The following is a 55,972-nucleotide window of genomic DNA, read 5'->3' on the forward strand; positions in this document are numbered from 1 at the left end:
TGCTGGCCATCAAACACCAGCGTCAGCTTACCTATTCCGCGTGACACATCAGCATTGGGTGAGTCGGGTGTCTTGGTGGCAATGGTCTGTCTGTTCAGAGGCGTTTGCGAAGCTCTCAGCGCGCGAGCCGCGCCTTCGCGAGCCGGCCCAGCCGCCGGACGCCGTCTTCGACGCGATCGTTCCAACCATGGCCGGCGTTGAGGCGCAGACAATTACGAAAGCGTCGGCTCGCTGAGAAGACATCGCCAGGCGCGAAGCAAATCCCTTCCTCCAGCGCTTCATCGAAAAGCGCGCGCGAATCGAAACCCCTCGGCAGTTCGAGCCAGAGCACGAAGCCGCCTACTGGCCGGCTCACCTTCGTCTCGGCGGGAAAGCTTTCTTCGATCGTGCGTGTCAGGCGTGCGATGTTCGCCGCAAAGAGGCGGCGGATGCTGCGCGAGCAACGCGAGCAACGACCGCTTATCGACTTCGGCCATCGTCGAGCCGAGCGGATTGTTGAAATTCGAAGACAGTACGCAGGCCGCGATCGACTCCGTTTCGAGCAAGCGCGCGAGCGCTTCGATATCGACGCCCCATGTCGGATCGGTGGGCAGCTCGAATGCCTTGAGCCCGAGTGCCTCGATAGTATGCAGAAGCCCGAAGTAAGGCGGCGATTCGATCGCGATTCATGTATTCAAAAACGTACTCAGTCGGCGTCCGCTTATCGCGAAAGGCTGACCTGTCCCCTTCGGTAGGGCCAACCGGCTTCTAGCAAAGTCCCTTTAAACCAGCTCCTGGAAAGTGGCAGGAGCATCCGCTGTTGCCCGATGTTTCGCCGCGAACTCTGCTGGCGAAAGATAATTCAATGCGCTGTGGGGCCGGTCCTCGTTGTAGTCCTGACGCCACGCCGCGATGACCGCTCGGGCATGTGCAAGGCTCTTGAACCAATGCTCGTTAAGGCATTCGTCGCGGAACTTGCCGTTGAACGATTCGATGTACGCATTCTGCGTCGGCTTGCCCGGTTGAATCAATTTCAACGTAACGCCACTGGCGTAGGCCCATTGGTCAAGCGCCCGGCTCGTAAATTCCGGTCCCTGGTCCGTTCGCAGCGCTTTGGGATAGCCCCGGAAACGTGCTGCCCGGTCTAACGCTCGTGCGACGTACAAGCCGGACATGCCGTGGTCCACGACGATATCAACAGACTCCTTGGTGAAGTCATCGACGATAGTCAGGCACTTCAGACGCCGCCCGTTCGACAGCGCATCCATCACGAAATCGATTGACCAAACCTCATTGGGACCGCCCGGCAAAGCCAACTGCTCACGTTCAATCATGACGCCGTGGCGCCGACGACGGCGTCGCACGGCCAGCCCAGCCTCACGGTAAAGGCGATGCACGCGCTTGTGGTTCGCGTGAATGCCCTCGCGCTCCACGAGTGCATGCAGCCGCCGGTAGCCGAACCGCCGGCGCTCATGCGCCAGTTCCACCAGGCGCGCCGTTAGCGCTTCGTTCTCGTGGTCCGGTTTCGACTCGTAATGCAACACGCTGCGAGACAGCCCAACAAGCCGGCAGACACGGCGCTCCGAGATGTCGACCTTCTCCCGAATCGCCGCCACTGCCTCGCGCTTGGCTTGTGGGCTCAGGGCTTTCCCTTGACGACCACCTTCAGCGCTTCCATGTCGAGCATCGCTTCGGCCAGTAGCTTCTTCAGCCGCGCGTTCTCGACTTCCAGGTCCTTCAACCGGCGCGCTTCCGGCACCTCCATGCCGCCGAACTTCGCGCGCCACGTGTAGAACGACGCGTCACTGAAGCCGTGCTTCCTGCACAGCTCCTTCACCGGCATGCCGGCCTCGGCTTCCTTCAGAAACCCGATGATTTGTTCTTCCGTAAAGCGCTTCTTCATGTTCGTCTTCCTCTCCGAAAACGAACTTTACTAGGTTCCGACTGGCCCGGTTTGATGGGGGCAGGTCAAGGACGCAGCGCGCCCCTTGGTCCGACAGGTTGAGCAACCGCGGTGGCCCTTATAAGCTGTTCGACTGCCCGGGCAGCCGCGTCGCGGCCGTACAAAAAATCCGCCGTTACACGGGACGTATACGCAGACAATTTTGGACATGATGGAAAGTTGCGGAGACTTGACCGACGCGAGAGAGTCGACCGTACTTGCCGGAGAACCGTAAAAACCAGGGGCGCATGCGCAAGCAAGTCGGAGGACTGGACAAATTACTCAAATTACGTAAAATACGTATTGTTCTGACCGGAGGTTCTCGTGACTACTGTAACCGCCACCGATCTCGCCCGCCGCACGAACCAGGTGCTCGACGCCTTGGCTCGCGGGGAATCGGTCACCATCACCCGCAATAACACCGTGCTTGGCACGATCAGGCCGCCCGAGCGGGCTGTCACACTTCGCGACGCCTTCGAGCGCATCCCAAAGATGCCGCTCGACGTTGCCGATCGGTACATGGCCGATATCCGAAATGCCGATTTCGACGACGAGGTGCGTGATCCGTGGCAGAAGTAATCGTCGATACATGTGTCTGGATCGATCTCAGTAAAGGCGCTCTCGACGCCGAAGCAATTTACAACGTCGCTGGGTCCCAATTGGTCCATGTCTCCGCGATTTCGCTTGGTGAATTGGAATTCGGCGCGCAACTTCCAAGCGACGCCCGCGAGCGGGCACAGCGCACTGCCTTTCTGCGTGCCATCGAACGGATGCCGGTGCTCGCAGTGACGCGAGAGACCGCTCGTTCATTCGGGTTGCTCGCGACCATGATGAAGTCGGCGGGTCGTAGCCCGCGCCCGCGTTATAACGATCTCTGGATCGCCGCTCAAGCTCATGAACATCACCTGTCGCTTCTCACTAGCAACCCAGATGATTTCCGCGCACTAGACGTGATCGAAATCATCGAAGCCCCGAAGACGACTCATTGAATACAGGCGTCGCGAGTACGCCTCCACAAAAACGTGCTCACCGAGGTATGGTCCGCGAAGGCTTTGGGAGACAGGATGTTCAAGCACAAGCGTGCAGGTGCTTTGGCTGCAATATGCAACAGTCATAGTCTAGGCGACGCGGACCACGCCGACCATGTCAAAAGGCTGGTCCTCAACACGCCTCCAACCGTGCTTATTCGACGTCGCTCTGTCGTGGGACATGACTTTTTTCGAGAGCCCGAAACGCAAAAAGCCCGCAAGAGCGGGCTTCATCGCGAACATCATCCAGCAACTGATCTGGATCTATTTTTCTGGTGCCCAGGAGAGGACTCGAACCTCCACGATGTTGCCACCGCTAGGACCTGAACCTAGTGCGTCTACCAATTCCGCCACCTGGGCAGGTGTGCGTCCAGCAAAGACCGCTATTATATAGGCGTGGGATTTGCTGTCAAGCATTTTCCGAGTGGCGGCTTGGCGGGCCCGGCGATCGTCCGGCCGTCCCGCGGCGGCCGCTGCCGGGAAGCCAGCCGTCCCGCGCCGGACGGCCTTTTGCCAGTGTTAGAATTGCGCCCATTGCCATGCCATTCAACCCGCGACAAGAACAAACCATCGACCGGCGTCCCTTGAGCAAATACTCGTACCCGATCCCGAGCCGCGAAGAGATTCTCGGCGTGCTGCGAACCAGCGATACGCCGCTCAACGCGAACGACATTGCCGAGACTCTGTCCATCAAGCGCCAGGAGCGAGAAGGCTTCTTCAAGCGCCTTGGCGCGATGGAGCGCGACGGCCAGATCCGCCTCGACAAGCGCGGCTACTACCAACTGACCCATCCCTCGAACTTCGTCGCGGGCCGCGTCCAGGGCCACCGCGACGGCTACGGCTTCGTCATTCGCGACGACGGGCAGGACGACCTCTTCCTGCCCAATGCCGAGATGCAGAAGGTCATGCACAACGACCGCGTGCTCGCCCGCATCGTCGGCTACGACCGGCGCGGCCGGCCCGAGGGGCATGTCGTCGAGGTCACCGAGCGCGCGAACAAGCGCGTGATCGGCCGGCTGCTGAGCGAGAACGGCGCGCTGATCGTGGCGCCGGAGGACAAGCGCATCGCGCACGACATCCTCGTCACCCAGAGCACGAAGAAGGCGAAAGTCGGGCAGGTCGTCGTGGTGGAGGTGACCGATTTTCCGAGCCGCCATTCGCAGCCGCTCGGGCGCGTGACCGAAGTACTCGGCGACATCGACGATCCGGGTATGGAAATCGAGATCGCCGTGCGCAAGTACGGCGTCCCTCATGAATTCAGTGCCGATACGCTGGCCGAGGCCGCCAAGCTGCCCGACGAAGTGCGCCCGGTCGATGTGCGCCATCGCGTGGATCTGCGCGACGTGCCGCTCGTCACGATCGACGGCGAGGATGCGCGGGATTTCGACGATGCCGTCTATTGCGAGCCGATGAAGGTCGGCCGCGGCGACGGCTTCCGCCTGCTCGTGGCCATTGCCGACGTCTCGCACTACGTGCTGCCCGAAACGGCGCTCGACGCCGACGCCATCGAACGCAGCACGTCGGTCTACTTCCCGCGCCGCGTCATTCCGATGCTGCCCGAAAAGCTCTCGAACGGGCTGTGCTCGCTGAATCCGGAGGTCGACCGCTGCGTGCTCGTGTGCGACATGGTCATCACCGGGCGCGGCGAGATCAAGGCTTATCAGTTCTATCCGGGCGTCATGCATTCGGCGGCGCGACTCACCTATACGGAAGTCGCGGCTGTGCTGGCCAACACGAAGGGGCCCGAAGCGGCGCGCCGCGCATCTCTGCTGCCGCAGTTGCAGGACCTCTACGGTGTGTTCAAGGCGCTCTTCACGGCACGCCAGAAACGCGGCGCGATCGATTTCGAGACGACGGAAACCTACATCGTCTGCAATGCGCAAGGCAAGATCGAGCAGATCCTGCCGCGCCAGCGCAACGACGCGCACAAGCTGATCGAGGAATGCATGCTGGCGGCGAACGTGTGCGCGGCGGATTTCCTCAAGCGGCACAAGCATCCGGGCCTGTACCGCGTGCACGCGGGGCCGACGGCCGAGAAGCTCGAAAACCTGCGCACGTTCCTGCGCGGCATGGGGCTTTCGCTCGGCGGCGGCGAGACGCCGCATGCGAGCGACTACGCGGCACTGATGGCGCTAATCCGCGACCGGCCCGATGCGCAGATGCTGCAGACCATGCTCTTGCGCTCGATGCAGCAGGCGGTCTACAGCCCCGACAATATCGGGCATTTCGGCCTGGCGTACGACGCGTACGCGCACTTTACGAGCCCGATTCGCCGCTACCCCGATTTGCTGACGCATCGTGCCATCTACGCGATTCTCTCGGGCACGAAGTATCGCCCGCAGCCGCCCTCGGGCGTCGTGTTGAACACGGCACTGTCGCCGCGCGCGCGGGCACTGCAGCAGGCGGACGAGGAGAAGAACCCCCGCCCGGGCGGCCGCGTGAACACGGCGATCTGGGAGGAGCTCGGCCTGCACTGCTCGGCGAACGAGCGCCGCGCCGATGAAGCCTCGCGCGACGTCGAAACCTGGCTCAAGTGCTACTTCATGCGCGACAAGCTCGGCGAAGAGTACGGCGGCATGATCAACGGCGTGACGTCGTTCGGCATCTTCGTGCAGCTCGATGCGCTCTTCATCGAAGGCCTCGTGCACGTGACCGAACTGGGCTCCGATTACTTCCAGTACGACGAGATCAAGAACGAGCTGCGCGGCGAGCGCACGGGCATCCGCTATCGATTGTCGGACCGCGTGCGCGTGCAGGTGAGCCGCGTCGATCTCGATGCGCGCAAGATCGATTTCCGGCTCGTGCGCGACACGCCCGCCAAGCCCGCCGTAGTCGTGCGGCCGAACGTCGTCGAACGCGCTCCCGCCGAGGCTGTCGGCGCCGGCCCGCGCGTGCGAGCGCTCGCGGACGGCGACAGCGTGCGGCACAAGAAGGCGGCACCCGGCAAGACGCCGGCCGTGAAGGCGGCACGTGCGGCGCGCACGAATGCCGCGAAAAAGCGCGGCACGACGGCAAAGCCTGCCTCGAAGTCGCAGTCGCGCGCGCGCAAGAAGAGCTGATATCGCACGCGGGCGCAGGCCGATGAGCCGCAAGCGCCCGCATCGTGCAACAGGGTGGCGGTGCGCGAGGGTGCGCCGCCCGCCCGGCTCGTCCATTCATGAATTCGCTTACCGGTTTTGGTTTCAGCTATGTCACGTCTCAAGGTTATTTACGGGTTTCATGCCGTGACCGCTCGGTTGCGGCACGATGCGTCGACGATCGAGGAGGTCCTTTACGACCCGACGCGGCGTGACAGGCGTATGCAGGATTTCCTGCATACGGCGAAGGCGGCGGGGGTGCGGCTGATCGCGGCCGACGAAACGCGTCTTTGGGGGCTCGCGCACACCGAGCGCCACCAGGGTGTGGTGGCACGTGCGACCGATTTGCCCCTTGCGCAGAATTTGGCCGAACTGCTCGACGGCATCGCAGGGCCTGCGCTTTTGCTCGTGCTCGATGGCGTGACCGATCCGCACAACCTCGGTGCCTGCCTGCGCGTGGCGGACGCCGCCGGCGCGCATGCGGTCATCGCGCCGCGCGACCGCGCGGTAGGGCTCAACGCAACAGCCGCCAAGGTGGCGAGCGGCGCGGCCGATACGGTGCCGTACATCACGGTGACCAACCTCGCACGCGCGTTGCGCGAACTGAAGGATGCGGGTGTCTGGGTCGTCGGTACCGCGGGCGATGCCACGGCGAGCCTCTACGAAACGAAGCTCGACGGCCCCGTCGCGCTCGTCATGGGCGCAGAAGGCGAGGGCATGCGGCGGCTCACGCGTGACACCTGCGACGAGGTCATGCACATTCCGATGGCGGGCACGGTGGAAAGCCTCAACGTCTCGGTGGCGAGCGGCGTGTGTCTGTTCGAGGCGGTACGGCAGCGCAAGGCGAAGTAAGCCGGCGCCGTGCCGGCATGCGCATGCGCGCGTATGACGCTCATCAATGAAAGATGGCCGGCTGCAAGGGCCGGCCATCATCGTCAGTACGACTGACGATCCGCGGCCCCTCACGCAGGCATCGCGGATCGGCGCTTCATCAGAAGCGGTGACGCAGGCCGACGGTCAGGGCCACTTGCGAGTTCGAATCCGACGTCGACAAGCCGTTGATCACGGCATGGATGCCGCTCGAACCCGTATCGCTCACGTGCTGATACACGCCCTGCAGATAAACGTCCGTGCGCTTCGAAAGCGCATAGTCCGTTTGCAGCGTGAACTGATTCCACTTCGGATCGACGCCGGCAATGTGGCTGTTCGTATAGGTGTAGGCACCCGACACGGAAATCGCCGGCGTGAACTGATAACGGCCGTTCAGTTCGTAGTTGGTGAAGCGGGCGCTGTCGGCGCCCAGCGTGAGGCCGCTCGACGTTCCCGATGCCGAAGAGCCGACCCCGGTCAGATTGCTGAGCACCGTCTGCGTGAACACGAGGCCGACGGTTGCCGCACCGAACGTGTAGTTCGCACCGGCGCCCCACGTCTGCTGCGTGCTTGCGGTAAAGGTCGCATCGTCGCTCACCGCGCCGCTCGAGTTCAGGTTCGTGCCGCTGTTGTTCAGGTGCAGATAGCCGGCGCCGAACTTGAACGGACCGTAGGCGTACGACGCGCCCACGCTGTAGGCACGGTTCGTCGCGAAGCCGCCCGAAGCGTTCGAGAAGCCATACACGCCCCCTACCTTCAGGCCGGCCAGATCCACGCTCTGATACTTGACGGCGTTGTTGACGCGAAACGAGTTGTCGAGGTTGTCGTTGTCGAACGGGTGCGCGGCCTGCGTGCCGCCGTACTGCGTGCCGGTCAGCGCGAACGGCCCGAGGTAGTCGACGACGGAATCGTACTGGCGGCCCAGCGTGATCGTACCGAACTGGTTGCTCGACAGGCCGACGTATGCCTGGCGGCCGAACTCGCGGCTACCCTGGCCCAGCTTTCCGTTCATGATGTTGAAGCCGTTCTCGAGCACGAACACCGCCTTCAGGCCGTTGCCGAGGTCCTCGCTGCCGCGCAGGCCCCAGCGGCTGCCGTTGACGGCACCGCTTTGCGCCTGAACGTTGCTGCTGCCGCCTTGGTTGTTCGTATAGGTGATGCCGGCGTCGATGAGGCCGTAGAGGGTTACCGCGCTTTGCGCGTGGGCCGTGCCTGCGAGAGCGAAGGCGCTGGTCACGCCGAACGCCAGGACTGATTTTTTCATTGAACTTCTCCGTCGATCAGAGGGAATGCCACGAGCGGTACGCGATGGCGGCTATCGGCACCACGGTGCGCACTGCTCGCCGCACAAGCGACAGGCATGAGGCGTTGCCCGTCGGGTGGCGATTAAACCCCATTCGGCCGAGCGATCTGTGGGGCAGGCGCAACGTCGTTTCTTACGGCGCGTTTCTTGCATTGCGTACGGCAATGCAAGCGTTCCCTGCGCGCGGGCTCGCGCACGTTTGCCGGCAACGGATGCGAGCGAGCAGGCGCGATGCGTCATTCGATCGCAGTGGCCGTATGGCGTGATGCGTCGACACGCTTTGCAAGATTCATTAAGAATTTGCCGCGAGATTCGTTCGATCGGCGAGTGTCGAATCGGTAAGATTCGAATGGACTTCCTGCAGGCCGGATGCCCGTGCGCATACGGCCTGCGTAAATGCTTGTACGTGCGGCGAACGGGCCTCGCCACACGTGCACGATATGGTTCGACGCTATGACCGATTTGCCGCTCAATATCCTGCTGGTAGACGACGATGCCGATCTGCGCGATCTTCTGCGGACGTTTTTTCAGCAGCGGGGGATTGCGCTATCGGTGCTGCACGACGCGAGCCGGCTCGCACGCCGGCTGGAAATGGAGCGTCCGGCGATCATCGTGCTCGACGTGATGATGCCCGGTGTAGATGGTTTGACGGCGTTGAAGGCATTGCGTGCGCGCGGCGACCAGATCCCCGTGATCATGCTGACGGCGCGAGCCGATGGCGCAGACCGTGTGATCGGACTCGAATTGGGCGCGGACGATTACCTCGGCAAGCCCTTCATGCCACAGGAACTGCTTGCGCGCATTCGTGCCGTGCTGCGCCGGCATGCGCTGCATCCAGATGCGGGCCCTTTGGAAAAGCGGGCGCCGTCGCGCTTCGGGCGGTTCAAGCTCGACTTTGCAACGCGCACGCTCTATCGCGACGCCGAACCCGTCAAGCTGACGGGCAGCGAGTACGCGTTGCTCGAAGTGTTTGCTTCGCATCCGTTGCAAACGCTGTCGCGCACCCGGCTGCTCGAGCTTTTGCACGGCTCGCAGCCGAACCTCACCGAGCGCGGCATCGACGTGCCCGTATGGCGTCTGCGGCGCCTGCTCGAAGAAGACCCCGCCAATCCGCGCCGCTTGCAGACGATGCGCGGTATCGGCTACATGTTCGTGCCCGATGAGAGCGAAGACGATCAACCGGATTGACACGCTGTTCGTCCGCCTCTCGCTGATGACGATCGGGCTGATCGTGCTCGTTCATCTGACTTCGCTTTGGATGGTGGAGCGCGAGCGCGGCAGGATGGATGTTCAGCGCATGGCGCGCGAGTTGATGCTCGCCGCTCAACTGCACGACGACGAGCGCTATTCGTCGCTCGAACTCGCCAAAACGCTCGGCGTGCGCTATGTCTATGCGAGCGAGCCGAAGATTCCCGGCTGCGCGCCGCCGTGCAGCGAGAGGAGCGGCCCGTTCGGCGATGACCTGATGGAACGGCTGCCTGCCGGCAGCAACGTCCTGATCGACACGCAGGCCAATATGCTCTGGGTCAGGATCGCCCATGCGCAGTATTGGATCGAGATGCCGGCGTCGCTCGTGGCGCCGGGGCGTTTTTTCGGGGCCTCGGCGGTGATGCTGCTGCTGGCGGTTGCGATCGCCGTGGTCGGGGCCTGGCGCATGCAGCGTCCTATCCGCGAGCTGGCTCGTGCGGCGCGCGAATTCCGACTCGCACGCCGCGTGCAGCACGTGCGTTTGCGCGGGCCGCTCGAATTGAAAGAGCTCATCGGCGATTTCAACGACATGGTCGTCGAGCTGGAGCGCACCGAGCGAGAGCGGTCGATGATGTTGGCGGGCGTCGCGCACGACCTCAGGGCGCCGATCACGCGCATGCAGGTGCGCGCTGACATTCTGACGGATACCGATCACCGGCTCGGGTTCTTGCGAGATACGGAGTCGCTCTCGCGCATCGTGACGCAGTTTCTCGATTATGCACGCGAGTCGAAGGAGGAGGCGACGCGGGTCCGCGTGGATGACTACTGCCGCCAGCATTACGACAGCGGCGACAGCGACGATCCTCTGATCAGGCTTCATTTGCGTGCCGGCGATGGTTTCAGCTTGCCCGGCGTCGATCTTGATCGCCTTCTTTCGAATTTGATCGAGAACGCCTTGACCTATGGCGAGCCGCCTGTCGAGATATCCACGTCGAGACACGGGGACCGCTACGTACTGAGCGTCCGCGACCATGGCCCGGGTATCCCCGAGGCTCAGATGGAGCGGGCCCTGCGGCCGTTCGTGCGCCTGGATGCCGCACGCGGCGGCGACGCTCATTGCGGCCTGGGCCTTGCCATCGTGCGGCGGCTCGCACGCCGCAACGCGGGCACACTCGAAGCGTCGAACGCCAAGGGCGGCGGCTTTTGTCTTGCGCTTTCTTTCCCGATCCCCTGAAATCCGGGCCGGCGTAACACGCTGAAATGCTCGTAAATCCCCGGAAACCATGGGCGTGTCGCACGCCAATAGAATCGGTTTGCCTTCAGATGGACATTGCCTGGTATGGCCATCGGAAGCGCAGCGGGTTCCATCGGCGCTTTCATCTCCAACGGTTTTGGCTTGAAACTCTCCTCCTCATATCGTCATCTGGCCATCGCGGCAGCGGTGCTTGCCGTGGTCGCCAGCCTCTGGCACGTCGTCGCGTCCACTCCTAAGCGAACGCAGGCCCAATCGGCAGCCACGGCGGCCACGCCGGTCACGCTGGGCCTCGTGGTTCGGCAGGATCTGCCTGAAGTGCTCGACGCGCTCGGAACCGTGACGCCACGCGCTACGGTCACGGTGAAGACTCAGGTGAGCGGCACGCTCGAAGCGGTGCTCGTGAAGGAAGGTCAGCGTGTGCGTGCGGGGCAGGTGATTGCCCGCATCGATTCCCGTTCGTTGCGCGCGCAACTGCTTCAGGCGCAGGGCACGCTCGAGCATGACAAAGCGCTGCTCGACAACGCGCGAGCCGATCTCCAGCGGTACGTGCAGCTCATCGATGCGGGCTCTGTCTCACGGCAGACGCTCGATACGCAGCGCTCGACCGTGAAGCAATACGAAGGCACGGTGAAATCCGACCGCGGCAATGTCGCGAATCTGCAAGTCGAGGTGGGCTATTGCGACATCGTCGCGCCGATGGACGGGCGCATCGGCCTCTTGTCGGTGGATGCCGGCAACTACGTCACGACGAGCGATACGACCGGCATCGCGACGCTTACGAGCGATTCGCCCACGACGGTCGTCTATGCGGTGCCCGAGGACCGGATCGGTGACGTCGTCGACGCGGCGTCGACGGGGAAAACACTGTCTGTGGAGGTGCTCGATCGCGACAAGCGCGACGTGCTCGACCACGCGACGCTCGTGGCAATCGACAATCAGGCCGATACGTCGACCGGCACCGTGAAACTCAAGGCGAGTGCGCCGAACCTCAATGGCCGTCTTTTTCCGAACCGTTTCGTCAATGTGCGGATGACGGTGGGTACGCTGCGCGATGCGTTGACCGTACCGAGCGCGGCGATTCAGCACGGTGCCTCGGGGGACTTCGTGTTGCGTCTGGCACGAGGCGATGCCAAGGCGGGAAAAGGCGGCGTCAAGCTCGTGCATGTGACGGCGGGCATCACCTATGGCGCGGTGACGGCCGTCGGGCAGGGGGCGCTGCAGCCGGGCGATTCGGTCGTGCTCGACGGCGCGGACAAGCTCGACGACGGCAGCCTCGTCGCCGTCGTCGCGCATTAGCCGGGACGCTCGCATGAACATCTCGCGTCCGTTCATCCGCCGCCCCATCGCGACGGGGCTCATGGCTTTTGCGCTGCTGGTCGTCGGGCTCATGGCGTATCGGCTCATGTCCGTTTCGGCGTTGCCGGAGGTCGACTACCCGACTATCCAGGTCTACACGCAATATCCGGGCGCCGCGCCCGACGTTATGAGCTCGTCGGTGACGGCACCGCTGGAAAAGCAGTTCGGGCAGATGGCGGGGCTCAAGCGAATGAACTCGACGAGTGCCCTCGGCGTGTCGCTGATCACGCTGCAGTTTCAGACGACGACTTCGCTCGACGAGGCCGAGCAGGAGGTGCAGGCGGCGATCAACAGCGCCGACAGTACGTTGCCGTCGAATCTGCCTTATCCGCCGGTATACAACAAGGTCAACCCGGCCGATACGGCGATTCTCACGCTCGCGGTGACCTCCGACACGCTGCCGCTTACGCGAGTGGAGGATCTTGCCGATACGCGTATTGCACAAAAGCTCTCGCAGGTGGGCGGCGTGGGCCTCGTTACGCTGTCGGGTGGCGCGCGGCCGGCCGTGCGCGTGCAGACCAACACGCGCGCGCTCAACGCCATGGGGCTTTCGCTAGAGGATGTCCGCACGGCCATCGGCGATGCGAACGTCAATACGGCCAAAGGCTCGATCGACGGGCCGCTGCAGGCGTTCACGATCGATGCGAACGATCAGCTCGGCTCGGCGGACGAGTATGCGAAGCTCGTGCTCGCCTACAAGAACGGGGCGCCCGTGCGGCTGGCCGACGTGGCCTCGATCACCGAGGCGGCCGAGAATCCCCGACAGGCCGCGTGGAGCGGGACTGCACCGGCTATCGTCATCAACGTGCAGCGGCAGCCCGGAGCCAACGTCATCGAGGTCGTCGATCGCATCGAGGCGCTGCTGCCGCAACTGCGCGCGACGATGCCGTCGACGGTCAAGATCGGTGTGCTCAGCGACCGGACGCGGACGATCCGCGCGTCGGTGCGCGAAGTGAAGTTCGAACTCGCGGCGGCGGTGGCGCTCGTCGTCATGGTCATTTTCGTTTTTCTGCGGCGCGCCGCGCTGACGTTGATTCCGGCCGTGACCGTGCCGTTTGCGCTGGTCGGTACGCTCGCAGTCATCTACGTGCTCGGTTTTTCGGTCAACAACCTGACTCTGATGGCGCTGACGGTGGCGACGGGGTTTGTCGTCGACGACGCTATCGTCATGCTCGAGAACGTCATGCGTCATATCGAAGCGGGCGAGACGCCGCTCGATGCCGCCCTGAAGGGCGCGCGCGAGATCGGCTTCACGATTCTTTCGATCTCGGTGGCGCTCGTGGCCGTTTTGATCCCGCTCTTTTTCATGCCCGACGTCATCGGGCGGCTGTTTCGCGAATTCGCCGTCACGCTGGCCGTGGCGATCGTCGTTTCCGCCTGGGTGTCGCTCACGCTCACGCCGATGATGGCTTCGCGCATGCTGCGCGCACAGGTGCCGGCGCAGGTATCGTCCGACCCCGGGCCGTCGGCGGACTTCATGGACCGGCTCGGCGCACGGTACATGCGCGCGCTCGATTGGGCGCTCTCGCACCAGGCGGCTGTCACGGCCGGCGTCGCGTTGACCGCCGCCTCGACGATCGCACTCTTCGTCTTCATGCAGAAGGGATTTTTCCCGGAGCAGGATACGGGCCTCATCGAGGGCATCGCGCAGGCATCCCCGAAGGTTTCGTTCGAGCGCATGGCGTCGTTGCAGCAGGTCCTGGCGCAGCAGCTATCGCGCGATCCGGCGGTGCAAAGCGTGTCGTCGCTCGTCGGCATCGATCGGAACAACGCCACACTGAACACCGCGCGCATGCTCATCACGCTCAAGGATGGCGGCGATACGAGCCGCGACGTGATCGCACGGCTCGCCAAAGCGACGGACGGCCGTGCCGGCATGAAGCTCTATTTGCATCCCGTGCAGGACTTGACGCTCGACGATCAGATCAACGCGAACAGCTATCGCATCGGCGTGCAGGCGACCGATGACGCGGAACTGGCGCAATGGACGAGCAAGCTGCTGGCGGCATTGCGTGCCGATCCGCTTTTCACCGACGTTCAGAGCCAGGCACGGCAGCAAGGCAACGTACTGAGGATCGATTTCGACCGCGCGACGGCGTCGCGGCTCGGCATTTCGGCCGCGGACGTGGACAACCTGCTTTACGATGCCTTCGGCGATCGTCAGGTGTCGACCATCTATACGCACGTGAACCAGTATCACGTGACGCTCGGCGCCGATGCGGCGCTGCTCGGCACCAACCCGCTCGCCGTCTTCGATGGTCTGTACGTGGGGGCATCGAGTTCGTCTTCCTCCACGTCCAGCACATCGAGCATATCGAGTACCTCAAGCAGTTCGAGCGGTTCGAGCGGTTCGACCTCTTCCACCACGTCCACGGCGTCGAGCAGTTCGGGCAGTGGCGGTACTGCCATGGCGCCGCTCTCGGGCATAGCTTCGGCGAGCCTCGGCAGCAGTGCGCTCACCGTGCAACGGCAAGGTCAGTTTCCTTATGCCGACGTCTCGTTCAACGTGGCGGCTGGCGTGACGTTGGGCACGGCTGTCGAGCGTGTGGAGAGAATCGAGGCGGCGCTGAGGGCCCCGGCCAGCGTTCAGATATCGCTCGAAGGGGCGGCCGAGCTTTACCGATCGTCGATGGCGAACGAAGCGCTGTTGCTCGCCGGTGCGCTGATTGCGGTCTATATCCTGCTCGGCATGCTTTACGAGAGCCTCGTTCATCCGCTCACGATTCTTTCCACGCTGCCGTCCGCCGCGTTCGGGGCCCTCGGTGGGTTGTTGCTCGTCGGCGACGAACTCGACATCATCGGGCTCATCGGTATCGTGCTGCTCGTCGGCATCGTGATGAAGAACGCCATCATGATGGTCGACTTTGCCCTCGCGGCCGAGCGGGAGAGCGGGCTGTCGGCTCGGGACGCAATCCGGCGCGCCTGCGAATTGCGCTTGCGCCCGATTCTGATGACGACCTGCGCGTCGCTCGTCGGCGCGCTGCCGCTCGCCTTCGGCACGGGCATGGGGCACGAACTGCGTCAGCCGCTCGGCGTCGCGATCATCGGCGGGCTTGCCGTCAGCCAATTGCTGACCCTTTTCTCGACGCCCGTCATCTACCTGGGGCTGCATCGTCTTGCGGCGCGCCTCGCAGGCCGTCGCAGGCGCGGCGAGGGCGCCGAGCGCGCCGCTGGCGAGTAAGGCAGGCGCAACGGAAATCCGCATGAATCTCTGCGCTCCCTTCATTCGCCGGCCGATCGGCACGCTGCTCTTTGCGATCGGCGTCGCGCTTTTCGGCATCGTCGCCTACCGGCTGCTGCCGGTAGCCGCCCTGCCGTCGGTCGACTTCCCCGTCATCATGGTGAGCGCCCAGCTCGCCGGTGCCGATGCGGACACGGTTGCGAAGACAGTCACGGCACCGCTCGAGCGGGCGTTCGGCTCGATCGCGGGACTCGAGCAAGTGACTTCGCAAAGCTCGCAGGGCTCGTCGCAGATCGTGCTGCAGTTCGATCTCGACCGTGACATCGATGGTGCCGTGCGCGACGTGCAGGCGGCCATCAATGCGGCGCGCAGCGCGCTGCCGACGGATATGACGCAGACGCCGACATATCGGAAGTTCAATCCCTCGGCGATGCCCGTCATGATTCTGAGCCTCACTTCGGACACGATGACGGTGCCGCGGATGTACGACTACGCCTCGTCGGTCCTGCAGCAAAAGCTGCTGCAAACGCCGGGCGTCGGCGACGTGACGGTCGGCGGCGGGGCGTCGCCGGCGGTACGCATGGAGCTCAACCCCGACCAACTGAGCCATTACGGCGTAAGCCTCGAGGCGGTGCGCACGGCGATCGTGGACGCCAACGCGAACGCGCCGAAGGGCGCATTGAGCGCCGGTGGGCAGCACTACGTCATCGGCGCGAACGATCAGATGATGACGGCGGCAGGCTATGCGTCGCTTGTCGTGCGGGCGCACGAGGGAACGATCGTCCGCGTGTCGGACGTTGGCCACGTCGTGGAGTCGAGCACCGATCTGCGCAACTACGGCTTGTCGAACGGCAAGCAGGCCGTACTGCTGATCGTGTCGAAGGAGCCGAACGGCAACGTCATCGAGATGGTGGACGCGATCCGCCAGACCCTGCCGGCCTTGCAGGCCTCGTTGCCGGCGGGCGTGAGGCTCGGCGTCGTGCTGGACGGCACGCAGACGATCCGCGCTTCGATCGCCGATGTGGAAATTTCCCTGCTGGCCGCGGTCGTGCTCGTCACCATCGTTTCGTATGTGTTTTTCCGCGACTGGCGCAGCACGCTGGTCCCCGCGATCACGGTGCCGTTGGCGCTCGGCGGGACGTTCGCGGTGATGTACTTCCTCGGCTTCAGTCTCAACAACCTGACGCTGATGGCGCTCACGATCTCGACGGGCTTCGTCGTCGACGATGCCATTGTTGTCGTCGAAAACATCATGCGTCACCTCGACGAAGGGAAGTCGCCGCTCGAGGCCGCGCTCGACGGTGCGCGCGAAGTCGGTTTCACGGTGCTGACGATCAGCGTGTCGCTCGTCGTCGTATTTACGCCGCTGATCTTCATGAGCGGTATCGTCGGGCGTCTTTTTCGCGAATTCTCGATCTCGCTCGCCGTGGCGATCCTGATGTCGATGATCGTTTCGCTCACACTCGCCCCCACGCTGTGCCGCCTGTTGCTCAAGCGCGAACCATCGGGCGCCGCGCACGCGAATCGGGCGGAAGAGGCGCTCAAGCGCGCTTACGGGCGCACGCTGCGCTGGGGGCTTCGCCATCCGCGGCTGATGCTGACGTTGACGATCGGCCTTGTTTTTGCAAACGCCGGCGTGGCGGCCCTGATGCCGAAGACGTTCTTTCCCTCGCAGGATACGGGGCGCCTCATGGGCCAACTGCAGGCGGCCCAGACGATCTCGTTTCAGGCGATGAAGACCAAGTTCGACGAATTCAATCGGCGCGTGCTGGCGAACCCGGATGTCGCCGCGGTGTCGGGCTACGTCGGAGGTCGCAACGCGATCAGCAGCAGCATGATTTTCGTGACGCTCAAGCCGCTTTCGCAGCGCACGCATACCGCCGAACAGGTGATTGCGGATATCGATCGCCGTACCGCCGATATCCCCGGCGCGCATCTTTATCTGCAGTCGTCACAAGACCTGATGTTCGGCGCGCGGCAAAGCGCGGCGCAGTTTCAGTACACCGTCAAAGCTGAGGATCAGGCCGTGCTCGACACCTGGGTGCCGCGCATTCTCGCCAGGTTTCGCTCCCTGCCGCAATTGCGCGACGTCAATACCGACGTACAGGGCGCGAGCTTGTCGACGAAGGTCGATATCGACCGCGATACTGCGGCGCGATTGCAGGTTGCGGTGTCGTCTATCGACGACACGCTCAACGATGCCTTCAGCCAACGACAGATCGCCACGCTCTATGGACCTGCGAATCAGTATTACGTCGTCATGGAAGTGGCACCGCGCTATTGGCAGGACCCGAAGACGCTCGACACGCTTTACGTTCCGGCGACGGCGGCTTCGGCATCTTCGTCGTCTTCATCTTCGTCTTCTGCGGGTACGACGCTCGTGCCGCTTTCGGCCCTTGCCAGAAGGGTGCCGGCGCGCACGCAGACGACGGTGGCACATGACGGCCAGTTTCCAGCCGTGACGATTTCCTACAACTTGAACGAGGGCGTATCGATGAGCGATGCCAACGAAGCGATCGATCGCGCGGTCAAGTCGATGAATCTGCCGAACGCCATCGTGCCGTCGTTCGCCGGCGCGAGCGGGCAACTCGGGCAGTCGGGCGGTAGCGAGCTGATGCTCGTGCTCGGGGCCCTCGTGGCTGTCTATATCGCGCTCGGCATCCTCTACGAGAATCTCGTCCATCCGCTCACGATCATCTCCACATTACCCTCGGCGGGGCTCGGCGCACTGCTCGCACTTCATGCCTTCGGGTTCGAGTTGTCGATCATCGCGCTGATCGGCATCGTCCTGCTGATCGGCATCGTGAAGAAAAACGCAATCATGCTCGTCGATTTCGCCGTCTCCTACGAGCAGGCGTTCGGAGCGAGCGCGGAAGATTCGATTTTCAACGCCTGCATGACGCGCTTTCGCCCGATCACGATGACGACGATCGCCGCCGTGCTCGGCGCGGTACCGCTCGTTGCCGGGAGCGGGTATGGCCATGAGCTGCGCCAGCCGCTCGGGGTCGCGATCATCGGCGGGCTCTTCGTCAGCCAGATGATCACCCTCTATACCACCCCTGTCATTTATTTCTGGCTCGATCGCCTCAAGCGGGCGAAGCGCGGCACCGAGGGAATTGCCTGATGTCGTTTCATTCATCGTTCAAGCACGCTCGGGTGGCGCTGGCCGCCTCGATGGTGGCGTCGCTGCTTGCCGGTTGTGCCATCGGCCCGGATTACAAGCGGCCCGACGTGGCCGTGCCCACGGACTTCAAGGAAGCCGGCACGCTTTGGCGGGTGACTCGGCCGGCGCCGCGAGCCGCGATCGACGGGCGCTGGTGGACCGCCTTCGGCGACGAGACGCTTGCCGAACTGTGCGAGCGCGCGCTGAAAGCGAACCAGACGATCGCCGAGTACGAGGCCGCTTATCGCGCGGCGCGCGCCGCGGTGGCGTCGAGCCGCGCCAGCCTGTTTCCCACGGTGTCGCTTTCGGGGGCGGGCACCCGCTCGGGCACCGGCGCGAAAGCGGCGAGCAGTAGCAGTTCGAGCGCCACCTCGGGGGCGTCGAACGGGCAATATCTTTCGAAGAGCGTTTCGGTCTCGCTCGATGCGAGCTGGGAACCGGATCTCTGGGGCAGCGTGCGGCGCTCGATCGAATCGGCCGATGCGACGGCCCAGGCGAGCGCGGCGCAGCTCGCCGCGGAGCAGCTCAGTACGACAGCGTCGCTGGCCGTCGACTACTTCACCGTGCGGCTGGCCGATGCCGACCTCGCGATACTCGGCGAGGAGCGCACCGTCGATGCCGAACTGCTGGCGTTGACCGAGGCAAGCTACCGGCAAGGCGTGTCGTCGTATGACGACGTGCGCACGGCGCACAATACGCTGCGCGCCATCGACGAGAGCATCGCATCGGCTCAGCTCACGCGGCGACAGTACGAGCATGCGATTGCGGTGCTCGTCGGCGAGCCGCCGGCGACGTTTTCGTTGCCGGTACGAAAAGATTTCTCTTTCGCACTTCCGGCGTTGCCGCGCACCGTGCCCTCCGAGCTGCTCGAACGGCGGCCCGACGTGGTGCAGGCGGAGCGAACGATGGCCGAGTACAACGCGAAGATCGGTGTGGCCAAGGCTGGTTATTTTCCTTCGTTGACGCTGTCGGCGAGCGGCGGCTACGACGGCGCGTCGCTCGCCCACCTCGTTTCCCTGCCCACCCGTGTCTGGTCGCTCGGGCTCAGCGTTGCGCAAACGGTGTTCGATGCGGGCGCGACGAGCGCGTCCGTGAGGCAGGCGCGGGCGAGCTACGATCAACAGGTGGCTGCCTATCGGCAGACGGTGCTGAGCGCGTTTCAGGACGTGGAGGATTATCTTTCCGCGGTCGAGATCGGGGCGGCCCAGGCATTGGCCGCGCAGGAGGTGGCACGGCGCAGCGGCGAACTCGCCGTGAGCAAGCGCAAAGCGTTCGATGCGGGTACGGCGAGCCGAATCGATGTGCTCGATACGCAACTGACCGAGATCGGAGATCGCAAAACGTGGCTCGACTACAGCGGGCAGACGCTGCAAAGCGCGGTATTGCTCGTAAAGGCGCTCGGAGGCGGGTGGAACGGGGACACGGCACCGGTGCTCGCTCGGCGGGAGTAACCCGATTCGGGTAAATGCTCGAGCACGCAGTAAAAAAGGCGATGATGAAGTCATCGCCTTTTTTACGTCAGAGCAGCTAAGTACACCGAATTCATGATAATCGCGAAGAACGGCCGGTTCGCGCAATTGGAAATAGTGTCGCAGGCGCGATTGCCCGCCGGGCGGCGGTGGAGGCGTCCGAATAAACGTCGAATCACAGGCGGCACGATCCACCGATAAAGTATCCATATCATCAAAATGGTTAATAAATGACGATATCGTGCCGTTTTTCTTTTTTGTGGCGGTAAATGCGACGGGTTGGCGCGCCCCATTTAATCTTGATGAATCTCAAATTCTTTCCCCGACTAACTCAGTAGGATTTATCACATAGGGAAACGCAGTGGCGCGCGTTCCGCGATGAGCACGAAGCTCGCGGAGAAATGCGCCGTGAATGCACGCCGCTGCGGAGATCCGATTGCTCGAGGTGGCGAGCCGCTCGATCTATTTAGGAATGCTAACTATATGGAGCGGGCAAACACATCGGCCGTGCGCCGGGTGAATCGGATTGAAGGAAATCGGCACGGGTTATCGCCCGTGTCAGGCAGTAAGGCACTTGGACCAAGTGCAATGCGGTGAGCCGCCGTGCGGGGCGCGGCACCCACTGCAAGAGTGCCGGCGCGGGGAACGGAAGGCGTAGGCCGCATCCGCCATCGAGCCGGTCGAGTGAAAGACCAACCAGGAACTCATCATGTTTAGATTCCGCCTGACCGCCGTTTGCGCCGCCATCCTCATGACGGCGACGTTTTCCACCGCAAGCCTCGCCGCGGATGCCGCAGCGGGGCAGGCCGGCGCCGTCCAGACGGCAGCGGCCAAGGGCAAGGTGAAACACTTCGTGCTCCGGACCAATATCGTCGACGGCAAGATGGCCTTCGTCGACGAGAGCGGCAAGCCGAACCCGGTACTCAAGGCCAACGTGGGCGATACCGTCGAGATCTCGCTTGCGAGCGGCGAAGGAGCCGAGCATGACATCGCGATTCCGGATCTGAACGTGGCGTCCAAGCGATTCAGTGGCGCAAGCGGCCCGTCGACGGTGCGCTTCGTCGCGAAGCGGGCAGGGGAGTTCACATACTTCTGCACGGTTGCGGGGCATCGCCCGGCCGGCATGGAGGGCAAGCTGGAGGTGAGCGGAACGGCGCTGGCGTCGGCGCACAGCGATGTCGGCGGTGCCGCGCCCGCTGCCGAGCACGGCGAAGACGGCCACACGATGAAGATCGCCTATAAGGCCGCTCCGCCGGCGGCAACGCAGCCGGCGGATCCGACTGCTGTCGACGTGGTGCAGGATCCGTCCACGGTGCCGGCACCGATCGGCGATCGGGCGCCGCAAACGCTGAAATACCGCATCGACACGGTCGAGCTCGCCGGTCGTCTCGACGACGGCACGACGTTCACCTACTGGACCTTCAATGGCAAGGTACCCGGCCCGATGCTGCGCGCGCGCGTGGGCGATACCGTCGAGCTCACGCTGGCGAACTCGCGCACGAGCAAGATGATCCATTCGATCGACCTGCACGCGGTGATCGGCGGCATGGGCGGGGGCAAGAACACACAGGTGGCGCCCGGCCAGGAAAAGACGATCACGTTCAAAGTGGCGCACCCGGGCCTTTTCGTCTACCACTGCGCGACGCCGCTCGTGCCCGAGCACATTTCCGCCGGCATGTACGGCATGATCCTCGTCGAGCCTGAAGGTGGTCTGCCGAAGGTCGACCGCGAGTATTACGTCATGCAAGGCGAGATGTACACCTCGCACGCGTTCGGCACCCATGGCCACGAGACGGTCGATCTCGCGAAGCTTTCGTCCGAGCAGCCCGAGTACTACGTTTTCAACGGCGCGGTCGGCTCGCTCACGAAGACGCACAAGCTCGTGGCGAATGTCGGCGAAACGGTGCGTATCTTCTTCGGCGTGGGCGGCCCGAACAAGATGTCGTCGTTCCATGTGATCGGCGGCGTGTTCGACACCGTCTACGACGAAGCGTCGCTCTCGGCCAGGAAGCATGACGTGCAGACGACGGTCGTGCCGCCGGGCGGCGCGGCGATCGTCGAGATGAAGATGCAGTACCCCGGCAATTACGTGCTCGTCGATCACGCACTGTCGCGCGCCGGCCGCGGCCTGGCCGGCATACTCGAAGTGAAGGGCAACGCCGACCCCGCCGTCTATCAGGTCAGCACGGCGCACTGACGCCCGAGCCGGACCTGCCGCCACCGCCCGCGCGAGAACCGCGCGGGCGGTGCTCGTTCGTGGCACCGAGCCGACGAACGGTGTCGATTTCCGCTTTGAATCGCCGATATCCGGCGCGACAGACGGTAAAATCGATCCTTTCGCCTCGATTTGCCTCCCATGACTCAAGACGAACTGAAGCGCCTCGTCGGCCAGGCCGCCGCCGATTATGTCAACGCGCATGCGCCCGAAGGCGCCGTGATCGGTGTCGGCACCGGATCGACGGCGAATTGCTTCATCGATGCGCTCGCCGCGCACAAATCGCGCTACCGCGGCGCCGTCTCCAGCTCGGTTGCCACGACCGCCCGCCTCACGCAGCATGGCATCCGCGTGTTCGATCTGAACGAGATCGAGTCGCTGCCGATCTACGTCGACGGCGCAGACGAAATCGATGCGAGCGGCGCCATGATCAAGGGCGGTGGCGGTGCGCTCACGCGCGAAAAAATCGTCGCGTCGGTATCCGAGGTCTTTGTTTGCATCGCCGATGCGTCGAAGTGTGTCGAAATGCTGGGTTCATTCCCGCTGCCGATCGAAGTCGTGCCGATGGCGCGAACGGCCATCGGACGGCGCGTTGCCGAGCTTGGCGGCGTGCCCGTGCTGCGCGTGCGCCAGGACGGTACGCCGTATGTTACCGACAATGGCAATGAAATCATCGACGTAAAGGGGCTGCGCATCGCCGATCCGCGAGCCCTCGAGGCTACCGTGAATGCCTGGCCCGGCGTGGTCACGGTGGGACTTTTCGCGAGCCGGGGGGCGGACCTGTGCCTGCTCGGCGCGCAAGACGGCGTGCAGACGCTCTCTTACCGCGCGTAGGATGATTTTTTCCGCACAGTAAAGCGGGGTTGGATCGACTACAGTACGGGGAACGGCGCCGCCTGACGGACAGCGGCGGCCGGTGCGCCGGTGCTGGCGCGAAGAATGCGGCACAGGGCGCCGGGGCGCGCTCGAAATCGGTCGGGCCACCATGCCAAGAGAAGGATTGCAACGATGCAACGCGAACTACGCTACGCCCTCGATACAGCGTACGCGCGACTGAAAGGGGACGAAGTATCCCCCGAGACGTTCGCGGGCAACTACGCGCTCGGCCTGGGTATCGTCGTGGGCGGCCAGGCCTGCGGGGGGATGACCGAGGCGGAAGCGGCACGCGAGCGGGCCCGGCTCGCAATGTTGGCCGCCGTCTACGAGGCGCGCGCCCGTGTGCGCAGCGATTTCAGCGCGCAGTGAGCCTCCTGCACGGTGGCTCGCCGGCGCTCGGACCGCGCCTGTTGCTTTCAGCTCACGGTATCCGTCTGACGTAAGCTCGGCAAAAGCCGGTCGAACTCGCGCTTGACGAGGCCATAGCACTCGCAGGCACGCGATTCGAGGCCCTTGCGGTCGAGTACCTTGATGTGCCCTCGGCTATGGTGGATCAGCCCGAGCGCATGCAACTTGCCGGCGGCCTCCGTGATCCCTTCGCGGCGCACGCCGAGCATGTCCGCGATCATCTGCTGCGTGACGGCCAACTCGTTCGTCGCCGCGCGGTCCACCTCGATCAACAGCCACCGGCACAACTGCTTGCTCAGCGAATGATGGCGATTGCACGCGGCGGTCTGGGCAACCTGCGTCAGCAAAGCCTGCATATAGAGCAGCATCAGGCGGCGCAGGAGGTCGGAGCGCGCGATTTCGTGCTTCAACTGCTGCGCGCTCATCCTGTAGGCGAAGCCGGCGCATTGCACTTGCACGCGGCTCGGCATCGTTTCTCCCCCGGTCAGGACCTGGACGCCCGTCATACCCTCGCGCCCGACGGCAGCGAGCTCCACCGATCCGCCGTCCTCCATCATCGACAGAATCGAAATGATGGCGGTCGTCGGGAAATAGACGTGATGGATTTTGTGGCCGCAGTCGCAAAGCAGTTGCTCGGTGCGCAGATGGACCAATTCAAGATGCGGCGTGAGCGCTTGCCATTCGTGCGGGGGCAGGGCGCCGAGAAGATGGTTGCCGTGCAGATCGGATTGCAGTGTCAACATGATCGGTCCTCTGTTAAAGCCACGTCATGCGCTGAAGGCGCACGTGCTCTTGCGGCTCTTGTTGCTTCTCCCGGTTCTCACCGCATTGCGTAGGACTGCGAAACACCTGCGTTCCCTGCGATGCATCTGTTCCGGCGTCGTTTGGCCGGCCCTCCCTGGGCCGAGCTGCCGTCTGCGCGGCAGCGCTCCGTTGCGTGCCTGGTTCAGCGAGGATCATGCCAAGCCCCGAGCGCACGGGGCTTGGGGAGGGGAGCCGTCTGCTGCGGCGCGCGAGCCAGACCGGTCCGGGGCTTTTTGTTTCAAATCTGCACAATGGGCGGTTTGTGTCCATATCTTGAGAAGGCGCTTCGGCTGCTGCGCCTAAGCGATTGACGGAATTGACTTTCGTGCGGGTCACGCAAATCCCGAGCGGGCGCGGCACGCGGCTCGATCCGCCGCGCCGGCTCGCGTGTGCGAACCGCAGAATTGATTCAGCTATGTTGCATTGGCCGCATGCGGTGTTGCGTCGCTTCTATTCGTCCGATCGCCTGAGAACCGCCTTGAGACGGGGCACCGCCGTTCGGGCGCGCGGGTGCCCTTCGTTGGCCGCCAGGCTCGAGACGCCATCTTCGCCGTCCGAGAAGACCGAGGTCGTCACGCCACCTTGTAAGAACCGGCGCGCGTCGCGAATGACTCAATGTTGAGACGCGTGAGCCAAGCCTCGCTGGAGGGCTTTCCCTCGCCGTTATCCGTACCGCGAAGGTGGGTGCGATGGCGAACGGAAAGCGGCTTGTCCGAGAAGTACCGTGCTGCCATGACGATTCGTCTTACCTGCGTTCGCGCTTGGGCCAGAGCGGCGCTTGTCGTCGAACGGCCAGACGCGTGGTGCGTCAGGCCGAATCCACCATATGGGGGGCCGCCGCGGCGCGAAGTCGCGTCCAAGCACACTCGGCGCGCTATCGTCAGAGGGATAACCCTGTTCAGGCGTTTCCCAATAGCGTGCCGAATTTGATCGCAGCACCGTATCGCGTGCCCGAAAGCGCTATGCGAGGGGTGGGAAGCAACACAGGCATCGGAGGCGTCGATGGGCGCATCGGGGGGTGTTATGGAGCAGGGCAAGGACCGTTCGCTCGTGAGCAAGGTCATGGACGGGCTCGTGTCGGGCATCGTCGAAGAAAAATACGGAGCGATTCTGCCGCCGCAGGACGTGTTGTCGAAGGAGTTCGACGTGAGCCGCACCGTCATGCGCGAAGCGCTGTCGATGTTGCTTGCGCGGCACATGCTCGACGTGCGGCCGAAAGTGGGCACGCGCATCCGCGCCATGCGCGACTGGCGCATGATCGACGAAGATGTCGTGAACTGGCGTTTCCGGGCCAAGCCGGATCCGCTTTTCATGCGTGACGTCATCGAGTTTCGGATGCTGATCGAACCGCGCGCGGCGGCGCAGGCGGCCTCGCGTGCGAGCGTCTCCGAGGTGGCGGGCATTCGCGAGGCGTTCGACGCATTCAAGATGCTCGCGCCCGATGACCCCGGCTACGCGGCGGCGGAAGAACTGTTGCATACGCGCATCGTCCATGCGAGCGGTAATCAGTTTTTCCAGCAGATGGCTGCCATTATCCGGGGCGCGCTCGCCGCCACCAAGCCGGTGCTGAGCGAAAAGCCCGGTGCCTGGGAGATCTCTGTGCGCACGCATGGCAGGCTCGTCGAGGCGGTCGAGCGGCGCGATCCGCAGGAGGCCGAAGCGGCTGCGCTTGCGCTGATCGAGCTTGCGGCCGACGAGGTCAGCCGCGAGTTTTCGGTCGAGGTTCCGGGGCGACGCTGAGCGCCGCCCGCGCGCGACACCGCGGCGCGGGCTGGCGTCCGGAGCGCACGGCGGTTACGGCGGCACGATCGTGCAAGGGCGGCCGGGCGGTACGCGCCGGCCGCCGCGCGCATTCAGTGGCGGCTCGGCAGCGCAAGGCGCCGCTCGTACCGGTGCTGCACCCATTCGAGCACTTGGCAAAGCACCCAGTACACGGCCGCTGCCGCGAGGTAAAGCGGCAATGGCTGGTAGGTCGATGCGATGATTTCCTGTGCGCTGCGCAAAAGCTCGGTGACGGTGATGACCGAGACGAGCGAGGTGTCCTTGATCAGGCTGATGAGGCTGTTCGAGAGACTCGGCACGGCGATGCGCAAGGCCTGCGGCCCGATCACGTAGCGCAGCGTCTGACGGCGAGAGAGACCGAGGCTGTATGCCGCCAGCCACTGGCCGCGATGAATGCCGTTGATCGCGCCGCGCATGCTCTCGGAAAGGTAGGCGGCCACGTTGGCCGAAAGCGCGATGACGCCGGCCGGCGTCGGATCGAGGGAAATGCCAATGCTTGGCAGTCCGTAATAAACGACGAATATCTGCACGAGCAGCGGCGTGCCGCGCATGAGGCTGACATAGACTCGCGCGATCCAGTTCAGCGGCTTCTTGTGGCTGATGCCCATCAGCGCGAGGACGACCGCCGCGAGCAGCCCGAAAATCATCGACAGGATGGCGAATTTGACGGTCAGCACCGCGCCTTGCGCGAGCACCGGCATCGACTGGACGAGCAGGGTGGTGATGGGCATGAGCTTGAATCGATTCGGTTCTGCGTGCGGATTCGATGGGCGCAACGCGTGCGCCGAGCGCACATCTTATACGCCCCCGCCTCCGCGGAGCGGTAATGACAAAGGGCGGCATCGTTCGATGCCGCCCTCGGATCAGGCGTGCGTCGCGCTTACTTCACCGCGATCGGCTTGGTCACGTCGATGCCAAACCATTTCTGCGAAATCTTCGTGAAGGTGCCGTCCGCTTCGAGCTGCGTCACCGCTTCGTCGATCGCCTTGGCGAACTTCGGGTTGCCCTTGCGGAACGGAATGGCCGACGGCGGCGTGCTCGCGTCGAGGATTGCGCCGGGCTTGAGTTGCAGATTCGATGTCTTGAGCAGGTAAGCGAGCATCAGCCGGTCGTTGAGCGCCGCGTCGAGCCGCTTGGCGGCGAGGTCGCGCAGGTACTCGGGCGCGCCCGGGTACGTCTTCACGTCGATGCCGGGAACCGACTTGGCCATCGTCTCATAGTTGGAACCGAGGCCGACGCCGAGCTTCTTGCCCTTCAGGTCGTCAAGCGATTTGAATGCGCGCGTGTCGTCCTTGCGCTGAATGAGCTGGGCGGCCGAGTAGGTGTAGCCCGGCGAGAAGTCAAGCACCTGCTTGCGTGCGTCCGTCGCACCGACCTGGTTGACGATCACGTCGAACTTGTCTGCCTGCAGCCCGGCGATGATGCCGCTCCATTCCGTGGTGACGAACTGGGGCTTCACGCCGAGTTTGGCCGCGACGGCTTTCGCGATGTCGACGTCGAAGCCGACAAGTTCACCCTTGGCGTCCTTCGAGTTGAACGGCGGGAACGTCCCCTCGAGGCCGATGCGCAGCGTGCCGCGCGCTTTCACCTCGTCGAGGAGGTCCGCCGCGTGGGCTGTCGCCGCCGCACACGTCGCCCCGATCAGGCCGGCCATCAGGATCTTTTTCAGCGTCGCTAGTTTCATCGAGTTTTTCTCCTAAGCCCCGTGGGCGTTGACGTGGTCATGCATGATAGCCAAAAACCAATCGTTCTATAAATATCGTTTGTTTATTTCTATATGACTAGCGGGAGGTGCGTGCGATGGCTTCGACGCATTCGCCGACCAGTGCCGGCCCGCGGTAGATAAAGCCCGTGTAGATCTGTACGACCGACGCGCCGGCTGCGATTTTCGCCGCGGCATCCTCGCCCGAGGCGATGCCGCCTACGCCGATGATGGCGACGTCCCTGCCGAGTTCGGCGCGCAGCTTCGCGATGACCGCATTCGATGGCTCGAAGACGGGCTTGCCGGAAAGCCCGCCCGTTTCTTCCGCATGCGGCAGCCCTGCCACGGCGGCGCGCGAAAGCGTCGTATTGGTGGCGATGACACCCTCCACGCGATGGCGCAGCAATGTGTCGGCGATCGCCTTGATTTGTTCGTCGTCGAGATCCGGCGCGATTTTCAGTGCGAGCGGCACGAGCTTGCCATGCAGGTCGGCGAGGCGCTGCTGCTTTTCCTTCAGCGCGCCGATGAGCGAATCGAGCTCGCTGGCGCCTTGAAGCTGCCTCAGATTTTTCGTGTTTGGCGAGGAGATGTTGATCGTGACATAGCTCGCGAACGGATAGACGCGCTCGAGGCAATAGAGGTAATCGTCGGCTGCGCGCTCGATCGGCGTATCGGCGTTCTTGCCGATGTTCAACCCCAGCGGGCCGCGGTAGCGGGCCGCCTGCACGTTGGCGACGAACCGGTCCACCCCGCCGTTGTTGAATCCCATCCGGTTGATGAGCGCACCGGCCTCGGGCAGGCGGAAGAGCCGGGGGCGCGGATTACCGGGCTGAGCTCGCGGCGTGACCGTGCCGACTTCGATGAAACCGAACCCGAGCGCCGCGAGTCCGTCGATGCAGGCACCGTCCTTGTCCAGGCCGGCAGCCAGACCGACCGGGTTGCGCAATGCAATGCCCATGACCGTGCGCGGCAAGTCCGGCACATGCGGCGCGAGGAGCCGCGCGAGGCCGGTACGGCCAGCGGCGCCGAGCGCCCGCAGCGTGAGGTGATGAGCGTCCTCGGCATCCATGCGAAAGAGCTGGGCGCGGGCGAACGGGTAAAGAGAACTGAGCACGGAGAAATGGGCGGCGAGAATGAAAGGCCGCTATTTTACCGGCTTCGCGGCACGGCTTGCCGGCGCACCGCAGCACGGCGGCACCCCGTCACCGCGGCAGGGGCCGGAAGCTGACCTCGACGGGGCGCGACCCAGCATCGGCCGACGTATCGAGCGTGCTCCAGCGGCCATCGACGAGCCCTTCCAGCGGGCGGAAATTCGACTTGTACGCCATCTTGGCGCTTTCGCGGATCCAATAGCCGAGATAGACGTAAGGCAAGCCCAGGCCGCGCGCCTGCTCGATCTGCCAGAGGATGTTGTAGGTGCCGTAGCTCGTGTGCTCCGTGTCGGGTTCGAAGAACGTATAAACGGATGACAGACCGTCGCCGAGGATGTCGATCATGCTGACCATGCGCAGCGTTCCGGGCTGCGCGTCGGTGCCGTCGCTGCCTTCGCTCGTTGCGGGCTCGCGGAATTCGACGAGCCGCGAGTTGATCCTGCTATGCAGCAGGAACTGCTCGTATTGATCGCGGCTGTCGCGGTCCATGCCGCCGCCGGCATGCCGCGCGGACTGGTAGCGCATATAAAGCGCGTAGTGTTCCTCGTCGTAGTGCAGCGGCGAAACCGAGGCCACGAGGTCGCCATGCCGTTTCCAGGCTCGGCGCTGAGTGCGGTTCGGCGCGAACGTCGTCACGGGCACGCGCACCGGCACGCAAGCGCGGCACGCTTCGCAATAAGGGCGATAGGTAAACACGCCGGAGCGGCGAAAGCCCGTCTTGACGAGTTCGGTATAGACGTCCGAATTGATCAGGTGACTGGGCGTGGCGACCTGCGAGCGCGCGACGCGCCCCTCGAGGTAGCTGCAAGGGTAAGGGGCCGTTGCGTAGAATTGCAGCGCGGAAAGCGGTGAAAGCGGCAGCTCATTCGGGTGAGTCATTGGCGGCTCTCGAAGCATCGTCCCTCGTTATGACAGACCCGCTCCGATGCTGGTCAGCGGGCTTGCTCGCCCTGGCGAGCGGCCGGCAGCAGATCGAGCAGAGCCGTTTTGTCGAAGCGCCAGGAAATGGGCGCTTCGGCAACGGCTGCGCGCACATGGGCGACGAAGGCCTTGCGCGCAATCTCGCGGCCGCCGAGCGACGCCAGATGCGACGTGTTCTGCTGGCAGTCTATCATTTCTACCCCGTGGTGGCGCAGGTGTCCGACCAGTGTGGCGAGGGCGATCTTCGACGCGTCGGTGGCATCGGCGTACATCGATTCGCCGAAGAACATCCGCCCGAGCGACACGCCGTAGAGGCCGCCCACGCGCTTGCCGTCGAGCCAGGTTTCCACGCTATGGGCTTCGCCTGCGCGATGCAGCGACGAATAAGCGTCGATGATCTCGGCGGTGATCCAGGTGCCGCGCTGTCCGCGGCGCGGCGCCTGAGCACAGGCGCGCATCACGCCGGCGAAGTCCGCGTCGACGCGGACCTCCCAGCGCGGATCGCGCAGCACGCGCTTGAGGGTCTTCCTGAGCGAGGGCGAAACCTTGAACTCGCCCGGAAAGAGAACCATGCGCGGATCGGGGCTCCACCAGAGCACCGGCTGACCGTCCGAGTACCAGGGGAAGATGCCGCGCCGATAGGCGTCGACAATCCGCCAGGGCAACAGATCCGAACTTGCCGCGAGGAGCCCGGGCGCGCCGCTCGTCACGCCGAGCGCATGCTCGACGGGCGGAAATGGATCGTCGGGGCCGAGCCAGGGAACCATGGTTCGTGCGTCGGGGTGGTCAGCCTTCGCGCAGCGAGCGGAAGATGTCGCCCGTGTGCAGGCCGTAGCTACCGGATAGCCGGTCGGCAAAAAAGAAGCGCAAGGTCTGGCAGACCGTTGGGAACGCGATGTCGTCCCAGGGGATCTCGCTTTCTTCGAAGAGCCTGACTTCGAGGCTCTCTTCGCCGGCCTCCACCTCGATGTCGAGCAGCCGCGCGAGATAAAAGAGGTGGACCTGGTGCACGTGCGGCACATTCAGCAGGGAAAAGAGGTGCTGGACCTCGACGCGCGCCCCGGCTTCCTCGAGCGTTTCGCGCGCGGCGGCTTCGGCTGTCGTCTCGCCGATTTCCATGAATCCCGCCGGTAGTGTCCAGTAGCCGTAGCGCGGTTCGATTGCGCGGCGGCACAGCAAGACTTTTTCCTCCCATACGGGGACGGTGCCTACGACGTTGCGCGGGTTCTGATAATGCACCGTGCCGCAGCTCTCGCAAACGAAGCGCTCGCGGTTGTCGCCGGGCGGAATGCGAAGACTGACGATGTGGCCGCAGGCCGAGCAGTATTTCATAGGCTTTTGCGTGGGAACTCGAGTAGGCGCGGGAGCGCGAATGCCGTCGACGGGAGCGCGCGCGAAAGAGTGATGCGAGTGTATCACCGCCACAATGGCATGCCGCATTGCGCAGATCGCACGGGAGCCCCAACGAAAAAAAGCCGGGCATCGGCCCGGCTTCTCGGTGCAGCGACGCAGCGTGCTCAGCTGAAGAGCTTCAGCGCCTGACGCAGCGTGTTGATGACACCCCATGCGAGCGGAATCAGCACATACGCCCAGAACACGACGAGTTGAATGGGGCGCGTCGGCCGGACGGCGGTCGAGTGATCGGTCATGAGGGGTCTCCTTAGATTTCTTTCGCGAGTTCGGTCTCGCTCATGTGATGCTTTTCGTTCACGCGCTTGACGAGCAGGTTGCAGATGAAGCCGACGACGAGCAGCACAACCATGATGTGCACGGTCATCGTGTAGGCATCGGCCTTGGCCACGCCGTGCGCGACCTGGTAGGCGCGAACGTAGTTGACGAGGACGGGGCCCGCGACGCCGGCCGCGGCCCATGCCGTCAGCAGGCGGCCATGAATGCCGCCGACGAACGCCGTGCCGAACATGTCGGCGAGATAAGCCGGCACGGTCGAAAAGCCGCCGCCGTACATCGACAGGATCACGCAGTAGGCGAGCACGAAGAGCGCGATGTTACCGGCGGACGCGAAACCGGGCACGAGGTAGTAGAGCACCGCGCCGAGCGCGAAGAAGATGAAGTAGGTGTTCTTGCGGCCGACCCAGTCCGACGCCGATGCCCATACGAAGCGCCCGCCCATGTTGAAGAGCGAGAGCAGCCCGACGAAGCCTGCCGCCGCGGCCGGCGTCACGGTGTCCTTGAAGCTCTCCTGAATCATCACCGAGGCCTGGCCGAGAATGCCGATGCCGGCCGTCACGTTCAGGAACAGCACGAGCCAGATCAGATAGAACTGCGGCGTCTTGAGCGCCTGGTCGATGTGCACGTGGTTGCGCGTGATCATCTTGTTGGACGTCGTGGGAGGCGTCCAGCCGGCGGGCTTCCAGTCGGCCGGCGGCACGCGGATTGCCAGCGCGCCGATCGACATCGAGACGAAGTAGGCGATTCCGAGCACGATGAACGTTTCGGCCACGCCGACGCTCGAGGCACTCTTGAAGTGGTTCATGAGCGCGACCGACAGCGGTGCCGCGATCATCGCGCCGCCGCCGAAGCCCATGATGGCCATGCCCGTGGCCATGCCGCGGCGATCGGGGAACCAGCGGATCAGCGTCGAGACGGGCGACACGTAGCCAAGCCCGAGGCCGATGCCGCCAATCACGCCGTAGCCGAGATAAAGCAGCGCGATCTGGTGCAGCCAGACGCCGAGCGCTGAAATGATGAAGCCGCCGCCGAAGCAGCAGGCAGCCGTAAACATCGTGCGGCGCGGCCCGACGTGTTCGAGCCACTTGCCCGCGAACGCGGCCGACAACCCGAGGAACACGATCGCGATCGAGAAGATCCATCCGAGCGTGGTGAGCGACCAGTCGCCGGGCGCCGATTCCGTGATGCCGATGACCTTCGTGAGCGGGCCGTTGAAAACGGAGAATGCGTAAGCCTGCCCAATACACAGGTGCACGGCGAGCGCGGCGGGCGGCACCATCCAGCGCGAGAATCCCGGGCGAGCGACGGTGGCCTGTTTGGAGAAGAACGGGGGGGTGCCGGCTTGGCCGGGCGAATTACTGATACTGCTCATGCGTGGTCTCCTGCGGTCGTCGGAAGTGTCGGCTTCTCGCGCAATCGTTCTCTTTTTTGCGCAGCCGGTCATGTTGCGCCGACAACGGTAGGGGGCCGGCGCTCAATCCGCAATATGAGCAGAAAGTGCATAAAGCAGAACATAACCGCGAAAAACAAAAAGCCCGACCTTCGGTCGGGCTTTTTGGAATTCGTGCGGACGGCGTTTTTGGTTGCGGGGGTAGGATTTGAACCTACGACCTTCGGGTTATGAGCCCGACGAGCTGCCAGACTGCTCCACCCCGCGTCCGTCGAAAACAAGAGTATAAGTGAAAGCTGAACCTCATGCAAGCACCATGCACGAGTGCTTATGCTCTCATGCCGTCGGCGTACCCGGCGCGCTGCTGCTCCGAGGGCGCGGCCGGCGACCGGCTGGCGAGCGCGCAGCCGCGCTGCGCTAGAATCGGGGGCCGCAGAGCCCGCTGCCGGCGCGCTCGCAATCCTTCCGTTGGGCAACCGTTCTCTTATACGTCATGGACATCGATCACGATCTGCACGCGATTGCCGCTCAGGAGCAGGCGCTCGTGTTTCCCCGCTTCGATGCGGCCCGGGCGTGGCAGCTCGGCGCCTATCTGCACGAGGTGGCTACGGCGCGTTCGCTTGCGCTCGCCATAGACGTCTCGACATTCGGCCAGACGCTTTTCTTCAGTTCGTTGGAGGGCGCCACCCCCGACAACGCGGCGTGGGTGAGGCGCAAGCGCAGTGTGGTCGAGCATTTTCGACGCAGCTCTTACGCGATCGGGCTGCGCATGCAGCGCGCGGGTACGACGCTCGCCGACAAGCACGGCCTGCCCGTGGCGGAATATGCCGCGCACGGCGGGGCGTTTCCGATCGCATTGGCCGGAGCCGGCGTGATCGGCTGCGTTACCGTGTCGGGCTTGCCGCAGCGCGCCGATCACGAACTCGTGGTGGAGGCGTTGTGCGCCGAACTCGGCGAGGACTACACGAAGCTGGCGCTGACGAGAGTCTGAAGGCCGCGGCTGCGTCACGCGCGTGACGTGCCGGGGGGGCACCGCATCTGCAGGGAACACCGACTCCCGGGCGCGGCGCGCGCGTGCTACCGTTCTTATATCTCAGCTTTCGACGACTGCTCATGTCTCCGTCAGAACCGGTTTCCGTCCTTGCTATCGACGAAGTGCGCTGCCACGTCGAGAATCGAGTCGGTTTTATCGAACTGAATCGCCCGAAGGCGCTCAACGCGCTTTCGGTTCCGATGATTCGTGCAATGCACGCGCGGCTCGACGAATGGCGCGACGATGACGACGTCCTTGCCGTCGTGGTGTACAGCGCGCACGAACGAGCTTTTTGTGCCGGTGGTGACGTGCGGTACTTCTATGAGGCATCCCAGCGCGGCGACGTTGCGGCGCGCGAGCGTTTCTTCGTCGAGGAGTACACACTCGATCACGCCATATTCACCTACCCGAAGCCCTATATCGCGTTGATGAGCGGGATCGTGATGGGCGGGGGTATGGGAATTTCCCTGGCTGCACATCGTACCGGCGGCTTGCGCGTGGTGACGACGTCGACGCAAATGGCCATGCCCGAGACGCGTATCGGCCTTTTCCCGGACGTCGGCTCGAGTTGGTTCCTGGCCCGCGCGCCTGGCGCGATCGGCCGCTATCTGGCGGTAACGGGCGAGACGATCGATGCGGCCGATGCGCTCTACGCGGGGCTCGCCGATATCTGCATCCGCGCCTCGGCCTTGCCCGCGTTGCTCGATGCATTGCGCAGCGAGCGTTTTGGCGCGTCCGGCGATGTCGTCGAATGCGTGAGGCGCGCGGCGCAGGGGGCGCCCTGTGTGCCGGACGACGACGAGGCGGCGGAAACATCGCTTGCCGCCACGCGCGCCTGGATCGACCGGCATTTCGGCCAGTCGGACGTGTCGGGCATCATGGCGTCGCTCGAAACTCAGCAGGAGGAGGGGGCGCGTGACTGGGCCGAGGAGACGATCGGCGTGCTGCGCGATCGCTCGCCGCTCTCGATGGCCGTGTCGCTGGAAGTGGTCGCGCGCGGCGAGGGGACAATGGCCGACTGTTTGCGGCGCGACCTCGATCTCACGCGCTCGATGTTCGAGCATGGAGACGTGCTCGAAGGCGTGCGCGCGCGCATCATCGACAAGGACAACCACCCGCATTGGCGCTTCGCACGCATCGAGGACGTCAGCCGCGCCGATATCGAGCGCATGTTCGTGAGCCCCTGGGCTCCCGACGCGCATCCGCTTCGCCACCTGCGGGGCTGATGTCCCGCCCGACCGGAGCGGGCTTGCGGGGGGGGGCGCTCAGGCCGCGTCGTCTTCGACCGGCGCCATGAACGCGCGCATGAACACGAGTGCGCCCCAGCCCCAGACGGCATTCGCGGCAAAACCGACGGCAAGACGCGGCAGCATATTGCCGCTCGGCCAGATACCGCGCAGCGGATCGACGAGAAACACGCGGGCAGCCGTCAGCACGATGCCGCCGAACACGAAGGCTTGTACCCACGGTGCGGCGCGTTCGGGCGAGATACGCAGCAACCACGCCATCAGGACGGCCCATAGGGCGCTCCAGATCGCGTTGGCGACGAACTCGGGAACCTCGAGCGGCGCGAAAGGAATCGTCGAGAAACCGCCCGTGCCGATGAGGCCGGCCGTGTGCAGCAGCGCTAACGTCGCTTCGCGGAAAAAGAGTGCCGCGAGAAAGCCTGAAACGAAGGGCAGGATGACTTTTTGCATGGAGTGCTTTGCGCGGCCGCGTCACGGGCGATAAGGCCGGCGGCGCGGGCCTTGGGCTCGAACGTGCGACATTATAGGTGCGCGCGAAGACGTCGCGGCGTTACCCGGCGGAAGTGCTAGGATGGATTGACGATTCCATCCAAGGGAGCCGGCCATGTCCAAATCCTTGAGTCCGGAGGCAATCGAGGCGCTCCGGCGCCTGAACGAAGTGGGTATCGGCCAGCAGCCCCCGCTCGTCTCCATGGCCGTGGCGGCCGAACTGCTGGGCGCGGGGCTGGCCGGCGAGAATACCGACGGCGCGATCGAAATCACGTGCGATGGTCGCAAGTATCTGTCCGGGGACTGCGACTAGCGCGGGCGCGCCCGTCACTGGCGGCATCATCGAAGGAGAGCGGCGATGAAACCGAAAGGCGTCGACATGGGTGACTACGAGGAAGCCTATCGCGGGTATGACCTCGAAATCGCCATCGAGCAGGTGATGACGGGCGTGAAGTCGCATTTCCGCGTGCTGAAGGACGGCATGGTCGTCGAGGACTGGCGGCTCGTTCACGTCGAAGAGACGTGGCCGACCGAGCGGCTGGCGGCACGCGCTGCGCTCGATGCGGCGCGTGCCGTTGTCGACGGCAAGCTCGGTGCGTGAGCGCAGCCCTGGGGCAGGGGCGCGCCGGCGCGGGCTTATTGCTCGTCGTCCCCCCAAGGGATTTCGACGTCGGTGATGAACGCGACGGTGGCGAGCGGCCGTGCTTCGTGCCGGCCGACCTTGCCGTCGGCGCGCTGCCATTCGACGCGAAAGACGACCTCGGGGGTTTCCGCGAGCAGCCATACCTTGCGCAGTTCGTCGGGATCGGCGGCCTCGACGGGGCCATCGAGCGAGACGAGCAGCTGTTGCGGCCACAGGCCGTTGGCCGGGTCGTACACGCGGTCGCCGTCCGGAATCGACGTAAATGCCTCGACGCCAATCGTGGCACTGGCTTCTTCCACCATTTTCGCTAGTGCGCGCAAGACGGCGGTGGCACGTGCCGAGTTCGCCTGGCGGATTGCGAGATCGCCGCGCGTCAACGCGTGCTCGAGTCTGGGGTTTGCCTTTTGCTTGCTCATAATGCCTTCCATTGAATCGATACGGGACGGCGAGTCGCGCCACGCCGGTCCGTCGGGTGCATGCTACCACCGGCGGGTGCCGTTGCTATCAGCGAGCCAGCCCGGCAACGCGTGCAAAAGACGTTCCTCTCGGGGTAGCCTGAAGCGGTCGCTGCGCTAGCGTAAAAAGCGCAAGCTGCCTGTATGGCGGCGGACGATAAAGCGGGAGGGGGATAAAAGGCGATGTTGGGGTGGCTGATGGGACTCGAACCCACGACGACAGGAATCACAATCCTGGACTCTACCAACTGAGCTACAGCCACCACTGGAACTTGCTGTCTGGCTTGCCGAGAACCGGCTCGCCGACGAAGAAGCGAGATTATACAAACACGATTGCGGCTTGCCTAGCCCCTCATGCAATAAATTCGGCTTCGTCGCGCAAATGGGCACGGGCCTCGTCGAACACGGCAAGATCCGCAGCCGCGAGTCGCTTGCTGTCCGACAGCACGCGCCGCCACCCGCGCGAACCCGGCACGCCGCGATACAGGCCCAGCGCGTGGCGCGTGATCGCGCCGAGATAGGTGCCGCGCGCGAGTTCGCGCGCGCAATAGTCGATGAGCCGCGCTTCGATTTGCTCCCGGCTTGCCGCGGGCTCGCTGCGCCCATAAAAGCGTGCGTCGACATCCGCCAGCACGAACGGGTTGTGATACGCCTCGCGGCCGAGCATCACGCCGTCGACATGTGCGAGGTGCGTTTGCACCTCGTCCAGCGTCTTGATGCCGCCATTGATGATGATTTCGAGCCGAGGGAAATCCTGCTTGAGCCGGTACGCGTAATCGTATTTGAGCGGCGGGATTTCGCGATTTTCCTTCGGCGACAGACCTTTCAGGATCGCGTTGCGCGCATGGACGATGAAGACTTCGCAGCCGGCCGCGGCGACCGTGCCAACGAAATCGCGCACGAAAGCGTAGTCCTCGACGGTATCCACGCCGATCCGATGCTTGACCGTCACGGGAACGCTCACGGCATCGCGCATCGCTTTCACGCAGTCGGCCACGAGTTGCGGTTCGTTCATGAGGCATGCGCCGAACGCGCCACGCTGCACGCGCTCGGACGGGCAGCCGCAATTGAGGTTGATCTCGTCGTAGCCCCATTGCTCGCCGAGCCGGGCTGCGCGCGCGAGGTCGTCGGGCTCGCTGCCGCCCAACTGCAGCGCGACGGGCGCTTCCTGCGGCTCAAACGCAAGATGACGGGCCACGTCGCCGAACAGCAGCGCCCCCGTCGTCACCATTTCGGTATAGAGCCAGGTATGGCGTGAAATCAGACGATGAAAATAGCGGCAGTGACGGTCGGTCCAGTCCATCATCGGTGCAACGCTTACGCGGCGGGGACTGGCCAGGGAAGATAACTGCATGATGCGCAAAGAAAAACGGGATGGGCCATTTTACCGCAATGCCCGTCTCTCGATGGGCCCGGCGCACGCCCGGCGGGCGCGGCGCCTAGGTACCGGTCGCGGCATGGGCGAGCAGCAGCGCGATCGCGCACGAGGTCAGGCGAGCCAGCGTGCCGTCGGCACGGCTTGTCAATACGATCGGCACGCGCGCGCCCACCACGATTCCGGCAATCCGCGCATCGGCCAGGTATTCGAGCTCCTTCGCCACCATGTTGCCCGCTTCGAGGTCCGGCACCACCAGAATGTCGGACGCGCCCGCGACGGGCGAGCGGATGCCTTTCGCGTGCGCGGCGTCGGCGGAGATCGCGTTGTCGAAGGCGAGGGGGCCATCGACGATGCCGCCTCGTATCTGGCCACGCTCGGCCATCTTGCAGAGCGCCGCCGCATCGATCGTGGCGGGCAGCGTCTCGGTCACCGTTTCGACGGCCGACAGGACGGCCACGCGCGGCTCTTCGATGCCGAGCAACGTCGCGAGATCGATCGCGTTCTGAACGATGTCGCGCTTCTCGCCGAGCGTCGGGCGTACGTTGATGGCGGCGTCGGTAATGAAAAGCGGCCGGGCGTAGTGTGGCACGTCGATCGCGAAGACATGGCTGATGCGGCGTGCTGTACGCAAGCCGCGATCCCGATCGACGACGGCCCGCATGAGCACGTCCGTGTGCAACGCGCCTTTCATGAGCGCCTGAACGCGCCGGGCGCGCGCCATGGCTACAGCCACGGCCGCGGCATCGTCGTCGTGCTCGGCCGTAACGATTTCGTATGGTGCCAGGTCGATGCCTGCCTCGCGCGCGGCGGCGCGGATCTTCGCTTCCGGGCCGACGAGCACGGGGACGATGAGCCCTGCGGCGCCGGCCTCGATCGCCCCGGCGAGCGAGGGCACGTCGACCGGATAGACCACGGCGGTCCGGATCGCCTCGAGCCCGTGCGCCATGCCGATCAGGTGATCGTAGAGTCGGCGCACCGGGCGTGTGACGCCTGCGGAGCCGGCGTCGGCCGCATCGAGTGCGTGCTTTTCGACTGGTTTCATAGGCCGATGGAAAGAGCGGGAACGGGATGTAGGGGGCTCGTCCAGGCGCGAACGCATGGCAATGGACGGCTTTCGCGTGGACAAACCCGATGGCGCTCACTATCCGCCGATTGCCCGTGCCGCGCGTTGATCGAGGTCAATCGAGCGGCTCCGAGCGTGCGGGTGCCGCTAGAATGGAGCCCCGCGCCGTGCCGCGCGAGCGCATGCGCGGCGCATGCCGCAATGAGAGAAACCCAAGGAAAGAAGGAGTAGCGATCGATGCGTGGCGGACTCTCCCGTCGTGATGTGGCCCGGGGCATCCTGGTGATGGCGATGCTTGCGATGCTTGCGATGCTGGCCGGTTGCGGCACGCTCTTCGGTCCGAGGCGGCCCGCGGCGGCCTCCGGGCCCACGCCGGCGGAGCTGCTCGACGCCGAACTCCAGATACCGCCGCAGCCTTCGTCGGAAGCTTTGGGATCGGTTATCGTCACCGCGCCGCTGCACGAGCCGCAGGAGGCGAGACGCGCACCGCCGAAGCCCGTGCATCGGCGCCCGCCGCCGCCGCCGAAGGCCGCGGCTGAAACTCCGCCGCCGCCAGCGCCGGTCGTTCCGCCGCCGATCGTGGCCTCGCGCTTGCTGTCCAACGATACGCGCGGCCTGCTGGACGCTCGCGTTCAGCGTCCCGACGGCAAGGTCATCGGCCGCGCGATCGATGTGCTCGTCGACCGGAATGGAAAACCAACCGAAATGCTCGTCAATCTCAGCGGGTTCATGGGCATCGGCGATCGCAAGGTCCGTTTCCCCTGGAGCGCGTTCGCGTTCAACATGACGCCGCAAAAAGCCTCGGTCACGCTCGGCGTGGCGCCGGGGCAGCCGCCGGCGGCCGGGGCGTTGGGCAAGAAGGCAGCCCGCGTTGCGGGCGGCAATGACGCACCGGGGCTGACGGGGCTCATCGACGTGACGGTCGAGCGCCCCGACGGCTCGCGCGTTGGTCGCGTTACCGACGTGCTCATCGACAACCATGCGCTGCCGCAGGCCGCCGTGGTCGACGTCGGCAGCCTCATTCACGATCGGCGCCGCATCGCGGCCGACTGGTCCGCGCTGAGATTCGTGCCGAAGAGCGACGGCCTGACCGTGCGCACCGATCTGACCGATGCCCAGATCCAGGCGGCGCCGGCGTTCGAGCCCGATCAGCCGGTACGCGCGGTATCGCCCTTCGTGCCGCCCAGGCAGCCGGCGACGCCCGCGGCGCCTCAAGCACGGTGACGGTACAGATGGCAACCATTCGCAGTCTTCGTGCGCTCGACTGGCTGAACTTCTTTCTCGCCAACGTCCAGACGGGCTTCGGGCCGTTCATCGCCTCGTATCTGACATCCAACAAATGGACGCAAGGGGAAATCGGCATAGCGCTTAGCGTGGGCACCGCCACGGCCATGTTGAGCCAGGTGCCGGCCGGCGCGCTGATTGACGCGTTGCGCAACAAGAAAGCGGCCGCGGCCGCGGCCATTCTGGCCATTGCGGCCTGCGCGCTGCTGCTTGCCGCGAGTCCGACGCTCGTACCCGTAATCGCGGCGGAGGTCTTCCATGGGTTTGCCAGCTGCATGCTGACACCGGCCATCGCGGCGATCTCGTTCGCGCTCGTCGGCCGTCATGCGCTCGGCAACCGGCTCGGGCGCAATGCCACCTATGCTTCCATTGGCAGCGCCGTGGCCGCCGCTCTGATGGGCCTCTTCGGCGAGTATTCGTCGGCGCGTGCGGTGTTCTGGCTGACCGCCGGGCTGACGGTGCCGGCGCTCGTCGCCTTGTCGATGATCGAGCACACCGGACGCATTGCGGTGAGCAACGCCAGCGCGGAACCGGTCAGGCGCTCCAGCATGAGCGAGTTGCTGCGCGACAGGCGCGTGCTCATTTTTTCCGCATGCATTGCACTGTTCCACCTGTCCAATGCCGCCATGCTGAATCTCGCGGCGGGCGAAGTGACGACGCACATGAGCGACAACGTCCAACTCGTGATCGCGGCATGCATCATCGTGCCGCAGATGGTCGTCGCCGCGCTTTCGCCCTGGGTCGGCCGCTCGGCCGAGCGCTGGGGCCGGCGCCCGCTGCTGTTGTTCGGATTCGCGGCGCTGCCCGTGCGCGCGCTGTTGTTCGCCGGCGTGTCGAGCCCGTACCTGCTGGTACCGGTGCAGCTTTTCGATGGGATCAGTGCCGCGGTTTTCGGCGTCATGCTGCCGCTGATCGCAGCCGATGTGGCGGGGGGCAAGGGCCACTACAACCTATGTATCGGGCTCTTCGGACTCACAGCCGGTATCGGCGCGACACTCTCGACGCTCGTGGCCGGTTTCATCGCCGACCACTTCGGCAACACTGCCAGCTTTTTGTGCCTCGCGGCGGCCGGGGCGATGGCCGTACTGCTCGTGTGGGCTGCACTGCCGGAAACGCGCGATGCGGACGAAACGCCGGCGAGCACGCCGGCGCCGTCCGCCTGAGCGGCGCGGCTTCAGCGCATCATCCGGCGGCGAAAGAGCGCGGCGCACACGAGAAACGGAACCACCACGTAAGCGGCGAGCACGGCCACATCGACGAGCGCTCCCGTCATCGGCCGGCCGAGCATTGCCGCCCGGATCAACTCGACGGCATGTGCGAGCGGCAATGCTTGCGCGGCGTGGCGCACCGGCATCGGCAACTGGGTGAGCGGAAAGAACACGCCCGAGAGCAGCAGCATTGGCGTGATCACGAGCGTTTGATAGAACATGAAGAAGTCGTAGGACGGGGCGAGCGCGGTCACGATCATCGCCAGGCTTGCAAACGCAAGCCCCGAGAGGGCGACGACGGGCAGGGCGGCGAGCATCGACGGGAAGTTCGCGTAGCCGAGCACCCCGGCCACGAGCATGATCGCCGCGCCGGAAAGCACGGCCTTGCTTGCTGCCCAGGCGATCTCTCCGAGGACGATATCGCCGAGCGTCAACGGCGTATGCATGATCGCTTCCCAGGTTCGCTGCACGTGCATGCGCGAGAAGCCCGAGTACATCGATTCGAAGCTGGCCGACATCATGACGCTCGAGGCCACTGTGCCCGCGGCCAGAAAAGCGATATAGGGTACGCCGTCGACTTCCCCCACCATCAGCCCGAGACCGAAGCCGAGGCCGAACAGGTAGATCATCGGATCGGCGAGATTGCCGAACATCGAGGCGAGGGCGAGCTTGCGCCAGACCAGATAGTTGCGGCGCCACACCGATAACCAGTTGGTAGCGTTTGCAGGCAGCGCGAGGCGGGGACCGGGCGTATGCATCGGAAGCGGGCCGTGCCGGTTGTCACGAGGCGAATATGAAGAGGTTTCCATGGTATCGAGGCGGGCGCGTGACGGTTCAGTCCTGCATTTCGCGGCCGGTGAGCCGCAGGAATACGTCTTCGAGATTGGCCGGGCGGTGCAGGTAGCGCAAACCCGGGCGGCCGGCGAGACGCGCATTGACGGGCTGTGCATCTTCGACGTAGCAAAAAAGCGTCTCGCCGCTGATCTCGGTGCGTGCCGCGAATGGGGCCAGCTCGTCGCGCAGCGCGGCCGGCTCGGCGCCATACACTTCGATGACATCGCAGCCGATCTCGGACGCGATCAACTCATCGGGCGAACCCTCTGCGATCTTGCGCCCTTCCTCGATAATGCAAAGGCGGTCGCACAGCCGCTCGGCCTCCTCCATGAAATGCGTGGTGAGCAGAATGGTCTTGCCGCGCGCGATCAGCGAGCGCAGCCGTTCCCATATGAGGTGACGTGCTTGCGGGTCGAGGCCGGTGGTCGGCTCGTCGAGAATCAGCACGTCAGGGTCGTTGACCAAAGCGCGCGCGAGCGTGAGACGCCGCTTCATGCCCCCCGAAAGCTCGGCCACGCGTGCATCGGCTTTGCTTTCGAGGCGGGCGAATTCGAGGAGCGGTTCGACCATGGCGCGCGTCTTGCTCGCCGACAGGCCGAAATAGCGCCCGAAGACGAGCAGATTCTCGCGCACGGTGAAATCGGGATCGAGGTTGTCGAATTGCGGGACGACGCCGACGCGCTGGCGCGCAATGCGCGCGTACCGCGGAATTGCCTGGCCGCCGAGCGAAATTGCGCCCGCATCGGGCTCGGCGATACCGAGCAGCATGCGCAGCGTGGTCGTCTTGCCTGCGCCGTTGGGCCCGAGCAGGCCGAAGCATTCGCCGGTGCCTACGTGGAACGACAATTGGTCGACGACGGTTTTCCCGCCGTAGCGCTTCTCGACATGGGTGAATTCGATTGCGTGATTCGACATGGGACGATGCGGCAGCGGACCGGCCGACGCCAGGAAAAATGGGCGCCTCATTCTAGTGCAGTTCGGCGCGATTGCCGATCTGCACGTGCGATGCGGCGAATCGTCGGACTAGGCGTTTTCCATCTCTTGCAACTGCGATTGCGGCGCACCATGATTCAAACGTACGTCTGCGGTGGTGCGGACAGGGAGGCCAGCATGGCGAGCTATAAAAAGATTCTGCTTTGTTACGACGGCACGCGCGAGGGTCGCAAGGCATTGCGCTGCGGCGCCGATCTCGCACTCGATCTCAAGGCCGAGGCGCATCTGCTCTCGGTGGTCGATATGCGCACGAGCATCGCGCAAAGCGCCGGGCTGTTGACCGATGTCGCTTGCGGCCGTTTCGAGGAAGCCGCGCGTGAAATTCTGCAAGAGGGCGTGGACTGGTTGACGGAGCGCGGCGTGTGCGCACAGGGGCATTTTGCGTTCGGGCATCCGATCGACGAGATTGCCCGTCTGGCCGAGGAACTCGAGGTCGATCTCGTCGTGGTGGGGCACCGTGCGCGCAGCGGCTTGTCGCGATGGTGGATGGGCGCGGGCAATACGCCGTTGCTCGACCGCGTTTCCTGCAGCATTCTCGTTGCGGTTTCCACGGCGCATGAGCAAGAGCCGGTCAGGCAGCCCGTCGCGCAGGCTGGTGCAGGGACCGAGAGCTAGACAGTGCGGTACGGTCTTAATTGCGCCGGCCGAGGTCAACCGCGGCCAGCTTCCAATCGAACCAGCCGCTGCGCTGGAAGAGCACGCTGTACGGCTCGCTCTGGTCGTCCCGACGATACGTGACCGCGAAAGTATCGATACTCCGATAGCCTGCTGACGCGCGCGGCGGCTTCGGTTCCGGCGTTACCGTACTTTGCCCTGGCGCCGCATTTTCGCCTTGCGCGGGAGGATTGCCGCCGGCAGTGACGTCCCCGCCCTGGCCAGGCGGGGGTGGCGCCTCGCCAGGATCGCCATGGGGCGGGATGCCGTTGAGCAACGCAGCCACGCCATCGGGGGTGGCATAGGCGTCGACGAGCGGACCGATCAGCGCAATGCCCACAAGCGCACCCAATGCCGCGAAGGGGTGCTCGCGCTTTTGCGTTTCTATCCTCCGTGCGAGCAGATCGGTGACCTGTTGCTTCAGGCTCGTGCGCAAGGACGGGTAATCGACGTACCGACTGACCGTCTCGGCGTCGCGCGCGTCAGCCGCCCGCTTGAGGCGGTCAAGTACGAGATAGGGGGATGCATAGCTGTAGGCGGCTATCCCGAATACGACGAGCAGGGCGAGCACAAGCGCGGCGATCAGGGGCATGCGGCGGGGCATGCGGCGCGCAGGGCGGGTGTAGCGAGGTTGGTCGTTGTTCATTGATTCAACGAATGGATCGATGGAACTCGAATGGACCACCTGCCGGGCGAAACGATCCCGTAGTCGTTGTCGTTACCCGAGTTGGGCGGCACGGAGGCCGGCCCGCTCCTCGTCGATGCAGCGGTCGATCATCCGGCAAACCGCATCGATGCTGCCGACCAGGATGACGCGTGACGGCCCATGATAGACGCGGACGGGCGCGCGACGCGAAGGCTCGGCATGCACGGCGCTGTTCAACGAGACGCGCGCGAAAGCAGGCATTGCAGCCAACTGGGCGTTGACCGTAGCGCCGGGCGCGGAAAATCCGGATGCACCAGCAGGCTCGAGCGAATCGAGCGGAGGGCATGGCACGAGGCCGCGCAAGTGGCGCAGCCGGCCGAAATGGCGAAATGGCATGAGGCGAGCGAGGCGATTCATGGCGTCTCCCTGCGGTTCAGAATTCGGTTGGGCGAATGAGGCCGACCGCGATCCCTTCCAGCGCGAAGTCGCCGCTGCCGGCTTTCACGAAGATGTTTTCGTAATCGGGGTTTTCAGCGACAAGCTCGATGCCGTCAGGGCGACGCTTCAGGCGCTTTACGGTGACGTCGTCGCCCAGACGGGCGACGATGATCTGGCCGTCTTTCGCTTCGGTGCGCTTTTGCACGGCGAGCAGGTCGCCATCGAGAATGCCCGCATCGCGCATCGAGAGACCGCGCACCTGCAGCAGGTAGTCGGGCTTGCTGGTAAAGAGCGCGGGATCGCAGGCGTAATGTTGCGAAATGTGCTCCTGCGCAAGGATCGGGCTTCCGGCTGCCACGCGACCCACGAGCGGAAGCGACAACTGCATGATTGCCGCATGCGGCAGCGTGAGCTGCCGCGGCATGTCGTCCGGAGCGAGCAGCCGGATGCCGCGCGACGCGCCGGCTGCGAGCTCGATCACGCCTTTGCGCGCGAGCGCGCGCAGATGTTCCTCTGCCGAGTTCGCCGAACTGAAGCCCAGCGCGGCGGCGATCTCCGCCCGGGTGGGCGGGAAGCCGCTGTGCTCGATCGATTCGCGGATCAAGTCATAGACCTGCTGCTGCCGTGCTGTCAGTTTTGTCATGGCGCCACTGTATGAATGAACAGGTGGCTGTATTTTTATACAGTATCGGCCGGATTTCAAGTAAACGTTGCGACCCCCGCGCCCTTAGCAGAAATTCGTATAAAAAAATAAGGAATCATTCGTTTCGATCATAAGACCCCGCCGATAGACTTGCCGAATACATAACGAAGGCCTACGCGGCAAGGAGAAGTCGAATGAAGCAACGGGGATCCGGTCGGTCCGGCGCACGCCGGCGTTTGTTCGCGGCGCTCGTCGCGGGCGCCGCGGCGATGCTGCTCGGGCCCGGCATCGCGGCCGCCGATGAAAGCACGCTGCTGAACGTTTCGTACGACCCGACGCGCGAGCTCTATCAGGACATCGACAAAGCTTTTGCGGCGCAGTGGAAGCTGCAGACGGGGCAGTCGCTCTCGATCCGGCAGTCGCACGGCGGCTCGGGCGCGCAGGCGCGCTCCGTGCTCGACGGGCTGCAGGCCGACGTCGTCACGCTTGCGCTGGCCTATGACATCGACGCGCTCGCGCAGCGCGGGCTGATCGCGCACGACTGGCAAAAGCGGCTTCCGGACAACGCCTCGCCCTACACGTCGACGATCGTCTTTCTTGTGCGCCACGGCAACCCGAAGCAGATCAAGGATTGGGACGATCTCGTCAAACCCGGCGTGTCGATCGTCACGCCGAACCCCAAGACTTCGGGCGGCGCGCGCTGGAACTATCTGGCGGCCTGGGCCTATGCCCTGAAGCAGCCTGGCGGCAACGAGAACAGCGCGAAGGCGTTCGTCACGCAGCTCTATCGCAACGCGGGCGTGCTCGACTCGGGCGCGCGCGGCGCCACGACGAGCTTCGTGCAGCGCGGGCTGGGCGACGTCCTCATCGCCTGGGAAAACGAAGCGTTCCTGGCGCGCAAAGAATTCGGTTCCGACAAATTCGAGATCGTCGTGCCTTCGGCTAGCATTCTGGCCGAGCCGCCCGTTGCGGTTGTCGACCGTGTGGTCGACAAGCGCGGCACACGCAAGCTCGCCGATGCTTATTTGCGCTTCCTTTATACCGACGAAGGGCAGCGCATCGCCGCGCGCAACTTCTATCGGCCGCGCGCGACGAACCTGCCCGCCGACCTCACCGCCCAGTTTCCGAAGCTGAAGCTTTATACGGTCGACGATACCTTCGGCGGCTGGGCCAAGGCGCAAAAGACGCACTTCGCCGACGGCGGCGTCTTCGATTCGATCTACCAGCCGCACTGAAGGCGCGCGGACGGCCGGGAGCCGCCCCGCGCAAGCGGAGAACGGCCGACAACATGCATCCACGCGCAACCACCCGCAAAAGACAGACGAGCCAAGCATGACCACGTTCGCTTTTCGCCGGCCCGGCCGCCTGCCGGGCTTCGGCATGACGCTGGGGCTCACGGTGACTTATTTGAGCCTCGTTGTCCTCGTACCGCTCGCGTCGGCGTTCCTCAAGGCCGCAACGCTCGACGCAGCCCAATTCTTCGCGGCGATCGCGGCGCCGCGCGTGCTCGCCTCCTATCGGCTCACGTTCGGGGCCGCGGCGCTTGCGGCGCTCGTCAACGGCGTGTTCGGGCTGCTCGTGGCCTGGGTGCTCGTGCGCTATCCATTTCCGGGCAAGCGCATCGTGGATGCGATCGTCGATCTTCCGTTCGCCCTGCCCACGGCAGTAGCCGGCATCTCGCTCGCGGCCGTGTATGCCGAGCACGGCTGGATCGGCGCCCTGTTGGCACCGCTCGGCGTCAAGGTGGCATTCACGCCGCTCGGCGTGCTCGTCGCACTGACGTTCATTGGCCTGCCATTCGTCGTACGCACTGTCGAGCCCGTGCTGCAGGATTTCGAGCGCGCGCAGGAGGAGGCGGCCGCCTGCCTCGGCGCGTCGCGCTGGCAGGCCTTTTCGCGCGTCGTGCTGCCGGCGCTCGCGCCGGCACTCCTCACCGGTGTCGCGCTTGCCTTTGCGCGCGCGCTCGGCGAATACGGGTCCGTCATCTTCATCGCGGGCAATATCCCCATGAGATCCGAAGTGACTTCGCTGCTGATCATCACCAAGCTGGAGCAGTATGACTACGCGGGCGCGACCGCGCTCGCCGCGGCGATGCTCGTTGCGTCGTTTTTCATGCTCTTCGCGATCAACGCGATTCAATGGCACTGGCAGCGGCGCACGAGCGGCGCGCGTACGCTGCGGAACAGGCGGGCAAGGGTGGCCGCCGAGTGGCAAGGCGGTGCCCAATGACGCGCTTCGCCGTGGCAGGGCAGCCCACCCGAGAAAAGACGCCCGCATTGCATGCGGCCGCGGGCGGCCACGCACTTCATGCGGCAGTATCCGCGCGCGTGCCCGCGGTGCGACGGAAAAAGGCGGCGCGCGCCGTGCGGTGGACGCTCACCGCGGCGGCGCTGGCTTTTCTCGCGCTTTTTCTCGTCGTGCCGCTCGCGGCCGTCTTCGCCGAGGCGTTGAGTAAAGGCATCGCCTATTATTTCGACGCGCTGGCGGAGCCCGACGCGCGTGCGGCCATTGCGCTGACGCTGGCGGTCGCCGCGATCGCGGTGCCGCTCAACCTCGTGTTCGGCATGGCGGCGTCGTGGGCCATCGCGAAGTTCGAGTTTCGCGGCAAGGCGCTGCTGACGACGCTGATCGATCTGCCGTTTTCCGTGTCGCCGGTGATCTCGGGCGTGGTCTACGTCCTGCTCTTCGGCGCACAAGGATGGTTTGGCCCGTGGCTTGCCGCGCATGATCTGCAAATCGTTTTTGCCGTTCCGGGGATCGTTCTCGCCACTGTTTTCGTGACGTTTCCGTTCGTCGCGCGCGAACTCGTTCCGCTGATGCAGGCGCAAGGCAAGGACGAGGAGGAGGCCGCGCGCGTGCTCGGGGCCTCGGGCTGGCAGATCTGGCGGCGCGTCACGCTGCCCAACGTGAAGTGGGGGCTGCTTTACGGCGTCATCCTATGCAACGCCCGCGCGATGGGCGAGTTCGGCGCCGTCTCGGTGGTATCCGGGCATATCCGCGGCATGACCAACACGATGCCGTTGCATGTCGAGGTGCTTTACAACGACTACAACTTCGCCGCCGCGTTCGCGGTCGCATCGCTGCTGGCATTGATCGCGCTCGCCACGCTCGCCGTCAAGCTGATTGCCGAACGCCGCCTCGCGGCGGCAGGCACGGCGTCTCACCTATAAGAGGTCCAGCATGGGCATCACTGTTCGCAATGTGCAAAAACGATTCGGCGCATTCACCGCGCTCGATGGTGTATCGCTCCAGTTCGAGCGCGGAGAGCTCGCCGCGCTGATCGGGCCGTCGGGTTGCGGCAAGACGACGCTTTTGCGCGTCATCGCGGGCCTCGAGGCGGCCGATGCCGGTGAAATCGTCCTGAACGGGCGGGACGTGAGCGGGCTCGACGCGCGCGAGCGCCAGGTCGGGTTCGTCTTCCAGCACTACGCGCTTTTTCGCCATATGACCGTGTTCGAAAACGTGGCCTTCGGTCTGCGCGTGAAGCCGCGCCGCATGCGGCCATCGGATTCGGCGATCCGGGCGAGGGTGCGCGAGCTGCTCGCGCTCGTTCAGCTCGGACATCTGGGTGAACGCTATCCGGCCGAGCTCTCGGGGGGCCAGCGGCAGCGTGTTGCGCTGGCGCGCGCGCTGGCCGTCGAACCGTCGGTGCTGCTGCTCGACGAGCCGTTCGGTGCGCTCGACGCCAAGGTGCGCAAGGAACTGCGCGGCTGGTTGCGGCGGCTGCACGACGAACTCGCGATCACGACGATCTTCGTCACGCACGACCAGGAAGAGGCGCTGGACGTGGCCGACCGCATCGTCGTGCTCAACCGGGGTCGCATCGAGCAGCAAGGCGCGCCGGACGAGGTCTACGAGCGCCCGTTGACACCGTTCGTCTACGACTTTCTGGGCGCGGCGAACCGCGTGCCGGGCACGATCGCGCCGCACGGTTTCGTCGTCGACGGCGCGCGGGCGCCGCTTGCGAGCGACGCTGTCACGGGCGCCGGCACGGCTGCCTCGGGGCCGACTGTCGCTTATGTGCGCCCACACGAGCTCGAACTGCATCCGGGCGACGCGGCGCGCGCCGACGGCGTGGCGGCCGATGTGCGGCGCGTGCTCGCACGCGGCGCGTCGGTGCGCGTGGAGTTGGCGGCGGATACGGGGATGCTCGAAGCCGAGCTCGCGCGCGAAGCGTGGCGTTCGCTCGAGCTTGCCGAAGGCGATCGGGTCACCGTCGTGCCGCGCTCGATGCGCGTATTCGAAGCGAGCTGAAGGCGCGGCGATGCGCGGCGGTATTCATTGAAATGACGAGGTCCGAATGAACTTCCAGCAACTGCGCTATGTGCGCGAAGCGGTGCGCCGCAACCTGAACCTGACCGAAGTCGCCAATGTGCTGTATGCGTCGCAATCGGGCGTATCCAAGCAGATCAAGGACCTCGAGGACGAGCTCGGGGTCGATATTTTCGTGCGGCGCGGCAAGCGGCTCACGGGCCTCACCGAGCCCGGCAAGGCCGTGCACCGGCTCATCGAGCGCATGCTGCTCGACGCCGAGAACCTGCGCCGCGTGGCGCGCCAGTATGCCGACGAGGACACGGGCCACCTCGTCGTGGCCACAACCCATACGCAGGCGCGCTATGCGCTGCCTTCGGTCATCCGCGAGTTCAGGGAAGTATTTCCGAAGGTCCACCTCGCGCTGCGTCAGGGCAACCCCCGGCAGATCGCGCAGATGCTCGTCGAAGGCGAGGCCGATATCGCGATCTCCACCGAGGCGCTCGACCGCTACCCCGACATCGTGACGTTTCCCTGCTATTCGTGGCATCACATCGTCGTCGTGCCGCAGCAGCATCCGCTCGTCGGCCACGCGAATGTGGCGCTCGAGGATGTCGCCGAATATCCGATCATCACCTACGAGCGCGATTTCACGGGCCGCTCGCACATCGACGAAGCCTTCGCGAAGACAGGCCGCCTGCCCGATGTCGTTCTGACGGCCATCGATGCCGATGTCATCAAGACCTATGTGGAACTCGGCATGGGCGTGGGCATCGTCGCAGCGATGGCCTACGACGCCAGGCGCGACTCCGGGCTCGTCGCCCTCGACTCGCAGCACCTGTTCGAGGCGAGCACGACGCGCGTGGGTCTGCGCAAGGGCGCGATCCTGCGCGCCTACGCCTACCGGCTCATCGAGATGTTCGCGCCGCAGCTCGCCGGCACGGACATCACCGGCCGGCTGCGCGAGGCGGCGTGACCGCCCGGGCACCGGCCGGGCGAGCCGCCCCGGGCGGTTGTCGCCACGGAGGTGCAACGCGGTATGCCGAAGCGATGCTTGCCACGTATAGAATGGCGGCCATGAATACCACTGCCATTCCCGCTTCCTCTTCCCCGCGTGCGCGCGTCGCCGTGCTCGCCACCGGTGGCACGATCGCCGGCTCCGCCGCGGATGCCGCACGCACGGCCGGCTATCAGGCCGGCGTCGTCGGCGTCGACAAGCTGCTGGCCGCCGTGCCGGCGCTGGCCGCCGTGGCCGACGTCAGCGCCGAACAAGTGGCCAGCATCGACAGCAAGGATCTCGATGCGGCGCTCTGGACCACCCTCGCGCGGCGTATCGACGAACTCGCGGCGCGCGACGATGTGGATGGCATCGTCGTCACGCACGGCACCGATACGCTCGAGGAAACCGCCTATCTGCTGCATCTGACGGTGAAGACGGCCAAGCCCGTCGTGCTGACGGCCGCCATGCGCCCGTCGTCGGCGCTGTCGGCCGATGGCCCGCTGAATCTGCTCGGCGCCGTGACCGTCGCCGCCCATCGCGCCGCACACGGGCAAGGCGTGCTCGTCGCATTCAACAACCGGATCCACAGCGCACGCGACATCGTGAAGACGAGCACCTACGCCGTCGACGCGTTCCAATCGCCCGAGGTCGGCGCATTGGGATGGGTGCAGGATGGGCGCGTCGAGTTTCAGCGCAGCGTCGTGCGCCCGCACACGGCGGCCACGCCGTTCGCCGTTGGCGACACATGGCCGGGCGTCGAGGTCGTGCCGAGCTATGCCGGCGCGTCGCGCTTGGCGGTGGATGCGCTCGTCGCCGCGCGCGTGAACGGCATCGTCGTCGCCGGCACGGGCAACGGCTCGATCCATGCGTCCGTGCAGGCGGCGCTCGGCGACGCGGTGCAGCAGGGAATCGCCGTCGTGCGCGCCTCACGCGTCGGCTCGGGCCATGTCATGCGCAATGGCGCCGCGCCCGACGACGCGCTCGGGTTCGTGAGCGCGGGCTCGCTCAACCCCTACAAAGCGCGCGTGCTGCTGATGCTGGCGCTGGCGGCGGGGATGACCGGGCGCGCCGTGCTGCAACTGGCCTTCGATACGTACTGACGGGTGTGGGCTGCGGGCGGCCGGGCCGTTCGTCGATTCTTCGCCGGGAGGCACGCTGGGCCGGGGGACGGGCCACGGCCGGAGCATCCAGGTGGGTGCGGTGTGCGGCGGCGCCAATGGGCGAAAGGCTTGCCTCGCACCCAGGTTTCCGACAGGCGAACACCCGACGACGACGTCTGACCGACCAAGGCTTCCCCGTCGACGTCGGGTGCCGCTGGCGGACCCAACCAACCGCCTTCGGGCCGGAAAGCGGTTTTTGTGCCCGCCCGGTGCCCACCACCGTCCTTGCGGGCGGCGTGGGCGGCCGGGCGGAGCCCCCCTCGAGCGGCCGCCGGGCAAGGCCGGCGGCCATGTCTTCCTCCATTCTCGTTGCCGGTCGCGCCTTGCCGGCCGATCGGCCGGCAGAACGCATCAGGCTGCGAGCGCCGCGTTGTTCTCCGACTGGGCGATCTCGAACCCGGCCATGATTTCGAGTGCGCGCACGAGCGCCGAGTGATCCCAGCCGCTACCGTCGTGCGCCGCGCACACGCTGAACAACTGCTGGGCGCTCGCCGTGTTCGGTAGCGCGATGCCGAGCTTGCGGGCGCCGTCGAGTGCAAGGTTCAGATCCTTGCGGTGCAGCTCGATGCGAAACCCGGGCTTGAAGGTGCGCTTCGTCATCCGTTCGCCGTGGACTTCGAGAATGCGCGAGGACGCGAAGCCGCCCATCAGCGCGCGGCGTACGCGCTCAGGATCGGCCCCCGAGCGCGCCGCGAAGAGCAGCGCTTCGGCAACCGCCTCGATATTGAGCGCGACGATGATCTGGTTGGCGACCTTGCAGGTCTGGCCGGCGCCGTTGTCGCCGATCAGCGAGACGTTCTTGCCCATCAGATCGAAAAGCGACTTGGCGCGCTCGAAGGCGGCCTGTGGGCCGCCCACCATGATCGTTAGCGTGGCGTCGCGCGCGCCGACCTCCCCGCCGGAGACCGGCGCGTCGAGGTAGTCGCAGCCGAGTGCATTGATGCGCCTGGCGAACGCCTGCGTCTCCAGCGGCGAGATGGAGCTCATGTCGATGACGAGCTTGCCGGCCGAGAGGCCGTGGGCGATGCCGTCTGCGGCGAAGAGCACGTTTTCGACATCGGGCGTGTCCGGCACCATCGATATGACGATCTCCGAGGCGGCCGCGACAGCGGTGGAGTCGGCGAGCACGGTCGTGCGCGTGTGCAGGTCTTCAGGTACCGGGTACTTGCCGTTGACGACGAGCGTGTGGCCGCCCTTGAGGAGGTTGCGGGCCATGTGCGAGCCCATGATACCGAGTCCGATGAAGCCGATCGTTGCCATGTTGATTGTGTCCGTCTGGGGTTGCAAAGGAATGGGGGGCGAGACGAGCTGCGCGCCGCCTACTGTGCGCCGAGCGTGCGGAGCCAGCCGAGGCCTTCGACCGTCGTCGTGCGCGGCTTGTACTCGCAGCCGACGTAGCCGGCGTATCCGAGCCGATCGAGCAGGGCGAACAGGAACGGGTAATGGATTTCGCCCGTGCCGGGCTCGTGCCGTCCCGGGTTGTCGGCCAACTGGATATGGCCGATGCGCGCAAGGTTGCGCTCGATAGTGGCCGCGAGTTCGCCCTCCATACGCTGCATGTGATAGATGTCGTACTGCAGAAACAGATTGTCCGAGTCCACGGCGGCAATCACGTCGAGCGCGTCTGTCGAGCGGTTCAGCGCGAAGCCGGGAATGTCATAAGTGTTGCAGGGCTCGACGAGCAACCGGACCCCTTCGCGTTTTAGCGCCGCCGCGGCAAAGCGCAGATTCTCGACTATCGTCGTGCGCGCGCGATCGGGGTCGACGCCGGCCGGCCGAATGCCGACGAGGCAATTGAGTCGAGGCACCCCGAGGGCTTTGGCGTACTCGATGGCGCGGCCCACACCGTCCTGGAACTCACCCACCCGGTCAGGCAGGCATGCGATGCCGCGCTCGCCGCCTTCCCAGTTGCCTGCGGGCAGGTTGTGCAGCACGAGCCGCAGACCGTTCGTCGACAGCCGCTCGACAAGCTCGGCAGCCGGGTAGGGGTAGGGAAACAGGAACTCGACGGCATCGAAGCCGGCTCGCGAGGCGGCGGCGAAGCGCTCGAGAAACGGCACTTCATTGAACAGCATCGTCAGATTGGCTGCGAACTTTGGCATGGCGGCTTGTCTCTTCGGTCGGTCAGGGGAATGGGCGTTCGGTCAGTCGAACGCCGAAATGGTGGTCGGCGCATCCTCTGCGTTTTCGGCGAGCGGCTCGAATTCGTTGATTGCGTCGATCTCCGCACCCATCGCGATGTTCGTCACGCGCTCGAGGATGACCTCGACCACGATCGGAACCTTGTGCTCGGCGGCCATCGCCTGCGCTTTTTCGAGCGCCGGGGCGATTTCCTCGGGCCGGAACACGCGCAGCGCCTTGCAGCCGAGGCCGAGCGCCACGGCAACATGATCGACGCCATAGCCGTTTACTTCGGGTGCGTTGATGTTCTCGAACGCGAGCTGCACGCAATAGTCCATCTCGAAGGCGCGCTGTGCCTGCCGGATGAGCCCCAGGTACGAGTTGTTGACCACCACGTGCACGTAGGGCAGGTTGAACTGGGCTCCAACGGCGAGTTCCTCGATCATGAACTGGAAGTCGTAGTCGCCCGAGAGCGCGACGATCGGCCGTTGCGGATCCGCGGCGCGCACGCCCAACGCGGCGGGGATCGTCCAGCCGAGCGGGCCGGCCTGCCCGCAGTTGATCCAGTTGCGCGCCTTGTACACGTGCAGGAACTGCGCCCCGGCGATCTGCGAAAGGCCGATCGTGCTTACATAGCAGGTATCCCGGCCGAATACCTTGTTCATTTCCTCGTAGACGCGCTGAGGCTTGATCGGCACGTTCTCGAAGTGCGTCTTGCGGTGCAGCGTGCGCTTGCGCGCCTGGCAGGCTGCCACCCACTCGCCGCGATCCTTGAGCCGGCCCTGCGCTTTCCACTCGCGTGCCACTTCCACGAAGAGCTCGAGCGCGGCCTTCGCGTCCGAGACGATCCCGAGATCGGGCCCGAACACCCGGCCGATCTGAGTCGGCTCGATATCGACGTGCACGAACCTGCGCCCCTTCGTATAGACCTCGATGCTGCCTGTGTGCCGGTTCGCCCAGCGGTTGCCGATGCCGAGTACGAAGTCGGATGCGAGCATCGTGGCGTTGCCGTAGCGATGCGACGTCTGCAGCCCGACCATGCCCGCCATGAGCGGGTGATCGTCGGGGATGGCACCCCACGACATGAGCGTGGGGATCACGGGCACGCCGAGCGTTTCGGCGAAGGCTACCAGCAGATCCTCCGCCGCGGCGTTGAGTACGCCGCCGCCCGAGACGATGAGCGGGCGCTCGGCGTCGTTGAGCATGGCGAGCGCGGCCTCTATCTGGGCGCGCGATGCGCGCGGCTTGTAGATGGGCAGCGGCTCGTAGGTATCGATGTCGAACTCGATTTCGGCCAGTTGGACGTCGAGCGGCAGATCGACGAGCACAGGCCCCGGCCTGCCGGAGCGCATGAGGTGAAACGCCTGCTGGAACACGCGCGGCACGAGGGCGGGCTCGCGCACGGTCACGGCCCACTTCGTCACGGGCTTCGCGATGGACTCGATGTCGACAGCCTGGAAGTCCTCCTTGTAGAGCCGCGCGCGCGGTGCTTGGCCGGTGATGGCGAGGATCGGAATCGAGTCGGCCGAGGCCGAGTAGAGGCCGGTAATCATGTCGGTACCGGCGGGGCCCGAAGTGCCGATGCATACGCCGATATTGCCCGGAGCGGCTCGGGTATAGCCCTCTGCCATGTGGGAGGCGCCTTCGACATGCCGGGCGAGGACATGGCTGATGCCGCCGGCT

The 55,972-nt window shown here is 64.9% G+C and carries 52 protein-coding genes and 3 tRNA genes (2 of these 55 cut by a window edge); 28 read left to right on the forward strand and 27 right to left on the reverse strand.

Annotated features, from left to right (window positions below; translation table 11 throughout):
* A protein-coding gene (locus U0034_RS18760; RefSeq protein ID WP_085230777.1) for a type II toxin-antitoxin system RelE/ParE family toxin crosses the window boundary here: on the forward strand, positions 1 to 44 show its end. The gene continues 328 nt to the left of window position 1, outside the view; only the last 44 of its 372 coding nucleotides appear in the window; the start codon falls outside the window, past its left edge; its stop codon occupies positions 42 to 44.
* A gap of 71 nt (positions 45 to 115) precedes the next feature.
* Here U0034_RS18760 and U0034_RS18765 read toward each other — a convergent pair whose 3' ends face one another.
* Together U0034_RS18765 and U0034_RS18770 are read right to left on the reverse strand one after the other, a co-directional pair.
* Positions 116 to 355, reverse strand: coding sequence for a hypothetical protein (locus U0034_RS18765; protein WP_233212112.1), 240 nt, complete (start codon positions 353 to 355; stop codon positions 116 to 118).
* 406 nt (positions 356 to 761) lie between these two features.
* A protein-coding gene (locus U0034_RS18770) for an IS3 family transposase (RefSeq protein WP_102623166.1) occupies positions 762 to 1,882 on the reverse strand; the annotation gives its coding sequence in 2 pieces (ribosomal slippage) (positions 762 to 1,624 and positions 1,624 to 1,882; 1,122 coding nt in all).
* 363 nt (positions 1,883 to 2,245) lie between these two features.
* On the opposite strand from U0034_RS18770, the gene U0034_RS18775 reads away from it, so the two are divergent.
* Both U0034_RS18775 and U0034_RS18780 read left to right on the forward strand, forming a co-directional pair.
* Positions 2,246 to 2,500 carry a type II toxin-antitoxin system Phd/YefM family antitoxin gene (locus U0034_RS18775; protein WP_085229096.1) on the forward strand — a complete coding sequence of 85 codons (255 nt, stop codon included), beginning with the start codon at positions 2,246 to 2,248 and terminating at the stop codon, positions 2,498 to 2,500.
* Positions 2,488 to 2,910, forward strand: coding sequence for a type II toxin-antitoxin system VapC family toxin (locus tag U0034_RS18780; protein WP_085229097.1), 423 nt, complete (start codon positions 2,488 to 2,490; stop codon positions 2,908 to 2,910). The genes U0034_RS18775 and U0034_RS18780 overlap by 13 nt, the downstream gene beginning before the upstream one ends.
* Positions 2,911 to 3,222: 312 nt before the next feature.
* Here the strand turns inward: U0034_RS18780 and U0034_RS18785 are convergent.
* Positions 3,223 to 3,309, reverse strand: a tRNA-Leu gene (locus U0034_RS18785).
* Positions 3,310 to 3,488: 179 nt separating this feature from the next.
* Between U0034_RS18785 and rnr the strand changes: the two genes are divergently transcribed.
* Both rnr and rlmB read left to right on the forward strand, forming a co-directional pair.
* Complete coding sequence (rnr, locus tag U0034_RS18790) at positions 3,489 to 6,008, forward strand: ribonuclease R (protein ID WP_085229098.1); 2,520 nt, start codon at positions 3,489 to 3,491, stop codon at positions 6,006 to 6,008.
* A gap of 129 nt (positions 6,009 to 6,137) precedes the next feature.
* The gene (rlmB, locus tag U0034_RS18795) at positions 6,138 to 6,878 is read left to right on the forward strand and encodes a 23S rRNA (guanosine(2251)-2'-O)-methyltransferase RlmB (protein ID WP_085229099.1); all 741 of its coding nucleotides are present in this window, start codon (positions 6,138 to 6,140) and stop codon (positions 6,876 to 6,878) included.
* Between the two features lie 139 nt (positions 6,879 to 7,017).
* Here the strand turns inward: rlmB and U0034_RS18800 are convergent, their stop codons facing one another.
* Positions 7,018 to 8,160, reverse strand: a complete 1,143-nt coding sequence (locus tag U0034_RS18800) for a porin (protein WP_085229100.1) — start codon at positions 8,158 to 8,160, stop codon at positions 7,018 to 7,020.
* 492 nt (positions 8,161 to 8,652) lie between these two features.
* Between U0034_RS18800 and U0034_RS18805 the strand changes: the two genes are divergently transcribed.
* The 9 genes from U0034_RS18805 (at position 8,653) to U0034_RS18845 (ending at position 23,271) form a co-directional block, all read left to right on the forward strand.
* Positions 8,653 to 9,387: a response regulator gene (locus U0034_RS18805; protein ID WP_085229101.1), complete on the forward strand. Its 735-nt coding sequence runs from the start codon at positions 8,653 to 8,655 to the stop codon at positions 9,385 to 9,387.
* A complete protein-coding gene (locus U0034_RS18810) occupies positions 9,359 to 10,621 on the forward strand; it encodes an ATP-binding protein (protein ID WP_085229102.1) in 1,263 nt (420 codons plus the stop codon). The genes U0034_RS18805 and U0034_RS18810 overlap by 29 nt, the downstream gene beginning before the upstream one ends.
* Positions 10,622 to 10,726: 105 nt before the next feature.
* A complete protein-coding gene (locus tag U0034_RS18815) occupies positions 10,727 to 11,938 on the forward strand; it encodes an efflux RND transporter periplasmic adaptor subunit (RefSeq protein WP_085229103.1) in 1,212 nt (403 codons plus the stop codon).
* A gap of 13 nt (positions 11,939 to 11,951) precedes the next feature.
* Positions 11,952 to 15,179, forward strand: coding sequence for an efflux RND transporter permease subunit (locus tag U0034_RS18820; RefSeq protein WP_085229104.1), 3,228 nt, complete (start codon positions 11,952 to 11,954; stop codon positions 15,177 to 15,179).
* A gap of 22 nt (positions 15,180 to 15,201) precedes the next feature.
* Complete coding sequence (locus U0034_RS18825; protein ID WP_085229256.1) at positions 15,202 to 18,303, forward strand: efflux RND transporter permease subunit; 3,102 nt, start codon at positions 15,202 to 15,204, stop codon at positions 18,301 to 18,303.
* Positions 18,303 to 19,793, forward strand: coding sequence for an efflux transporter outer membrane subunit (locus U0034_RS18830; protein WP_085229105.1), 1,491 nt, complete (start codon positions 18,303 to 18,305; stop codon positions 19,791 to 19,793). The genes U0034_RS18825 and U0034_RS18830 overlap by 1 nt, the downstream gene beginning before the upstream one ends.
* A gap of 727 nt (positions 19,794 to 20,520) precedes the next feature.
* Complete coding sequence (nirK, locus tag U0034_RS18835; protein ID WP_085229106.1) at positions 20,521 to 22,008, forward strand: copper-containing nitrite reductase; 1,488 nt, start codon at positions 20,521 to 20,523, stop codon at positions 22,006 to 22,008.
* A gap of 159 nt (positions 22,009 to 22,167) precedes the next feature.
* The gene (gene rpiA, locus U0034_RS18840; RefSeq protein ID WP_085229107.1) at positions 22,168 to 22,860 is read left to right on the forward strand and encodes a ribose-5-phosphate isomerase RpiA; all 693 of its coding nucleotides are present in this window, start codon (positions 22,168 to 22,170) and stop codon (positions 22,858 to 22,860) included.
* 174 nt (positions 22,861 to 23,034) lie between these two features.
* The gene (locus tag U0034_RS18845; protein WP_085229108.1) at positions 23,035 to 23,271 is read left to right on the forward strand and encodes a hypothetical protein; all 237 of its coding nucleotides are present in this window, start codon (positions 23,035 to 23,037) and stop codon (positions 23,269 to 23,271) included.
* Between the two features lie 47 nt (positions 23,272 to 23,318).
* On the opposite strand, the gene U0034_RS18850 is transcribed toward U0034_RS18845, so the two are convergent.
* A complete protein-coding gene (locus tag U0034_RS18850) occupies positions 23,319 to 24,053 on the reverse strand; it encodes a Crp/Fnr family transcriptional regulator (protein WP_085229109.1) in 735 nt (244 codons plus the stop codon).
* A 1,084-nt stretch (positions 24,054 to 25,137) separates the two neighbouring features.
* Between U0034_RS18850 and U0034_RS18855 the strand changes: the two genes are divergently transcribed.
* Complete coding sequence (locus U0034_RS18855; protein ID WP_085229110.1) at positions 25,138 to 25,854, forward strand: FadR/GntR family transcriptional regulator; 717 nt, start codon at positions 25,138 to 25,140, stop codon at positions 25,852 to 25,854.
* Positions 25,855 to 25,967: 113 nt separating this feature from the next.
* Here U0034_RS18855 and U0034_RS18860 read toward each other — a convergent pair whose 3' ends face one another.
* From U0034_RS18860 to U0034_RS18900, 9 genes are all read right to left on the reverse strand, one after another.
* Positions 25,968 to 26,627, reverse strand: coding sequence for an amino acid ABC transporter permease (locus U0034_RS18860; protein ID WP_085229111.1), 660 nt, complete (start codon positions 26,625 to 26,627; stop codon positions 25,968 to 25,970).
* A gap of 149 nt (positions 26,628 to 26,776) precedes the next feature.
* The gene (locus U0034_RS18865; protein WP_085229112.1) at positions 26,777 to 27,580 is read right to left on the reverse strand and encodes a transporter substrate-binding domain-containing protein; all 804 of its coding nucleotides are present in this window, start codon (positions 27,578 to 27,580) and stop codon (positions 26,777 to 26,779) included.
* A gap of 97 nt (positions 27,581 to 27,677) precedes the next feature.
* Positions 27,678 to 28,712, reverse strand: coding sequence for a quinone-dependent dihydroorotate dehydrogenase (locus tag U0034_RS18870; protein ID WP_085229113.1), 1,035 nt, complete (start codon positions 28,710 to 28,712; stop codon positions 27,678 to 27,680).
* An 88-nt stretch (positions 28,713 to 28,800) separates the two neighbouring features.
* On the reverse strand, positions 28,801 to 29,628 hold the full coding sequence (locus U0034_RS18875; RefSeq protein ID WP_085229114.1) for an arginyltransferase: 828 nt from the start codon (positions 29,626 to 29,628) through the stop codon (positions 28,801 to 28,803).
* A gap of 53 nt (positions 29,629 to 29,681) precedes the next feature.
* Positions 29,682 to 30,437 (reverse strand): leucyl/phenylalanyl-tRNA--protein transferase, encoded by a 756-nt coding sequence (gene aat, locus U0034_RS18880; RefSeq protein WP_085229115.1) that lies wholly within the window; start codon positions 30,435 to 30,437, stop codon positions 29,682 to 29,684.
* A gap of 19 nt (positions 30,438 to 30,456) precedes the next feature.
* A complete protein-coding gene (locus tag U0034_RS18885) occupies positions 30,457 to 31,002 on the reverse strand; it encodes an NUDIX hydrolase (protein ID WP_085229116.1) in 546 nt (181 codons plus the stop codon).
* A 185-nt stretch (positions 31,003 to 31,187) separates the two neighbouring features.
* A complete protein-coding gene (locus tag U0034_RS18890; protein WP_085229117.1) occupies positions 31,188 to 31,319 on the reverse strand; it encodes an MFS transporter small subunit in 132 nt (43 codons plus the stop codon).
* 11 nt (positions 31,320 to 31,330) lie between these two features.
* Entirely contained in the window at positions 31,331 to 32,731 is a 1,401-nt protein-coding gene (locus U0034_RS18895; RefSeq protein WP_085229118.1) for an L-lactate MFS transporter, read from the reverse strand.
* Between the two features lie 208 nt (positions 32,732 to 32,939).
* A tRNA-Met gene (locus tag U0034_RS18900) sits at positions 32,940 to 33,016 on the reverse strand.
* 226 nt (positions 33,017 to 33,242) lie between these two features.
* Here U0034_RS18900 and U0034_RS18905 point away from each other — a divergent pair.
* Together U0034_RS18905 and U0034_RS18910 are read left to right on the forward strand one after the other, a co-directional pair.
* Positions 33,243 to 33,740 (forward strand): heme-degrading domain-containing protein, encoded by a 498-nt coding sequence (locus tag U0034_RS18905; protein ID WP_085229119.1) that lies wholly within the window; start codon positions 33,243 to 33,245, stop codon positions 33,738 to 33,740.
* Between the two features lie 122 nt (positions 33,741 to 33,862).
* A complete protein-coding gene (locus U0034_RS18910) occupies positions 33,863 to 35,008 on the forward strand; it encodes an enoyl-CoA hydratase/isomerase family protein (RefSeq protein WP_085229120.1) in 1,146 nt (381 codons plus the stop codon).
* A 39-nt stretch (positions 35,009 to 35,047) separates the two neighbouring features.
* Here the strand turns inward: U0034_RS18910 and U0034_RS18915 are convergent, their stop codons facing one another.
* Positions 35,048 to 35,479, reverse strand: a complete 432-nt coding sequence (locus tag U0034_RS18915) for a hypothetical protein (RefSeq protein ID WP_085229121.1) — start codon at positions 35,477 to 35,479, stop codon at positions 35,048 to 35,050.
* A 154-nt stretch (positions 35,480 to 35,633) separates the two neighbouring features.
* On the opposite strand from U0034_RS18915, the gene U0034_RS18920 reads away from it, so the two are divergent.
* Both U0034_RS18920 and U0034_RS18925 read left to right on the forward strand, forming a co-directional pair.
* On the forward strand, positions 35,634 to 35,831 hold the full coding sequence (locus U0034_RS18920; RefSeq protein ID WP_085229122.1) for a hypothetical protein: 198 nt from the start codon (positions 35,634 to 35,636) through the stop codon (positions 35,829 to 35,831).
* Between the two features lie 45 nt (positions 35,832 to 35,876).
* On the forward strand, positions 35,877 to 36,119 hold the full coding sequence (locus tag U0034_RS18925; protein ID WP_085229123.1) for a DUF6566 family protein: 243 nt from the start codon (positions 35,877 to 35,879) through the stop codon (positions 36,117 to 36,119).
* Between the two features lie 35 nt (positions 36,120 to 36,154).
* Here the strand turns inward: U0034_RS18925 and U0034_RS18930 are convergent, their stop codons facing one another.
* The 4 genes from U0034_RS18930 to U0034_RS18945 all read right to left on the reverse strand — a co-directional run bounded on the left by U0034_RS18930 (position 36,155) and on the right by U0034_RS18945 (position 39,036).
* Entirely contained in the window at positions 36,155 to 36,577 is a 423-nt protein-coding gene (locus U0034_RS18930; protein ID WP_085229257.1) for a hypothetical protein, read from the reverse strand.
* Positions 36,578 to 36,803: 226 nt separating this feature from the next.
* Positions 36,804 to 36,879 (reverse strand) — tRNA-His (locus tag U0034_RS18935).
* An 89-nt stretch (positions 36,880 to 36,968) separates the two neighbouring features.
* A complete protein-coding gene (gene dusA / locus U0034_RS18940) occupies positions 36,969 to 37,970 on the reverse strand; it encodes a tRNA dihydrouridine(20/20a) synthase DusA (protein WP_085229258.1) in 1,002 nt (333 codons plus the stop codon).
* 85 nt (positions 37,971 to 38,055) lie between these two features.
* Positions 38,056 to 39,036 carry a bifunctional enoyl-CoA hydratase/phosphate acetyltransferase gene (locus U0034_RS18945; protein WP_233211957.1) on the reverse strand — a complete coding sequence of 327 codons (981 nt, stop codon included), beginning with the start codon at positions 39,034 to 39,036 and terminating at the stop codon, positions 38,056 to 38,058.
* Between the two features lie 258 nt (positions 39,037 to 39,294).
* Here U0034_RS18945 and U0034_RS18950 point away from each other — a divergent pair, with 258 nt between their 5' ends.
* Together U0034_RS18950 and U0034_RS18955 are read left to right on the forward strand one after the other, a co-directional pair.
* Positions 39,295 to 40,281: a PRC-barrel domain-containing protein gene (locus U0034_RS18950; protein WP_114717944.1), complete on the forward strand. Its 987-nt coding sequence runs from the start codon at positions 39,295 to 39,297 to the stop codon at positions 40,279 to 40,281.
* Between the two features lie 8 nt (positions 40,282 to 40,289).
* The gene (locus U0034_RS18955; RefSeq protein ID WP_085229125.1) at positions 40,290 to 41,504 is read left to right on the forward strand and encodes an MFS transporter; all 1,215 of its coding nucleotides are present in this window, start codon (positions 40,290 to 40,292) and stop codon (positions 41,502 to 41,504) included.
* 11 nt (positions 41,505 to 41,515) lie between these two features.
* Here the strand turns inward: U0034_RS18955 and U0034_RS18960 are convergent, their stop codons facing one another.
* Together U0034_RS18960 and nodI are read right to left on the reverse strand one after the other, a co-directional pair.
* The gene (locus U0034_RS18960) at positions 41,516 to 42,307 is read right to left on the reverse strand and encodes an ABC transporter permease (RefSeq protein WP_085229126.1); all 792 of its coding nucleotides are present in this window, start codon (positions 42,305 to 42,307) and stop codon (positions 41,516 to 41,518) included.
* 76 nt (positions 42,308 to 42,383) lie between these two features.
* Complete coding sequence (nodI, locus tag U0034_RS18965; RefSeq protein ID WP_085229127.1) at positions 42,384 to 43,298, reverse strand: nodulation factor ABC transporter ATP-binding protein NodI; 915 nt, start codon at positions 43,296 to 43,298, stop codon at positions 42,384 to 42,386.
* 195 nt (positions 43,299 to 43,493) lie between these two features.
* On the opposite strand from nodI, the gene U0034_RS18970 reads away from it, so the two are divergent.
* Positions 43,494 to 43,991 (forward strand): universal stress protein, encoded by a 498-nt coding sequence (locus U0034_RS18970; protein ID WP_085229260.1) that lies wholly within the window; start codon positions 43,494 to 43,496, stop codon positions 43,989 to 43,991.
* Between the two features lie 16 nt (positions 43,992 to 44,007).
* Here the strand turns inward: U0034_RS18970 and U0034_RS18975 are convergent, their stop codons facing one another.
* The 3 genes from U0034_RS18975 to lexA form a co-directional block, all read right to left on the reverse strand.
* On the reverse strand, positions 44,008 to 44,622 hold the full coding sequence (locus U0034_RS18975) for a DUF2939 domain-containing protein (RefSeq protein ID WP_244142504.1): 615 nt from the start codon (positions 44,620 to 44,622) through the stop codon (positions 44,008 to 44,010).
* A gap of 126 nt (positions 44,623 to 44,748) precedes the next feature.
* Positions 44,749 to 45,093 carry a hypothetical protein gene (locus tag U0034_RS18980; protein WP_085229128.1) on the reverse strand — a complete coding sequence of 115 codons (345 nt, stop codon included), beginning with the start codon at positions 45,091 to 45,093 and terminating at the stop codon, positions 44,749 to 44,751.
* A 16-nt stretch (positions 45,094 to 45,109) separates the two neighbouring features.
* A complete protein-coding gene (gene lexA, locus U0034_RS18985; RefSeq protein ID WP_085229129.1) occupies positions 45,110 to 45,757 on the reverse strand; it encodes a transcriptional repressor LexA in 648 nt (215 codons plus the stop codon).
* 194 nt (positions 45,758 to 45,951) lie between these two features.
* Here lexA and U0034_RS18990 point away from each other — a divergent pair, with 194 nt between their 5' ends.
* The 6 genes from U0034_RS18990 (at position 45,952) to U0034_RS19015 (ending at position 52,108) form a co-directional block, all read left to right on the forward strand.
* Positions 45,952 to 46,992 carry a sulfate ABC transporter substrate-binding protein gene (locus tag U0034_RS18990; protein WP_085229130.1) on the forward strand — a complete coding sequence of 347 codons (1,041 nt, stop codon included), beginning with the start codon at positions 45,952 to 45,954 and terminating at the stop codon, positions 46,990 to 46,992.
* A 97-nt stretch (positions 46,993 to 47,089) separates the two neighbouring features.
* A complete protein-coding gene (gene cysT / locus U0034_RS18995; protein ID WP_085229131.1) occupies positions 47,090 to 47,986 on the forward strand; it encodes a sulfate ABC transporter permease subunit CysT in 897 nt (298 codons plus the stop codon).
* The gene (cysW, locus tag U0034_RS19000) at positions 47,983 to 48,927 is read left to right on the forward strand and encodes a sulfate ABC transporter permease subunit CysW (RefSeq protein ID WP_085229132.1); all 945 of its coding nucleotides are present in this window, start codon (positions 47,983 to 47,985) and stop codon (positions 48,925 to 48,927) included. The genes cysT and cysW overlap by 4 nt, the downstream gene beginning before the upstream one ends.
* A 10-nt stretch (positions 48,928 to 48,937) precedes the next feature.
* Entirely contained in the window at positions 48,938 to 50,011 is a 1,074-nt protein-coding gene (locus U0034_RS19005; RefSeq protein ID WP_085229133.1) for a sulfate/molybdate ABC transporter ATP-binding protein, read from the forward strand.
* Positions 50,012 to 50,057: 46 nt separating this feature from the next.
* Positions 50,058 to 50,984 (forward strand): CysB family HTH-type transcriptional regulator, encoded by a 927-nt coding sequence (locus U0034_RS19010; RefSeq protein WP_085229134.1) that lies wholly within the window; start codon positions 50,058 to 50,060, stop codon positions 50,982 to 50,984.
* Positions 50,985 to 51,085: 101 nt separating this feature from the next.
* Positions 51,086 to 52,108, forward strand: a complete 1,023-nt coding sequence (locus U0034_RS19015) for an asparaginase (RefSeq protein ID WP_085229262.1) — start codon at positions 51,086 to 51,088, stop codon at positions 52,106 to 52,108.
* A gap of 411 nt (positions 52,109 to 52,519) precedes the next feature.
* On the opposite strand, the gene U0034_RS19020 is transcribed toward U0034_RS19015, so the two are convergent.
* The 3 genes in view from U0034_RS19020 to gcl are tightly spaced (at most 59 nt apart) and all read right to left on the reverse strand, a layout consistent with a single transcriptional unit that may run on beyond the window.
* Positions 52,520 to 53,428: a 2-hydroxy-3-oxopropionate reductase gene (locus tag U0034_RS19020; RefSeq protein ID WP_085229135.1), complete on the reverse strand. Its 909-nt coding sequence runs from the start codon at positions 53,426 to 53,428 to the stop codon at positions 52,520 to 52,522.
* 59 nt (positions 53,429 to 53,487) lie between these two features.
* Positions 53,488 to 54,270: a hydroxypyruvate isomerase gene (hyi, locus tag U0034_RS19025; RefSeq protein WP_085229136.1), complete on the reverse strand. Its 783-nt coding sequence runs from the start codon at positions 54,268 to 54,270 to the stop codon at positions 53,488 to 53,490.
* Positions 54,271 to 54,312: 42 nt separating this feature from the next.
* Positions 54,313 to 55,972, reverse strand: the 3' portion of a protein-coding gene (gcl, locus tag U0034_RS19030) for a glyoxylate carboligase (RefSeq protein ID WP_085229137.1). The gene runs 116 nt beyond the window's last position; 1,660 of the gene's 1,776 nt are visible here — the last part of the coding sequence; its start codon lies beyond the right edge, outside the window; the stop codon is at positions 54,313 to 54,315.

This window comes from Trinickia caryophylli, assembly GCF_034424545.1.
In the GTDB taxonomy this organism is placed as follows: domain Bacteria; phylum Pseudomonadota; class Gammaproteobacteria; order Burkholderiales; family Burkholderiaceae; genus Trinickia; species Trinickia caryophylli.

What these genes read in the sequence shown, in the direction of transcription:
- rnr (WP_085229098.1), top strand. Translation starts at nt 3,489, where the DNA reads ATGCCATTCAACCCGCGACAAGAACAAACCATCGACCGGCGTCCCTTG.
- rlmB (WP_085229099.1), top strand. Translation starts at nt 6,138, where the DNA reads ATGTCACGTCTCAAGGTTATTTACGGGTTTCATGCCGTGACCGCTCGG.
- U0034_RS18800 (WP_085229100.1), bottom strand. Translation starts at nt 8,160, where the DNA reads ATGAAAAAATCAGTCCTGGCGTTCGGCGTGACCAGCGCCTTCGCTCTC.
- U0034_RS18805 (WP_085229101.1), top strand. Translation starts at nt 8,653, where the DNA reads ATGACCGATTTGCCGCTCAATATCCTGCTGGTAGACGACGATGCCGAT.
- U0034_RS18810 (WP_085229102.1), top strand. Translation starts at nt 9,359, where the DNA reads ATGAGAGCGAAGACGATCAACCGGATTGACACGCTGTTCGTCCGCCTC.
- U0034_RS18815 (WP_085229103.1), top strand. Translation starts at nt 10,727, where the DNA reads ATGGCCATCGGAAGCGCAGCGGGTTCCATCGGCGCTTTCATCTCCAAC.
- U0034_RS18820 (WP_085229104.1), top strand. Translation starts at nt 11,952, where the DNA reads ATGAACATCTCGCGTCCGTTCATCCGCCGCCCCATCGCGACGGGGCTC.
- U0034_RS18825 (WP_085229256.1), top strand. Translation starts at nt 15,202, where the DNA reads ATGAATCTCTGCGCTCCCTTCATTCGCCGGCCGATCGGCACGCTGCTC.
- U0034_RS18830 (WP_085229105.1), top strand. Translation starts at nt 18,303, where the DNA reads ATGTCGTTTCATTCATCGTTCAAGCACGCTCGGGTGGCGCTGGCCGCC.
- nirK (WP_085229106.1), top strand. Translation starts at nt 20,521, where the DNA reads ATGTTTAGATTCCGCCTGACCGCCGTTTGCGCCGCCATCCTCATGACG.
- rpiA (WP_085229107.1), top strand. Translation starts at nt 22,168, where the DNA reads ATGACTCAAGACGAACTGAAGCGCCTCGTCGGCCAGGCCGCCGCCGAT.
- U0034_RS18845 (WP_085229108.1), top strand. Translation starts at nt 23,035, where the DNA reads ATGCAACGCGAACTACGCTACGCCCTCGATACAGCGTACGCGCGACTG.
- U0034_RS18850 (WP_085229109.1), bottom strand. Translation starts at nt 24,053, where the DNA reads ATGTTGACACTGCAATCCGATCTGCACGGCAACCATCTTCTCGGCGCC.
- U0034_RS18855 (WP_085229110.1), top strand. Translation starts at nt 25,138, where the DNA reads ATGGAGCAGGGCAAGGACCGTTCGCTCGTGAGCAAGGTCATGGACGGG.
- U0034_RS18860 (WP_085229111.1), bottom strand. Translation starts at nt 26,627, where the DNA reads ATGCCCATCACCACCCTGCTCGTCCAGTCGATGCCGGTGCTCGCGCAA.
- U0034_RS18865 (WP_085229112.1), bottom strand. Translation starts at nt 27,580, where the DNA reads ATGAAACTAGCGACGCTGAAAAAGATCCTGATGGCCGGCCTGATCGGG.
- U0034_RS18875 (WP_085229114.1), bottom strand. Translation starts at nt 29,628, where the DNA reads ATGACTCACCCGAATGAGCTGCCGCTTTCACCGCTTTCCGCGCTGCAA.
- aat (WP_085229115.1), bottom strand. Translation starts at nt 30,437, where the DNA reads ATGGTTCCCTGGCTCGGCCCCGACGATCCATTTCCGCCCGTCGAGCAT.
- U0034_RS18885 (WP_085229116.1), bottom strand. Translation starts at nt 31,002, where the DNA reads ATGAAATACTGCTCGGCCTGCGGCCACATCGTCAGTCTTCGCATTCCG.
- U0034_RS18890 (WP_085229117.1), bottom strand. Translation starts at nt 31,319, where the DNA reads ATGACCGATCACTCGACCGCCGTCCGGCCGACGCGCCCCATTCAACTC.
- U0034_RS18895 (WP_085229118.1), bottom strand. Translation starts at nt 32,731, where the DNA reads ATGAGCAGTATCAGTAATTCGCCCGGCCAAGCCGGCACCCCCCCGTTC.
- U0034_RS18905 (WP_085229119.1), top strand. Translation starts at nt 33,243, where the DNA reads ATGGACATCGATCACGATCTGCACGCGATTGCCGCTCAGGAGCAGGCG.
- U0034_RS18910 (WP_085229120.1), top strand. Translation starts at nt 33,863, where the DNA reads ATGTCTCCGTCAGAACCGGTTTCCGTCCTTGCTATCGACGAAGTGCGC.
- U0034_RS18915 (WP_085229121.1), bottom strand. Translation starts at nt 35,479, where the DNA reads ATGCAAAAAGTCATCCTGCCCTTCGTTTCAGGCTTTCTCGCGGCACTC.
- U0034_RS18920 (WP_085229122.1), top strand. Translation starts at nt 35,634, where the DNA reads ATGTCCAAATCCTTGAGTCCGGAGGCAATCGAGGCGCTCCGGCGCCTG.
- U0034_RS18925 (WP_085229123.1), top strand. Translation starts at nt 35,877, where the DNA reads ATGAAACCGAAAGGCGTCGACATGGGTGACTACGAGGAAGCCTATCGC.
- U0034_RS18930 (WP_085229257.1), bottom strand. Translation starts at nt 36,577, where the DNA reads ATGAGCAAGCAAAAGGCAAACCCCAGACTCGAGCACGCGTTGACGCGC.
- dusA (WP_085229258.1), bottom strand. Translation starts at nt 37,970, where the DNA reads ATGCAGTTATCTTCCCTGGCCAGTCCCCGCCGCGTAAGCGTTGCACCG.
- U0034_RS18945 (WP_233211957.1), bottom strand. Translation starts at nt 39,036, where the DNA reads ATGAAACCAGTCGAAAAGCACGCACTCGATGCGGCCGACGCCGGCTCC.
- U0034_RS18950 (WP_114717944.1), top strand. Translation starts at nt 39,295, where the DNA reads ATGCGTGGCGGACTCTCCCGTCGTGATGTGGCCCGGGGCATCCTGGTG.
- U0034_RS18955 (WP_085229125.1), top strand. Translation starts at nt 40,290, where the DNA reads ATGGCAACCATTCGCAGTCTTCGTGCGCTCGACTGGCTGAACTTCTTT.
- U0034_RS18960 (WP_085229126.1), bottom strand. Translation starts at nt 42,307, where the DNA reads ATGCATACGCCCGGTCCCCGCCTCGCGCTGCCTGCAAACGCTACCAAC.
- nodI (WP_085229127.1), bottom strand. Translation starts at nt 43,298, where the DNA reads ATGTCGAATCACGCAATCGAATTCACCCATGTCGAGAAGCGCTACGGC.
- U0034_RS18970 (WP_085229260.1), top strand. Translation starts at nt 43,494, where the DNA reads ATGGCGAGCTATAAAAAGATTCTGCTTTGTTACGACGGCACGCGCGAG.
- U0034_RS18975 (WP_244142504.1), bottom strand. Translation starts at nt 44,622, where the DNA reads ATGCCCCTGATCGCCGCGCTTGTGCTCGCCCTGCTCGTCGTATTCGGG.
- U0034_RS18980 (WP_085229128.1), bottom strand. Translation starts at nt 45,093, where the DNA reads ATGAATCGCCTCGCTCGCCTCATGCCATTTCGCCATTTCGGCCGGCTG.
- lexA (WP_085229129.1), bottom strand. Translation starts at nt 45,757, where the DNA reads ATGACAAAACTGACAGCACGGCAGCAGCAGGTCTATGACTTGATCCGC.
- U0034_RS18990 (WP_085229130.1), top strand. Translation starts at nt 45,952, where the DNA reads ATGAAGCAACGGGGATCCGGTCGGTCCGGCGCACGCCGGCGTTTGTTC.
- cysT (WP_085229131.1), top strand. Translation starts at nt 47,090, where the DNA reads ATGACCACGTTCGCTTTTCGCCGGCCCGGCCGCCTGCCGGGCTTCGGC.
- cysW (WP_085229132.1), top strand. Translation starts at nt 47,983, where the DNA reads ATGACGCGCTTCGCCGTGGCAGGGCAGCCCACCCGAGAAAAGACGCCC.
- U0034_RS19005 (WP_085229133.1), top strand. Translation starts at nt 48,938, where the DNA reads ATGGGCATCACTGTTCGCAATGTGCAAAAACGATTCGGCGCATTCACC.
- U0034_RS19010 (WP_085229134.1), top strand. Translation starts at nt 50,058, where the DNA reads ATGAACTTCCAGCAACTGCGCTATGTGCGCGAAGCGGTGCGCCGCAAC.
- U0034_RS19015 (WP_085229262.1), top strand. Translation starts at nt 51,086, where the DNA reads ATGAATACCACTGCCATTCCCGCTTCCTCTTCCCCGCGTGCGCGCGTC.
- U0034_RS19020 (WP_085229135.1), bottom strand. Translation starts at nt 53,428, where the DNA reads ATGGCAACGATCGGCTTCATCGGACTCGGTATCATGGGCTCGCACATG.
- hyi (WP_085229136.1), bottom strand. Translation starts at nt 54,270, where the DNA reads ATGCCAAAGTTCGCAGCCAATCTGACGATGCTGTTCAATGAAGTGCCG.